Annotated in this window: 33 protein-coding genes and 2 pseudogenes; 15 read left to right on the forward strand and 20 right to left on the reverse strand. The window is 66.9% G+C overall.

Features of this window, described 5'->3' with window-relative positions; genetic code table 11:
* The first annotated feature begins 12 nt into the window (after nucleotides 1-12).
* On the forward strand, nucleotides 13-351 hold the full coding sequence (locus tag CRO39_RS10935; RefSeq protein ID WP_097121966.1) for a DMT family protein: 339 nt from the start codon (nucleotides 13-15) through the stop codon (nucleotides 349-351).
* A gap of 203 nt (nucleotides 352-554) precedes the next feature.
* On the opposite strand, the gene CRO39_RS10940 is transcribed toward CRO39_RS10935, so the two are convergent.
* From CRO39_RS10940 to nudE, 5 genes are all read right to left on the reverse strand, one after another.
* Complete coding sequence (locus tag CRO39_RS10940) at nucleotides 555-857, reverse strand: Mpo1-like protein (RefSeq protein WP_097121967.1); 303 nt, start codon at nucleotides 855-857, stop codon at nucleotides 555-557.
* A 15-nt stretch (nucleotides 858-872) separates the two neighbouring features.
* On the reverse strand, nucleotides 873-1196 hold the full coding sequence (locus tag CRO39_RS10945) for a YnfA family protein (protein ID WP_097121968.1): 324 nt from the start codon (nucleotides 1194-1196) through the stop codon (nucleotides 873-875).
* 182 nt (nucleotides 1197-1378) lie between these two features.
* The gene (gene mazG, locus CRO39_RS10950) at nucleotides 1379-2191 is read right to left on the reverse strand and encodes a nucleoside triphosphate pyrophosphohydrolase (protein WP_097121969.1); all 813 of its coding nucleotides are present in this window, start codon (nucleotides 2189-2191) and stop codon (nucleotides 1379-1381) included.
* Nucleotides 2184-3005 carry a 3'(2'),5'-bisphosphate nucleotidase CysQ gene (gene cysQ, locus CRO39_RS10955; protein WP_097121970.1) on the reverse strand — a complete coding sequence of 274 codons (822 nt, stop codon included), beginning with the start codon at nucleotides 3003-3005 and terminating at the stop codon, nucleotides 2184-2186. Before cysQ ends, mazG begins: the two co-directional genes overlap by 8 nt.
* Nucleotides 3002-3556 (reverse strand): ADP compounds hydrolase NudE, encoded by a 555-nt coding sequence (gene nudE / locus CRO39_RS10960; RefSeq protein WP_097121971.1) that lies wholly within the window; start codon nucleotides 3554-3556, stop codon nucleotides 3002-3004. The genes cysQ and nudE overlap by 4 nt, the downstream gene beginning before the upstream one ends.
* Before the next feature lie 89 nt (nucleotides 3557-3645).
* Between nudE and bioA the strand changes: the two genes are divergently transcribed.
* Both bioA and CRO39_RS10970 read left to right on the forward strand, forming a co-directional pair.
* Nucleotides 3646-5019: an adenosylmethionine--8-amino-7-oxononanoate transaminase gene (gene bioA / locus CRO39_RS10965; protein WP_484564822.1), complete on the forward strand. Its 1374-nt coding sequence runs from the start codon at nucleotides 3646-3648 to the stop codon at nucleotides 5017-5019.
* Nucleotides 5010-5744: a 16S rRNA (uracil(1498)-N(3))-methyltransferase gene (locus CRO39_RS10970; protein WP_097121973.1), complete on the forward strand. Its 735-nt coding sequence runs from the start codon at nucleotides 5010-5012 to the stop codon at nucleotides 5742-5744. Before bioA ends, CRO39_RS10970 begins: the two co-directional genes overlap by 10 nt.
* 76 nt (nucleotides 5745-5820) lie before the next feature.
* Here CRO39_RS10970 and CRO39_RS10975 read toward each other — a convergent pair whose 3' ends face one another.
* From CRO39_RS10975 to pilG, 8 genes and pseudogenes are all read right to left on the reverse strand, one after another.
* Nucleotides 5821-6192, reverse strand: coding sequence for an EF-hand domain-containing protein (locus tag CRO39_RS10975; RefSeq protein WP_162125812.1), 372 nt, complete (start codon nucleotides 6190-6192; stop codon nucleotides 5821-5823).
* 144 nt (nucleotides 6193-6336) lie between these two features.
* On the reverse strand, nucleotides 6337-6807 hold the full coding sequence (locus CRO39_RS10980; RefSeq protein ID WP_097121975.1) for a chemotaxis protein CheW: 471 nt from the start codon (nucleotides 6805-6807) through the stop codon (nucleotides 6337-6339).
* Between the two features lie 13 nt (nucleotides 6808-6820).
* The gene (locus CRO39_RS10985) at nucleotides 6821-8044 is read right to left on the reverse strand and encodes a chemotaxis protein CheB (RefSeq protein WP_097121976.1); all 1224 of its coding nucleotides are present in this window, start codon (nucleotides 8042-8044) and stop codon (nucleotides 6821-6823) included.
* Nucleotides 8031-10772, reverse strand: a pseudogene (locus CRO39_RS21385) (response regulator); the annotation flags it as partial. The pseudogene CRO39_RS21385 and the gene CRO39_RS10985, both read right to left, overlap by 14 nt.
* A 606-nt stretch (nucleotides 10773-11378) precedes the next feature.
* Nucleotides 11379-13985 (reverse strand): annotated as a pseudogene (locus tag CRO39_RS21390) (Hpt domain-containing protein); the annotation flags it as partial.
* Nucleotides 13986-14060: 75 nt separating this feature from the next.
* The gene (locus CRO39_RS10995) at nucleotides 14061-16097 is read right to left on the reverse strand and encodes a methyl-accepting chemotaxis protein (RefSeq protein ID WP_097121978.1); all 2037 of its coding nucleotides are present in this window, start codon (nucleotides 16095-16097) and stop codon (nucleotides 14061-14063) included.
* A gap of 32 nt (nucleotides 16098-16129) precedes the next feature.
* Nucleotides 16130-16660, reverse strand: a complete 531-nt coding sequence (locus CRO39_RS11000; RefSeq protein ID WP_162125815.1) for a chemotaxis protein CheW — start codon at nucleotides 16658-16660, stop codon at nucleotides 16130-16132.
* Between the two features lie 57 nt (nucleotides 16661-16717).
* Complete coding sequence (pilG, locus tag CRO39_RS11005) at nucleotides 16718-17119, reverse strand: twitching motility response regulator PilG (RefSeq protein WP_097121980.1); 402 nt, start codon at nucleotides 17117-17119, stop codon at nucleotides 16718-16720.
* Between the two features lie 220 nt (nucleotides 17120-17339).
* Here pilG and gshB point away from each other — a divergent pair, with 220 nt between their 5' ends.
* A complete protein-coding gene (gene gshB, locus CRO39_RS11010) occupies nucleotides 17340-18284 on the forward strand; it encodes a glutathione synthase (RefSeq protein ID WP_097122028.1) in 945 nt (314 codons plus the stop codon).
* Between the two features lie 121 nt (nucleotides 18285-18405).
* Nucleotides 18406-19278, forward strand: coding sequence for an energy transducer TonB (locus CRO39_RS11015; RefSeq protein WP_097121981.1), 873 nt, complete (start codon nucleotides 18406-18408; stop codon nucleotides 19276-19278).
* 184 nt (nucleotides 19279-19462) lie between these two features.
* On the opposite strand, the gene tsaB is transcribed toward CRO39_RS11015, so the two are convergent.
* Genes tsaB through mrcB form a run of 4 tightly spaced genes read right to left on the reverse strand, consistent with a single transcriptional unit; the run spans nucleotide 19463 to nucleotide 25143 of the window.
* Complete coding sequence (tsaB, locus tag CRO39_RS11020; protein WP_097121982.1) at nucleotides 19463-20185, reverse strand: tRNA (adenosine(37)-N6)-threonylcarbamoyltransferase complex dimerization subunit type 1 TsaB; 723 nt, start codon at nucleotides 20183-20185, stop codon at nucleotides 19463-19465.
* A 55-nt stretch (nucleotides 20186-20240) separates the two neighbouring features.
* Nucleotides 20241-22226 carry a DNA repair helicase YoaA gene (yoaA, locus tag CRO39_RS11025; RefSeq protein WP_097121983.1) on the reverse strand — a complete coding sequence of 662 codons (1986 nt, stop codon included), beginning with the start codon at nucleotides 22224-22226 and terminating at the stop codon, nucleotides 20241-20243.
* 2 nt (nucleotides 22227-22228) lie between these two features.
* A complete protein-coding gene (locus CRO39_RS11030; RefSeq protein WP_425479683.1) occupies nucleotides 22229-22753 on the reverse strand; it encodes a hypothetical protein in 525 nt (174 codons plus the stop codon).
* Complete coding sequence (gene mrcB / locus CRO39_RS11035) at nucleotides 22753-25143, reverse strand: penicillin-binding protein 1B (protein ID WP_425479684.1); 2391 nt, start codon at nucleotides 25141-25143, stop codon at nucleotides 22753-22755. The genes CRO39_RS11030 and mrcB overlap by 1 nt, the downstream gene beginning before the upstream one ends.
* A 95-nt stretch (nucleotides 25144-25238) precedes the next feature.
* Here mrcB and CRO39_RS11040 point away from each other — a divergent pair, with 95 nt between their 5' ends.
* On the forward strand, nucleotides 25239-27335 hold the full coding sequence (locus CRO39_RS11040; RefSeq protein ID WP_097121986.1) for a glycosyltransferase: 2097 nt from the start codon (nucleotides 25239-25241) through the stop codon (nucleotides 27333-27335).
* 46 nt (nucleotides 27336-27381) lie between these two features.
* Here the strand turns inward: CRO39_RS11040 and CRO39_RS11045 are convergent, their stop codons facing one another.
* On the reverse strand, nucleotides 27382-28824 hold the full coding sequence (locus CRO39_RS11045) for a tetratricopeptide repeat protein (RefSeq protein WP_238394629.1): 1443 nt from the start codon (nucleotides 28822-28824) through the stop codon (nucleotides 27382-27384).
* 164 nt (nucleotides 28825-28988) lie between these two features.
* On the reverse strand, nucleotides 28989-31142 hold the full coding sequence (locus CRO39_RS11050) for a RelA/SpoT family protein (protein WP_097121987.1): 2154 nt from the start codon (nucleotides 31140-31142) through the stop codon (nucleotides 28989-28991).
* A 73-nt stretch (nucleotides 31143-31215) separates the two neighbouring features.
* On the opposite strand from CRO39_RS11050, the gene CRO39_RS11055 reads away from it, so the two are divergent.
* Both CRO39_RS11055 and CRO39_RS11060 read left to right on the forward strand, forming a co-directional pair.
* Complete coding sequence (locus CRO39_RS11055; protein WP_097121988.1) at nucleotides 31216-31731, forward strand: hypothetical protein; 516 nt, start codon at nucleotides 31216-31218, stop codon at nucleotides 31729-31731.
* A 43-nt stretch (nucleotides 31732-31774) separates the two neighbouring features.
* On the forward strand, nucleotides 31775-32269 hold the full coding sequence (locus CRO39_RS11060) for a hypothetical protein (RefSeq protein WP_141400767.1): 495 nt from the start codon (nucleotides 31775-31777) through the stop codon (nucleotides 32267-32269).
* Nucleotides 32270-32418: 149 nt separating this feature from the next.
* On the opposite strand, the gene hrpA is transcribed toward CRO39_RS11060, so the two are convergent.
* Nucleotides 32419-36495 (reverse strand): ATP-dependent RNA helicase HrpA, encoded by a 4077-nt coding sequence (gene hrpA, locus CRO39_RS11065; RefSeq protein ID WP_097122030.1) that lies wholly within the window; start codon nucleotides 36493-36495, stop codon nucleotides 32419-32421.
* A gap of 88 nt (nucleotides 36496-36583) precedes the next feature.
* Here hrpA and CRO39_RS11070 point away from each other — a divergent pair, with 88 nt between their 5' ends.
* The 7 genes from CRO39_RS11070 to CRO39_RS20495 all read left to right on the forward strand — a co-directional run bounded on the left by CRO39_RS11070 (nucleotide 36584) and on the right by CRO39_RS20495 (nucleotide 42760).
* Entirely contained in the window at nucleotides 36584-37144 is a 561-nt protein-coding gene (locus tag CRO39_RS11070; RefSeq protein ID WP_097121990.1) for a Dps family protein, read from the forward strand.
* A gap of 288 nt (nucleotides 37145-37432) precedes the next feature.
* Nucleotides 37433-39229: a DNA helicase RecQ gene (gene recQ, locus CRO39_RS11075; RefSeq protein WP_097121991.1), complete on the forward strand. Its 1797-nt coding sequence runs from the start codon at nucleotides 37433-37435 to the stop codon at nucleotides 39227-39229.
* A 119-nt stretch (nucleotides 39230-39348) separates the two neighbouring features.
* Nucleotides 39349-39765, forward strand: a complete 417-nt coding sequence (locus tag CRO39_RS11080) for a hypothetical protein (protein WP_097121992.1) — start codon at nucleotides 39349-39351, stop codon at nucleotides 39763-39765.
* 261 nt (nucleotides 39766-40026) lie between these two features.
* Nucleotides 40027-40251 (forward strand): hypothetical protein, encoded by a 225-nt coding sequence (locus CRO39_RS11085; RefSeq protein ID WP_097121993.1) that lies wholly within the window; start codon nucleotides 40027-40029, stop codon nucleotides 40249-40251.
* 69 nt (nucleotides 40252-40320) lie between these two features.
* Nucleotides 40321-40842 (forward strand): nuclear transport factor 2 family protein, encoded by a 522-nt coding sequence (locus tag CRO39_RS11090; protein ID WP_097121994.1) that lies wholly within the window; start codon nucleotides 40321-40323, stop codon nucleotides 40840-40842.
* 403 nt (nucleotides 40843-41245) lie between these two features.
* Nucleotides 41246-41884: a hypothetical protein gene (locus CRO39_RS11095; protein WP_097121995.1), complete on the forward strand. Its 639-nt coding sequence runs from the start codon at nucleotides 41246-41248 to the stop codon at nucleotides 41882-41884.
* 579 nt (nucleotides 41885-42463) lie between these two features.
* The gene (locus tag CRO39_RS20495; protein WP_141400769.1) at nucleotides 42464-42760 is read left to right on the forward strand and encodes a hypothetical protein; all 297 of its coding nucleotides are present in this window, start codon (nucleotides 42464-42466) and stop codon (nucleotides 42758-42760) included.
* Nucleotides 42761-42887: the final 127 nt, after the last annotated feature.

A 42887-nucleotide genomic window follows, 5' to 3' on the forward strand; every position in this document is an offset into this window, starting at 1 on the left:
CTGTCCGCCTCCATGTCCGCCCGCCTGCTGCCGCTGCTGTTGTTGCTCGGTTCGAACGTCTTCATGACCTTCGCCTGGTACGGCCACCTGAAGTACCGAAGTTCGCCGCTGGCGCTGGCGATCGTCGCCAGCTGGGGCATCGCTTTTTTTGAGTACACCCTGATGGTGCCGGCCAACCGGCTTGGCAGCACCATCTACTCGGTCGTGCAATTGAAGACCCTCCAGGAAATCCTGACGCTGGTGGTGTTTGCCGGTTTCTCCACCTGGTATCTGGGCCAGCCGCTGAAGTGGAACCACTACGCCGCGTTCGCGCTGATCGTCGGCGCAGCGTTTTTGATGTTCTATGAGTGAAGCAAGCGGAAACGAAGATCTCCAGACCGGGGCCCGACAGGTTTTTCCTCATCCATCAGAACCGAAGCGCCCCTCACTCCTCACTCCTCACTCCTCACTCCTCACTCCTCATTTCTCGTTTCTCGTTTCTCGTTTCTCGTTTCTCGTTTCTCGTTTCTCATTTCTCGTTTCTCGCTCTCGTCCCCGCTCCCCGCTCCCCGCCTTCAGAACCGTATCTTCCCCGTCAGAATGTCCTTGAACATCACCCAGTCGCCTGCAAACGAATAGAACGGATGCTTGAACGTGGCCGGGCGGTTCTTCTCGAAAAAGAAATGGCCCACCCAGGCGAATCCGTAGCCGCATAGCAGCGCCGCCAGCAGCCACCAGCCGTTGCGCTGGACGATGGCCCAGGCTACCAGCAGCAGCACGCCGCAACTGCCGACAAAATGCAGCCGCCGCGAGATGCGGTTGCTGTGCTCGCTGAGGTAGAACGGATAGAACTCGCGAAAACTGGCGAAGCGGCTCATGTCCCCTCCCGGAGATCAAACGGTTCGCGGCGAAAACATGATGACCGCCATCCCGGCCAGGCACAATGCCGCGCCCAGCAGATCCCAGCGGGTGGGCCTGACCGCATCCACGCCCCATAACCAGAAAATCGCCACGGTGACGTAGACGCCGCCATAGGCGGCATAGACCCGTCCGGACGCGGTGGGATGCAGGCTCAGCAGCCAGGCGAACAATGCCAGGCTCGCCGCGGCCGGCAGCAGCAGCCAGAGGCTGCCGCCCTTGCGCAGCCACAGGTACGGCAGGTAGCAGCCGACGATTTCGGCCAATGCGGTAACGACGAACAGCAGCAGGGTTTTCATGGCGCCAGTATCCGTCGGCGCGGGCACCTGCGACAGCGCAGGCCGATTCTTGCCCGCCGGCCCCGCGCCTTGCCGCAGAAGCGGCGTGAATCGCGATGAAGCTTTACCGGTGGTGCTTCATCGCGACTCACCGGCGCCGGCATGCCGACGCCACTCCTGCAGAAAGAGGTCTTCTTGCCCCGCTAGTCCATGCGCTCCTGGCGCTTGACCTGTTGCCACAGCGCTTCCTGGCGCTCAAGCGAAAGCGCCGACAGGCTCGTATCCTCGGCGGCGGCCAACGCTTCCATCGCGCGGAAACGGCGCTCGAACTTGTGGTTGGCATGGCGCAATGCGGCGCCGGGGTCGACCTTGGCATGCCGGGCCAGATTGGCCGCGACGAACAGCAGGTCGCCGATTTCGTCCTGCAAACGCGCATGGTTGCCGGCGGTATCGCCGCGGGCGAACTCGGCGCGGACTTCCTCGATCTCCTCGTGCAGCTTGGCGATGACCGGTTCCGGGCCGGGCCAGTCGAAGCCGACCCCGGCAGCGCGCGACTGCAGCTTCACCGCGCGCTGCCATTCCGGCAGGCCGCGGGAAACGCCGGCCAGCGCCGAACCATCCTGATGGCCTGCGGCCTGGCGCTCGGCCCGCTTGATGGCCTCCCAGTTGCGGGTCTGCGCATTGGCATCGTCGACGGTATCGTCGCCGAACACATGCGGGTGGCGCCGCACCATCTTGCCGCAGATCGCCGCCACCACGTCGCCGAAACCGAATGCGCCCTGTTCCTGCGCCATCTGCGCGTGAAATACCACCTGCAGCAGCAGATCGCCCAGTTCGTCCTTCAGATCGGCCAGGTCGCCACGGTCGATGGCATCGGCGACTTCGTAGGCCTCCTCGATGGTGTACGGCGCTATCGTCGAGAAATCCTGCTCGAGATCCCACGGGCAACCGCCGACGGGATCGCGCAGCCGCGCCATGACCGCCAGCAGTGTTGCGATATCGCCGGACTCAGCCATGCTGCTCGGCTTCGGCCGCAGCCAGCCAGTCGCGCCATGGCAGCGCCGGGTCGCCCAGTGCGATGAAATCGCCGTTGAGCAGCGTTTCGCGGCGGTTGTAGCGGAACGCACGCCCATCCGGCGCCAGCAATGCGCCGCCGGCCGCTTCCAGGATGCACTGCGCCGCCGCCGTATCCCATTCGGAAGTGGGCCCGAAACGCGGGTAGGCATCCAGTGCGCCTTCGGCGATGCGGCAGAACTTCAGCGAAGATCCCAGTCCGATGGTTTCGATGTCGCCCATCGCCGCCAGCACCGCCTGGGTACGCGCATCGCGGTGCGAGCGGCTGGCCGCCACCCGCAGCGGTTGCGTCGCCGGGGCGCGGGTGCGCAGCGGCGTGTCGACCTGGCCTACGCGGCGATACGCGCTGCGGCCCTGCTCGGCATGCCAGGTTTCGCCGCTCACCGGTGCATGCACGACGCCGAACACGGACTCGTTCTGGGTTACCAGCGCGATATTGACAGTGAACTCGCCATTGCGTTTGACGAACTCGCGGGTGCCGTCGAGCGGATCGACCAGCCAGTAGGTCGGCCAATGGCTGCGCACCGTCCATGGAATGCTGGCGCCCTCCTCGGACAACACCGGCCAGGCCGGCGTCAGCCGTTGCAGGCCTTCGCTGATCACCCGGTGCGCGGCCAGATCGGCGGCGGTGAGCGGGCTGGCGTCGGCCTTGTGCTCGACGTCGAAGGCATGTTCGTAGACTTCAAGAATCGCATCGCCGGCTTCGCGGGCGATGACAAGGACGGCTTCGTGCAGGTCGGCGGTCATCCGGCTCATGCGTTGCCACGCAGCCATTCGCGAGCCACAAACAGCGCCGCCAGCGAACGGCCTTCCGAAAAATCCTCGCGCAGCATCAGCTGATCGAGCGCATCAAGTTTCCACGGCACTACTTCCAACTCCTCCGGTTCGTCCCCGGGCAACCGCTCCGGGTAGAGATCGCGCGCCAATACCAGCCACGACTGATGGTTCATATAGGTCGGCGCCAGGCTCATGCTGCGCAGCACGTCGATGCGGCGGGCGCCGTAGCCGGCTTCTTCCTTCAATTCGCGGTCGGCCGCCTGCGCGGGGCTTTCGCCGGCATCGATGCGGCCTTTGACCAGGCCCAGCTCGTAACGGTGCACGCCGGCGGCGTATTCGCGCACCAGCAGCACCGTTTCATCATCGATCAGCGGCACCACCACCACCGCCCCGTGCCCCCTTGCCTTGAGCCGGTGGAAGCGGCGCCGTTCGCCGTTGCTGAACTCCAGATCCAGTTCTTCCACCTGCCGGTCCGCCGGGCCCTCCAGCCGCTCGGTGATGGCATGGATGGTCGGCAACCGTCGGCTCATCGCCCGCACCTCGGGTACTGCGCCGCGCGACGGCAGGGGGACGCGACCGATATCATGGCGGAATGCTGAAAACGAATCATGAAACCGGAATGCTATCAGAGGCCGTCGCCTGGCGGTCGCGCGATCTGGCCGTGCTGTGGCATCCATGCACGCAAATGCGCGAACACCCCGACGTACTGCCGCTGCTGCCGATCGCGCGCGGCGAAGGCGCCTGGCTGCTCGGCTACGACGGCCGTCGCTACCTGGATGCGGTCAGCAGTTGGTGGACCAATCTGTTCGGCCATGCCGAGCCGCGCATCGCCGGCGCCATCGCCTATCAGGCCGGACGACTGGAACAGGTCATCCTGGCCGGGTTCAGCCACGCGCCGGCGGTGGAACTGGCCGAACGGCTGCTGGCGATCGCCCCGCGCCAGCCGGACCGCGCGCCGCTGGCCAAGGTGTTCTATGCCGACAACGGTTCGGCCGGCGTCGAAGTCGCGCTGAAGATGGCGTTCCACTATTTCCACAACCGCGGCGAAACCCGGCGGCGCAGGTTCATCGCGCTTGAAAACGGCTATCACGGCGAGACCATCGGCGCGCTGGCGGTCGGCGATATTCCGTTGTACCGGCGCGTCTATGCGCCGCTGCTGGCCGAAGCCCTGTTCGCGCCTTCGCCGGATGCCTACCTGGCCCGGGATGGCGAAACGGCGGCCGATGTCGCCCATCGCGCGGCCGACGCGCTGGCGGATCTGCTGGACCGGCATCCGGGCGAGATCTGCGCGCTGATCCTGGAGCCGCGGGTGCAATGCGCCGGCGGCATGCGCATGCACCATCCGGATTACCTGCGGCGGGTACGCCAGTTGTGCGATGCCAATGGCGTGCTGCTGATCGCCGATGAGATCGCCACCGGCTTCGGCCGCACCGGCACGCTGTTCGCCTGCGAACAGAGCCAGGCGATGCCGGACCTGCTGTGCCTGTCGAAGGGGCTGACCGGCGGCTTCCTGCCGCTGGCCGCGGTGCTCGCCACCCAGGAAATCTACGATGCCTTCCTGGACGATTCGCGCGAGCGCGCCTTCCTGCATTCGCACAGCTACACCGGCAATCCGCTGGCGTGCGCGGCGGCGCTGGCGACGCTGCGGATATTCGACGAGGACCGGATACTGGAACGCAATCGCACCACCGCGGCGAAGATGGCGGCATTGGCCGCGCCTTTCGCCGATCATCGGCATGTGGCCGACGTTCGCCAGGCCGGCATGATCGTCGCCTTCGAATTGGCCCGCGACGTCCGCAACCGCGAGCCCTTCCCGGCCGCCGACCGCGTCGGCCTGCGCGCCTACCGCGCGGCACTGGCGCGCGGCGTGGTGTTGCGCCCGCTGGGCGACGTGCTGTACTGGATGCCGCCCTATTGCATCGACGACGCGCAGTTGGCCCTGCTGGCGCAAACCACACGTACCGCCATCGACGAGGCCACCGCATGCGCATGACCCGCTGCCATGTCGAACTGTCGCTGACGCCGGGCGCAACGGTGACGTTGCCCGAATCCGCGGCCGGCCACCTTACCCGCGTGCTGCGGCTGCGCGAAGGCGATGAATGCGTGCTGTTCAATGGCGACGGCCACGACTATGCCGCCCGCATCGTTGCCGCCGGCAAGCGCGAAACGCTGGCCGAGGTGCTGAACGCGACGCCGGTGGAAAACGAATCGCCGCTGCGTATCGCGCTGGTGCAAGGCGTGGCCCGCGGCGAAAAGATGGATCTGATCCTGCAGAAGGCCACCGAACTGGGCGTTGCCGCATTCGTCCCGGTCATCGCCGAGCGCACCGAGGTCAAGCTGGACGCAGAACGCGCGCAGAAGCGGCTGGCGCATTGGCGCAGCGTGGTTGTCGCCGCCTGCGAGCAGAGCGGCCGGGCGGTGGTTCCGCCGGTTGCGCCCGCGAGCGCTTTGGCGCAGTTGGGTGGGCAGATCGATGCTGAAAGCCTGCGTCTGACGCTGGACCCGTCCGGCGAGTTCGCGTTGTCCACGCTGCCTGCCCCGGCGGCGATGGCGCTCACCATCGCCATCGGTCCCGAGGGCGGCTGGTCGCCGCGCGATCGCAGCGTCCTGCAGTCGATGGGGTTTTCCGGCCTGCGCCTGGGCCCACGCGTGCTGCGCACCGAAACCGCCGGCCTGGCGGCGATCGCCGCATTGCAGTCGCGGTTCGGCGATTTCTGATCGCGCCGGCGCGCCTGGGGCGCGTCATCCCCCCGTAGCAGGCGGGCTCCGCAAATCCCTCACGGCAGAAACCCGCTCAACGCCAGTTCTGCAGTTCCTCGGCAGTGATCCGGCCATCGCGGTTGCTGTCGACCAGCTTGAACTCGCTGCTCAGCGCATGGCTTTCCGGCACTTCGTCGCGGGTCAGCACGCCGTCGCCGTTGGCGTCCAGATCGGCGATGCGCACCCGGTAATCGCTGATGTTCGGAACGGTTTGCGGCTGCCCCCAGGTCAGCGTCACCGGCCCTCTGGGGTCCTGCAACTGCACGCTTTGCCGGCCTGGCGGCAGCTCCGCCTGATAGGTGAGCGCCGATTGGCTGGCCGGCGCAGTCTCGGTTGGCAGCGGGGTTTGCGCGAAAGCGCCGCCACTGATCAACACGGCAAAGGGAATCGCATAAATCGCTTTCATGGCGCCCTCCTCGGATCTGACCATCGGACCATGTCACCGCCATTGCGAATCGGTACTGAACCGCAGGTGCGGCCACCAAACAGCGTTCAGCCTGCCTGGAATCCGGTCGCTTCCGCCAGCGGACAGCTTGCCGCAAGCGCTCCCTCAGGCTGCTTTCGCCAGCGCGTCGCCAATCATGATTTCGACGCTTTCCAGATCCGGCAGCAATGCGCCTTCCTCGCCCAGCAGCACGCGCATCTGCACGCCCGGCGGCAGATCCTCCTCGGTCGCGTCGGCCAGCAGGCCGTCGCGGGGCACCGACACCAGGCGCGGGAACGACGGCGTCAGCAACGCGAAATAGGGCATGGACTCGTTGCCGCTGAGCGTCTTCAGCACCACAATCTTGCTGTTGTGCGCCACCGCATCGCGGCCCTGCCCGGTCAGATGGGCGAATGCGACCAGCGGCACCTGCCAGCCCTGCCAGTTGATCCGCCCCGGCAACCAGTCCGGTGCGCCGGCAATCGGTTCCACCGGTGCGCGCGAAAGCACTTCGGCCACGGTGGCATTGGGCAACAGCAGGCGCTCATTGCCGGACTGCACCAGAATCCCGCGGATTTCGTCGTTGGAATGGGCCATTTCTTTTCCTCTTCTACCAACGCTCGATCAGATGCTGGGCCAGTTGCGCCGGCGCCGCCAGTTCGGCGCCATGCGATGCCAGCGCGCGCGACGCCGCCGGGTCATAGCAGCCATCGGTGGCCTGCCCCTGTACCAGCGCGCCCTGCGCGGCCAGTTCGGCGGCCGGCTGGACCAGCGCCACCTCGGCGCCACTGAGCAGCAGCACCGCACTGTCGGCCGGCGGCAAGGCCCGAATCAATGCTTTGCCGCCATCGGCATCGCCCGTACGGAAGCCGACTGCGCCGTTGTCCACCGCCAACGCCAGCTCGGCCGGCACCACGTAGACATTGCCGGGCTCGGCGGCATTGCCCGCTTCGGCCAGCAGCACCGGCATCTGCGCTACCCGCGCCATCTGCCGGACCAGATTGTCGTAGCGGCCGCCGTCCAGCCGCAGTTGGATCAGCACCGGCCGCGAGAAATCGCGCGGCAGTTCGGCCAACAGCTTGCGCACCGCATCGGGGCCGCCGATGCCGGCAAACACCACCACCGCCCCCGGCGTGCGGGAAGCGGCCACCGGTTCCATCTCCATCAGTTCCAGCGTCAAACCGGACTTGGCGACCTGCGGCAGCGGCGGCGGTTCGCTGGCGATCGATTCGGCCAGCCCGGCCAAGGCAGGCGCCTCATCCTGTTGCAGGCTGCCGGAACCCAGCCACTGGTCGGCGTCGACCACCTGATCGAAATCCGGCCGGGCGGCCATCCCGGTAAACGCATAGCCATCGCGCGGCAACTCCGATGCGATGTCGGCCGCCTCCTCCAGATGCAGGCCGATGCCGGCATCGGCATGCAGTTGCGCAGGCGTCGGCGGCAGGCCGGGTTCCAGTTGCGGCGTCGGCTCTTCCTCGCGGCCGGGCGGCAATACGTCATGGTGGCCGTGCAGCTTGGCCGCCAGATGCCTGGCCCAGCGCTGCGACTCCCAACCCTCGCGGCGCGCGGCCAGTTCGGCCTCGTCGAAGATCACCGCGATGTCCGGGTCGTGCAGCACCGCCTCCAGCCGCGAAAGGCCTTCCTCGATGGCCGGCTCCAGCGCGATCAGCACCACCTGCGGCGCGCTGTCGCCCAGGGTCTGGGCATCGATGCCGTTGGGATCGTCTTCCAGCACGATTTCGGCGCCGGACTCGTGCAGTGCGGTCCGCAGCTGCTCGCGCGCACGGCCCTCGCGCGCCAGCAGCGCTACCCGTTTGGACTCACTCGCGGACACGGGCGATTCCCAGCAAATCGTAAACGTTGCGCATCAAATCCAGCTCCTGATAGGGCTTGCCCAGGTACCGCTGCACGCCGATATCAAAAGCGCGCTGGCGGTGCTTGTCGCCGGTACGCGAGGTAATCATCACGATCGGCACATCCTTGAACCTTGCATCGGCCTTCATTGCGGTGGCCAATTCGTAGCCGTCCATGCGCGGCATTTCGATGTCCAGCAGCATCAGGTCGGGTACGCGCTCCTCCAGCTTCTCCAGCGCCTCCACACCATCGCGCGCCGCGGTGACCTCGAAGTTGTGGCGCTCCAGCACGCGGCCGGTGACCTTGCGCATGGTCAGCGAATCGTCGACCACCATCACCAGCGGCACGCGGCGCTGTTCCTGCACCGGCGCATGCGCGGCCGGCTGCTGCGGCTGGGCCAGATGGCGGCGCACCAACGGCGCGACGTCGAGAATCACCACGATGCTGCCGTCGCCGGTGATGGTGGCGCCGTAGATGCCGGGAATCGAAGCGATTTGCGGACCGACCGCCTTGACCACGATTTCGCGATTGCCGAGCACGGCATCCACCGCCACCGCGACGCGCAGATCGCCTGCGCGCACCAGCAGCAGCGGCACCTGCGGCTGGCCCTCGGCGCGCGCCGGCGCATGGCCTACCAGGGTGCCGAGATTGTGCAGGGCGTAGTCTTCGCCGCCGTAGTGGTAGGCGCCGCCTTCGGCTTCGAAGCGCTCGCGGCTGATGCGGCCGATGCCGCTGACCGCCGCCACCGGCACCGCGAACTGGGTTTCGCCGATCTGCACGAATACCGCCTGGGTCACCGCCAGCGTCTGCGGCAGTCGCAACGTGAACGTCGCGCCCTGATTCGGTTGCGAGTCGATATCCAGCGAGCCGCCGAGCTGGCGCACCTCGTTGTAGACCACGTCCATGCCGACGCCGCGGCCGGCCAGCTGGCTGACGCTGTCGTAGGTGCTGAAGCCCGGCTCCAGGATCATCCGGTCCAGATCCACGTCGGCCAGCTTTACGCCCGGCTGCAGCAAGCCGCGCTCTTCGGCGCGCCGGCGAATCGCCTCGCGGTTGAGCCCGGCGCCGTCGTCGGAAACCCGCAGCACCATTTCCGAGCCTTCGCGGCGCAGGGTGACCCGCACGCTGCCTTCCTCGGGCTTGCCGGCCTTGCGGCGCGCTTCCGGCGCTTCCAGGCCGTGCGCGACCGAATTGCGCAGCAGATGCTCCAGCGGAGCGGTCATGCGTTCGAGCACGTTGCGATCGAGTTCGCCGTGGGTGCCATCCAACTGCAGGCGGACATGCTTGCCGGTGTCGGCCGCTGCCTGGCGCAGTACCCGGCGCAAACGCGGCACGATGCCCTCGAACGGCACCATGCGCGCGCGCATCAGTCCATCCTGCAACTCGGAGCTGACCCGCGACTGCTGGTGCAGCAGGCTGTCGTACTGGCGCGCCAGATCGTCCAGCACGCCCTGCAGGCCGCTCAAGTCGGCGGCCGATTCGGCCAGCGCACGGCTGAGTTGCTGCAACGTGGAGAAGCGGTCCAGTTCCAGCGGATCGAAGGTCGGGTCCTGCTTGTCCCCCTCGCGCTGGTAGCGCGCGACGATCTGCGCCTCGGTTTCCAGATCCAGGCGGCGCAGCTGATCGTGCAGACGGATGTTGGTGCGATCCAGTTCGCCCATCGCGCCGCGGAAAGCGCCCAGCTGCTGCTCCAGGCGGGCGCGGTAGATGGCCACCTCACCGGCATGGTTGACCAGGCGGTCCAGCAGATCGGCGCGCACGCGCACCTGTTCCTGCTGCTGGCTGCTGGGGAAGAATTCCTCTTCCGGCTGCACGAATTCGGTTTCCACCGGTGCCGACAACGGCGCCAGTTCCACCGCCGGCGCCAGCGCCGCTGCCGCGGCGGGCTCCTGCGCGGCAGGTGCCTGCAAACCGCGCGCGTGCGCATTGAACTCGGCGATCAACTGTTCCGGAATACCGACCGAGCGGTGGTTGCCGACCCGCTTAACCAAGCCATGCAGATGGTCGAAGCCGCGCTCGAGCAGGTGTATGCCGGCGTTGTCCAGTTCGGTGCGCTGGGCGACGATCGATTCGAGCATCGATTCGATGGCATGGCCGAGATCGCCGATGGCATGGATGCCCGCCATCCGGGCGCCGCCCTTCAGCGTGTGCAGATCGCGTTGCAGCCCGGTCACCGGCGTGCGGTCGTCCGGGGTCTCGCGCAGCTTGGCCAGCAGACCATCGGAATGATCGAGCAGGTCGTTGCCTTCCTCGACGAAGATGTCGACCAGATCCAGATCCAGTCCGGTCGGGTCCAGCGCGTCGTCGGGTTGATCGACCGAAGGCTGCGCCTCGTCCCCGGCAACCCCCGTCTCCAGCTGGTCGGCGGCTGCATCGACCGCTTCCAGCGCTTCGACCGGCGTTTCGCCTGCGGTCGGCGCCGGCAATTCGGTTTCGACGGCCGGCGCCGCATCGACGGCTTCCGGCTCGGCCACCGTTTCCGGCGCAACGTCGTAGTTCGGCGTTTCCGCTTCCGAGTCCTCCGCGTGCGCGATGGTCGACGCTTGCGGTTCGGGTGCTTCGATGTTCTCTACGACACCCACCGTTTCGGCGGCGGTATCGACCGCGCTCGAATCGCTGCCCGCTGCAACGGCTTCTTCGGCATCGGCTTGCGGCGACGGTTCCTCCGCTTCCGCGGCGATCCCGGCGGCCTGCCACTCATCGGCTTCGGGCGCAGTTTCAACCACGTCCGCAGTAACGATATCGGATGCTGCGATGCCGAACGCTTCGGTGTCGATGGACACCGATCGGTCTTCGTCGAACTCCTGCGCAGATTGGCCGGTCGCTGGCGCAACCGGCTCGGCGATATCTTGCTCCAGCGACTCGAGGGTGATTTCCTCGACCGTGAGGCCGGCATCGGCGTCGGCTTCGTCGGCATCGTCGGCAGGAGCGGCAGCGGCCGGCGCCGCCGAATCGGTGTCTTCGGCGCGCGTGCGCGGGCTGATCGTATAGGCGACGTCGTAGAACGTGATGCCGCTTTCGGCCGCGGGCGGCGCGGCCTGTCCGCCAACCTTCCCGCTGGCCGCGGAAGCCGCCGGTGCGGATGCTTCGGCGTTCTGCGGAACCTCCGCAAATGCGCTTTCATCGGAATCGGCGGCAGCGCCAACGGCATGGGTCAGGTCCGGTGCTTCCTCGCCGACCCCGCCGCCACCGAAGAAGACGGAAAGATCGTGGGCCGACAGTTCCGTATCGGGTATCTGGATGGGCGGATCGATAACCGGGAAAGTTTCGGCATAAGTGTTCTGCGCGGTGTCGTCGACGACCTGCGCCGACGGCTTGACCTCGGGCAGGCTGTCGCGCAGCGCGCCCAACCGTCCGGTCAGCGCCGAAAACACCGGTATCCGCGGCGACGGCGCCTGCAGCGCCGCGATGCTGCGGCGAATGGCCTGGGCGGTGTCGGCCAGGGCGGCGATGCCTTCGCCGGAAGGCATCTGGCCGGAAGCGAGCAGACGCTTGACGTATTGCTCGGCCGCCGCCGTAACATCGGTGATCTCCGGCACATCGGCCATCGCCAATGCGCCGTTCATGGTATGGAACGCGCGCAGCAGCGGATCGGTCGCCGCCTGCGGCAGCACCTGCGCCTGCATCAGCCAGGCGTCGACGGTATCCAGGTGGTTGTCGACTTCCGCTTCCAGGATCTCGCGCAGCACGGCATCCACCGACGCCGGAGTTCCCTCGGCTTCGGGCTCGAATGCGGCTGCCGGAACCGCTGCCTCGACCGGCGCAACGGCAACAGCGGCCGGGGCGGGCTCGGCAGCGGGTGCCGCCTTGGTTTCGGCGCTGTAATAGGCGTCTTCGCCGGCGGCGATGCGGTCGGCCACCGCCTTCAACCCTTCCACATCGGCGCGGATTTCGCCCTGGCCGCGCAACGCGGCATTGAGTTGCGGCAGCGCTTCGCAGGACTGCTCAAGCAGCGACAGCACCGCGTCGCTGGGCGCACGCGTGTGATCGAGCACGCGGTTGAGCATGTTCTCGATCTTCCAGCTGAACTCGCCCAGCACTTTCGCGCCCACCAGGCGGCCGCTGCCCTTGAGGGTGTGGAACACGCGCCGGATCGGGCGCAGGCGCTCCATATCGTTCGGTACGGCGCGCCACGCCGGCAGCAACCGGCCCAGGTTGATGATTTCCTCGTCGAACTCTTCCAGGAAGACTTCGCGGATTTCGTCGTCGATGTCGCCTGCGCCGCTGTCGAAGCCGCCCAGCGACGGCGCAATCGCAGCGGCCGGCGCAACAACCTGCTCGACCGAAGTCGGCGCGGTGGCAGCCAGCCCCGGCGGCGGCGCTTGCGGTGTCGGTTGCGGAACCGTGAAAGCGAAGGCGTCTTCGGCTGCCGGGATTGCTTCGGCCGCCGGCGCCGGATCGGTCTCGAAAACGAGCGGAGCGAAAACCGTCTCCGTTGCCGCGGCATCGGTCTCTTCGAAACTGACCGGATCGAAACTGATGGTCGGCTCGGCAACGGTCGCCGGCGCGTCGGCAGGGGGCGGTTCGACCGCGCGGTTCTCCGGCGGCGGTTCGAACGGCGCCACCGGCGCCGGGGATGCTTCGGCAACGGGCGCTGCCGGCGCGGGAGCGGACCCCGCGTCGGCAACCGTCGCCGCTTCGCCAGCCGCGGCATCGGCCACGCTGTCGTCCGGCAGCGGCCAGTAGCGCAGATTCTCCAGACTGGTGCGGGTGATCTCCAGGATCTCCTCGCGATTGGGGCGGCGCTCGCGCAGCGCTTCCAGGTAGTACTCCAGGCTGGCCATCGCATCGGCCAGCGTATCCAGCTGCTGCCCGCCGGGGACGCGGCGCTTGCCGAGCAGTTCGGTGCCCACGTACTGGCGCACGCCGATCAGGTAGTCGGCAGCCTGCGAGAGCTCCAGGATCCGCATCGCGCCGGCGACTTCCTCCAGCAGGCGCGGGACTTCGTCCAACTGGGTATGGTCCCAGTTGGTTTCGATGAAGGCGACGAAGCGCTCGCGCGCCGCGGCGAAGTTGTTGATCGCTTCCTGCGCCAGGATTTCCACTGTGCGCTGCGAGTCCGCACCGGTGCCTTCTTCTCCGCCGGTCCCGGCGGGATGACCCAGCCGCGCGACCTGATCGTCCAGCGACGCGTCCACGTAAAGCAGCGCACCGGCGATATCCAGCAGCGTGCTCTCGTCGGCGGGGCGGGAACCTTCGACAACCGCGCGCAATGCATCGCGCTGCTGCTGCACCACGTCGCGGGCCACGCCCAGGCCCATCATGCCCAGGGTGTCGGCGACATTGCCCAGTTCGGTGACCTGGGTCTGCAGCGCAGCGGCCTGGTCGTTGGTGCGCAGATGCAGATCCAGCGCGTCCTTGACCCGCAGCAGTTCTTCCTTGACCGCATTGCCGACGGTGTCGAGCAGTTCGCGGTTGCGGCCGCTGATGCTGCCGCGCGCATGATCGATTTCGGCTTCGCTGGGCGTGGGCGCGTCGTCATGGGTCCCGGGCGGAAACAGCATGCTCTCGCTCAGGCCGGGGGCACCGCGCGCCGCGCGGATTTCGTTGAGCAGCGGCAGCAGCACGATCGGGATGTCGCGGTGGCCGTCCTGCAGGCGTTCCAGGTAGTCCGGCAGCAGCACCGCGCCGCGCATCAGCACCGCGCAGGCTTCGTCGCGGTCGATGGTCTTGCCCACCTGCAGCGCCTGCGCCAGCTGTTCCAGCTCCTCGGCGACCATCGCCGGGGCATACAGCTCCACCATGCGCAGCGTGCCCTGCACCTGGTGCAGGTAGCCGACGCAGAAGCGCATGCGGCCGACATCCGCCGGATCCTCGCCGAACGCCTCGATTTCCTCGCGCACCTGGCGCAGGGTGTCGTCGAGCTCGGGTTTGACCCAGCCCAGTACCGCGTGGCTCATGGCTTCACGCAGCGCACTCATCGGCGCACCTCGGCCGAAGCGTTGATGCGGTCATGCCGGCGCCGGGTAATTCGCAGTTCCATCCGTGATGCCCCGTCAGCCTGGCAGTTTGAAGTCGGCGACCGAACGGCGGAGATCCGCCGCCAGTTGCGCCAGGTGGCCGATCGACTCGGCCGTTTGCCCGGCACCGAGCGAGGTCTGCGACGTGATCTGCCGGATCACGCCCATGGTCTGGGTGATGTCGGAAGCCGCGGCGGACTGCTGCTGGGCGGCGCCGGAGATGTTCTTGATGAGGTTGTTGAGATCGTGCGACACGCGTTCGATTTCGCCCAGCGCGGTGCCGGCATCCTCGGCCAGGCGGGCGCCGGAAACCACTTCGGCGGTGGTCTGCTCCATCGAGCTGACCGCTTCGTTGGTATCGGCCTGAATGGTCTGCACCAGCGATTCGATGCGGCGGGTGGCGCCGGAGGTGCGTTCGGCCAGCCGCTGCACTTCGTCGGCCACGACCGCAAAACCGCGGCCCGCTTCGCCGGCCGAAGCGGCCTGCACGGCTGCGTTCAAGGCCAGGATGTTGGTCTGTTCGGAAATGTCATTGATCAGTTCCACCACCGAGCCGATTTCCTGCGAGGACTCGCCCAGCCGCTTGATGCGCTTGGAGGTTTCCTGGATCTGGTCGCGGATCTGGTCCATGCCGCGGATGGTTTCGCGCACCACGCCGGCGCCTTCGGTGGCGATCTGCACCGAGCGCTGCGCCACGTCGGCCGACTCGGTGGAGTTGCGCGAGACCTGGTCGATGCTGCTGGCGATTTCGCTGATGCGCTCGGAAGCGCTGTTGATCTGGTCGGACTGGTGGCCGGCGGCTTCGGCCAGCTGCAGCGCCGTGGCCTGGGTTTCCTGGGTCGAGGCGGCCACCTGCACCGAGGTGTCGTTGATGGTGGTCACCAGGTTGCGCAGTTCGTCGACGGCGTAGTTGATGGCGTCGGCGATGGCGCCGGTCATGTCCTCGGTCACCGAGGCCTTGACCGTCAGATCGCCCTCGCCGAGCGAGCTGATTTCGTCCAGCAGCCGCATGATCGCCTGCTGGTTGCGGCTGTTGTATTCCACCTGGGTCTGGTAACGGACTTCCTGCTCGCGCTGGCGGCTGCGATAGAAGCTGTAGAGGAAGCCGCCGATGGACACCAGCAGCGCCACGCCGGCGATGACCGAGATCCAGAAGTTGGGGAACAGGCGGGTATCGCGGACCGAACCGAATGCCGAGAAGGCCTGGAACAGGTTGCTGCTGTCCTCCAGCATCTTGCCCGAGCCGTTGGTCAGCGCGGCGGCGGCCGACTGCGCGGCGAACAGGCTACGGGACGAGCCCAGGATCGCGTCCAGGTCCTTCTTCATCGCGTCCCACAGCGTCTGCGACTGCTCCAGCGCCGCCAGCGCGCCGACGTTGCGCACCGGTGCGATGTTGAGATCCGGATTGCCGTTGCGCAGCCCTTCCAGCACCTGCCCGAACAGCACCGAGTCGCGGGCCAGCGCGTCGCCGGCAGTGGCGGCGCCGGCGCCGCCAGCGCGGATTTCGGTGACGCGGCGGGCCATCGTGCCGGCCAGCACCACCTGCTGCAGTGCGCTGTAGATCTGCGAGGACGGCGCGCCGCTGGCGGACATCGCGCGCACCACTTCGTTCAGCTGCGCCTGCAGCTGCGGCACCTGGGTCGCAAACCGGTCGGCGTTGCCGGCCAGCGCCAGCACTGCCGCTTCGCTGGAGGTGATCTGTTCGGCGTTCTGGCCCAATGGCCGCCAGGTCTCGCTGAGCGTGTTGAGCGGACCGGCAATCTGACCCTCGTTGCCGTAGCGGCTGCGCAGGCTGGCGATGGTGGTGTCGATCCGATCCTTGGTGTCCTTGAACGCCTTGAATGCCTCGGCATTGCCGGCCACCGCTTCCCGGCCCAGATTGGTCAGCTGCTGCGACAGCACGCGCATGTCGGATGCGCCGGTGCTGGCGCCGGCCAGGCGGCCGCCTTCGTAGGTGGCGTAGCCGGTGTTGGCACCGAAGGCGAGCACGGACAAGGCCAGCAGAAGCAGCCAGAAACTGGTGCCGAAGCTGCCCAGTTTACCGGCGGTTGGAGAATCCGTGGCAGTGCTCATCATTCAACCCCTGGGTATTGAAAAATCCGCGTTCAGAGCGCGGCTTGTCGGAACTCGGGCGTTCGCGCCAGCAAGGAAAGCGCGAAAACGCCCCAATCGTGATCCTCGCCGTGGAACGCGCGATCGACGAAATTCGCATAACGGCCTTCGGCCAGCGGACCGGGATCGGTGCGCTGCGACTCGTGGAAGCTGCGCTGGCCGTAGAGCTCGTCGATGGTCAGGGCGACGTCGCCGCCAGGCTGGCGCATCACCAGCACGCGCTGGCCCTCGTGCAGCACGGTCCGCTCGCCTTCCAGGAAATGCTTCAGATCGACCACCGGGAACAGGTTGCCGCGCAGGTTGCCGATGCCCAGCAGCCACGGCTGCGCTCCCGGCACCGGCGTCATCGGCGGCAACGGCACGATTTCGACCACCTCGCCGAAGTTGGAAACCAGGCGGCGCTGGCCGACCCGGTAGCCGACGCCGCGCCACTGATCCGGCGAAGCCTCGCGTGCCGGCAGCACCACCGCATGGGCAAGGCTGCGGCGCTCGTATTCGGCCAGGATGTCGAACGGTGTGCGGATCATGACCCGCCCTTTGTACGCGCTACGGGAATGGGTGCCATCGGGTCAGCCTCCCCCTCAGGTGCTGACATGGGTACGGATTGCGGCCAGCAGTTCCTCACGCGTAAACGGCTTGGTCAGGTACTGCTCGGAACCGACGATTCGACCGCGGGCCTTGTCGAACAGGCCGTCCTTGGACGACAGCATGATCACCGGCGTCGACTTGAAGACCTGGTTGTTCTTGATCAGCGCGCAGGTCTGATAGCCATCGAGCCGCGGCATCATGATGTCCACGAAGATGATCTGCGGCTGTTGATCGGCAATCTTGGCCAGGGCCTCGAAGCCGTCCGTTGCGGTCACCACTTCGCAACCTTCACGTTTTAGCAGGGTCTCCGCGGTACGGCGGATGGTCTTCGAATCGTCGATCACCATGACCCTGAGGCCGCTCAGTTCCCCGGCCGGGCCTGCGTTCTGCGTCATTACTCTCATTTCCCCGTGCGCGCGTTGCTTCTTTGGACAACCGGCCCCGCTGCGAAGCTACTTATATCCCAGTCGGGCCGCACACTGTCAAGCAGCACGGTGCGATCGACCCAAACTGAATGCCGTGATGCGAACGCCGTCGCAGTTGCGACGGCCGTCCGGATCTGCCCGCTCCGGGCATCCTGCTACCATCATGCAGATCCCCCGCCAGATGTCCAACATGCCTTTCGATGTCATCGTCGTCATGGACCCCATCGGGTCCATCAAGATAGCCAAGGACACCACATTCGCGATGTTGCTGGAAGCCCAGCGCCGCGGCCATCGCCTGCATTATGTCCTGCCTGGCGGGCTGGCGCTGCGCGGCGGCCAGGCGGTGGCGCGGACCGCCGCACTGACGGTCAAGGACGACAAGGCCGGCTGGTTCAGCCTGGGCGAGGCCGCCGAACAGGCGTTCGGCCCGGGCCAGGTGGTGCTGATGCGCAAGGATCCGCCGTTCGACAGCGAATACCTGTACGACACCCACATCCTCAGCGTGGCCCAGGCCGCCGGGGCGCTGGTGGTCAACGACCCGCAGGGGCTGCGCGACTACAACGAGAAACTGGCCGCGCTGCTGTTCCCGCAGTGCTGCCCGCCCACCCTGGTCAGCCGCGATGCCGCCGCGCTGAAGGCCTTCGTGGCCGAGCACGGCGAGGCGGTGCTGAAGCCGCTGGACGGCATGGGCGGGCGCTCGATCTTCCGGGTCAGGGCCGGCGACGCCAACACCAACGTGATCCTGGAAACCCTGATCGGCGACGGCCGCCAGACCCTGGCCCAGCGCTTCATTCCCGGCATCAAGGACGGCGACAAGCGCGTGCTGCTGGTCGATGGCGAGCCAGTGGACTATGCGCTGGCGCGGATTCCGCAGGGCGACGAGTTCCGCGGCAACCTGGCCGCCGGCGGCCGCGGCGAAGGCCGTCCGCTGAGCGAGCGCGACCGCTGGATCGCCGCCCAGGTCGGCCCGGAGATGAAGCGCCGCGGCATGCTGTTCGTCGGCCTGGACGTGATCGGCGACTACCTGACCGAGGTCAATGTCACCAGCCCCACCTGCGTGCGCGAGCTGGACGCCCAGTTCGGCCTCAATATTGCCGGGCTGCTGTTCGACGCCATCGAGCGCAAGCTGCAATGACGAAGGGTTGTTGCGCGACGATCGCGGCCGATTGGCCCGGTTCGAACCGTTTTTCGGCCTCTTTTGCCGCCGTGCCCGCGATCTTCCATCCTCCGGGCCCGATACTCCTCAGCCCCCGCACATGAACGCCGCTGTCGCCACGCCCCGGGTTGGAGAGAACGAACGCCTTGGCGCCACCCTGGCGCTGTCGCTGATCCTGCACGGCATCGTCGTGCTGGGGCTGGGCTTTGCGCTGGACGACGCCGCGCCGGTGGTGCCGACACTGGATGTCATTCTCAGCCAGACCCAGACCCCGCTGACGCCCAAGGAGGCCGATTTCCTAGCCGCGGCCAACCAACAGGGCGGCGGCGACCATGACAAGGCGCAGCGCCCGCGCGACAACCAGGCCGGCTGGGTACCGCAACAGGAAACCGGGCTGGCCCCGCAGCCGCTGCGCGCCCAATCGCCCTCCAGCGTGCCGCCGCCGCAGGCGCGGGTCATCACCGCGCCCGACAGCGACATCCTGGTGCCCCCGGCCGAAACCCGCCCGCAGCCGGACCAGCCGGAACTGCCCACGGGCGAGCAGAAGGTCCAGCGCGACGCCGAGATGGCGCGGCTGGCGGCCGAAATCCACCTGCGTTCGGAGCTGTACGCCAAGCGGCCCAAGCGCAAGTTCGTCTCCGCCAGCACCCGCGAATACGAATACGCCAACTACCTGCGCGCCTGGGTCGACCGCGCCGAGCGGGTCGGCAACCTCAATTACCCCGACGAAGCCCGCCGCAAGCGCCTGACCGGGCAGTTGGTCATCAGCGTGGCGGTGCGCCGCGACGGCTCGGTGGAAGGCAGCCGCATCATCCGCTCCAGCGGCATTCCGCTGCTGGACTCCACCGCCCTGCGCATCGTCACGCTGGCCGAGCCGTTCCCGCCGCTACCGCAAACCGAAGAGAACGTCGACGTACTGCACGTCACCCGCACCTGGAACTTCCTGGCCGGCGGCGAAGTGCGCGACGAATAGGCAGGAAGGAACCCGCACCACCGCTTGCCCGTGTCGGCCAGCCGTTCACGGCGGCCGCGCGCCCGTCGCCGGATACCGGTTGCGGCCCATAGGCGCTGACCGGGCGACGTTCGAACCGGCTCCACCCATGGGCATTTCCGGCCGCCGCGGGGCCTGCGCCCCCTGGGTGCGAAACGGATTCCGATCAGCGCGCCAAACGCGCCGCCTTTTGCTCCTGCAGCGTCAGCGCAACGTTGTTGCGAAGGTAGGCCGGTTCCACCCGCTCGGGCGCGATCGCCTCGCCGCGGATGAAGGCCGCGGCGGCGAGGCGGGCGATATCGGCGGCATGCGGCAAGGCATCGGCCTGCACGGCCGCCAGTCTCTGCTGCAGGCGTTGTTGCAGGACGCCTTCGCCGGCGGCGAAGCCGGTACCGACGCCAATCCAGCCGTCGGCGATCTCCGGCGGTGCGTAGTCCTGCGGAGCGATGACCTGTTCCCGGGTGAGCGGCATGCATGCGTCACCGGAGCCTTCGTATGCGGCCACATAGATCTCGCCCATGCGCGCGTCGATGGCGGCCAGGATGTGCCTGTTGGCCGGCGTTGCCGGACACGGGAGTCGCAACGCCTGCATCGCCAGCGCCTGCAGGGTCGAAACCGGCACGACCGGTTTGTCCAGCGCCATCGCGATGCCCTGGGCCACGGCGATGGCCAGGCGCACGCCGGTGAACGCACCCGGGCCACGGCCCAGCGCGACGGCATCGAGCTGGCGCTTGCCGATGCCGGCATCGGCCAACAGCGCCTCGGCCCATGGCAGGGCGAGTTCGGCGTGGCGGCGCGGGGCAAGCTGGTGCCGTTCGATGATTTCGCCATCGATATACAGCGCGACCGAGCACGCTTCGGTGGACGTTTCGAAGGCGAGCAGTTTCATTTCAGCGGGGCGTCCCCGGCTGCGGACTGCCATGGTGCGAACGATCTACTTTTGATCATGCCCGGGACTCCTCGGTAACTGGCGCCGATTCTCGCGCGAAAAACGCCTGCACGTCTTCCACCCGCCGGGTGCGCGCGAACGGCGGCAGCGAATCCAGGAACACGCGGCCATAGGATTTTCCGCTCAGGCGCGGATCGCACAGCACCAGCACGCCGCGGTCGGTCTCGCTGCGGATCAGCCGGCCCACGCCCTGCTTGAGCGCAATCACCGCCTGCGGCAGCTGTTCGTCGCGGAACGGATTGCCGCCGCTGCGGCGGATGGCATCCAGCCGCGCTTCGAACACCGGGTCGTCGGGTGCGGCAAATGGCAGTTTGTCGATGACGACCACGCTCAGCGCATCGCCGACCACATCCACGCCTTCGCGGAAACTGGCCGCCCCCAGCAGCACGCCATTGCCGGATTCGCGGAAACGCTGCAGCAGCGTCGCGCGCGGCGCTTCGCCCTGTACGAACAGCGGCCAGGGCCCGTCGCGCAAGGTTTCGGCGGCTTCGCGCAGCGCGCGGTGCGAGGCGAACAACAGGAACGCACGCCCATCCGAGGCCTGCAGCACCGGCCACAGCGTAGCTATCAATGCGGTGCCGTAGCCGCGCGCATTGGGATCGGGCAAGCCGGCGGGCAGGTAACACAGCGCCTGCCGCTCCCAATCGAACGGGCTGGGTTGCAGCAGCGTCTGCGGATCCTCCAGTCCCAACCGGGTGGCGACATGGTCGAAATCGCCGCCGACCGCCAGCGTGGCGGAGGTGAAAATCCAGGCCGCATGCGAGCGTTCGCGGTGCTCGCGCAGCGGGCCGGACACGTCCAGCGGCGTACGCTGGCAGCGGAACCCGCGCTGGGTCAGCTCGTACCAGAACACGTCGGCCGAAGCCGGCAACGGTTCGTCATCGAAGCCGGGAATGGGTTCGTCCTCGCCCAGCCAGCGCAACAACCGCGCCGACAGTTCCCTGGCCCGCGCCGCGCACGCTTCCAGGCCCAGCGAACTGTCGGCCATCGGCAGCACCGCTTCGAACAACTGCGCCAGCGATGCGGTCAACGTATCGAAACCCTGGGCGACTTCCGGCTTGCCCAGCGCGCGTTCGCGGGTGCCGCGCACCGGCAGGCCTTCCATCGCCAGGCGCAATTCGCGCAGCGATTGTTCGATGGCGCGCACCGGTTCCTGCAGGCTGGCCAGCGCGCCGGGCACGTCCTTGCATTCGGCCAGGCAGTCGCGCGCCAGTTCCTGCAGCGGCCGCATGCCGAAGCCTTCGCCGAAGAAGTTGGCGGCCAGTTCCGGCAACTGGTGCGCCTCGTCGATGACAAAGGTCTGCGCGCCGGGAAGGATTTCGCCGAAACCTTCCTGTTTCAACGCCAGGTCGGCCAGCAGCAGGTGATGGTTGACCACGACCACGTCGGCCGCCTGCGCGCGCTGGCGGGCCTGTACGACGAAGCACTCTTCCCAGAACGGGCACTCGCTGCCCAGACAGTTGTCGACGGTGGAGGTCACCATCGGCAGCAGCGGCGAATCTTCCGCCAGCGCGGCCAGTTCGGCCATGTCGCCGAACTGGGTGCGACCGCTCCAGGCGACGATGCGCTGGAACTGGTCGACCTGTTCGCGGCTGGTAAAGCGGGGCTCGCCCTTGGCCTGCTGCAGCCGGTAGCGGCACAGGTAGTTGGCGCGGCCCTTCAGCAAGGCCGACTTCAGCCCCACGCCCAAGGCGTCGCGCACGCGCGGCAGATCGCGGTGATACAGCTGGTCCTGCAGCGCGCGAGTGCCGGTGGAGACGATGGTCTTCAAGCCGGACAGCAGCGCCGGCACCAGATAGGCGTAGGTCTTGCCGGTGCCGGTGCCGGCTTCGGCCAGCAGCACGTCGCGTTGCTCGATGGCGTCGGCAATCGCGCCGGTCAGCCGCAACTGGGCATCGCGGGCAGCGAAGGCATCGAGTCGGGTCGCGAGCGCGCCGCCATCGCTGAGGGCTTCGCGGCTGGCCTGGGAAAGCTGGGGCATCCTTACATTCTATTGATACCGGGCACCGTGCAGGCGGCAATCTGCGCCTGCGCCGACCCGGCGTTCTCGGTTTCGCCGCGCGCCAGCCGCGATTGCTCGATGGTGGCCCAGTGCCGGCGGCACAACGGGCCGACCTGCGATCCCAGATCGTAGGCGCGCCTGGCCAGGGTTTCGGCGCGTTCGAATTCGGACTGCAGCAACGCCACTTCGGCGCGCTCCTGCAGTACCGCCGGGTCGTCGGCGACGATCAGCAGCGCCTGGTTCAATGCTGCGGCCGCGGCTGCATAGTCGCGGCGGGCCCGCGCGCCGCTGGCGGCTTCGCGCAGATCCTCGACCTGCGGATCGCGCAGCGGTTGCACGGCCAGTTCCTTGTCGTCCTGGCCGGCGGCAGCTTCGACAGCGGCCAGCCGCTGCTCCGGCGCGACCTTCGGCAGCGCCGGCGCTTGCGGCTCGGGAGCGGAGGTCACGCAGCCGGCGGCCAGTACGGCCAGCGTCAGCGCGGTGGTACGGGTAAGGATCTTGTTCATCATGGCGGTACGGATTCGGCCGGTGGCGCGGTCGCTTCGTCCTTCTTTTTGTCCAGGCCGAACCAGCTGCGCCAGCCGCCGCTTTCTTCTTCCTGCACGGGCGGTTCGGCAACGCAGGGTTGGTAGGCGGGCGCATAACCGGAAACGAACGGCAACTGTCGCGCGCCGGGACAACTGGCATCGGTGGCATTGCTGCCTACGATCCACTGCCAGTCGATGCCCTTGCCCGGCACCTTCAACGGTGCGCTGGGCAGGCGCGCGAAGATGCCCGACCAGACCTTCATCGCGCCGGTGGCGCCGTACAGGCCGGTCTGTTCGTTCTGATCGTTGCCGACCCAGACCACCGCCAGATGATCGCCGGTATAGCCGGCATACCAGCTGTCGCGGCCATCGTTGCTGGTGCCGGTCTTGCCCGCCGACTGCAGCCGCCCCAGGCCGTCGCCAAGCAGTTGCCGGCCGGTGCCGCCGCTGACCACCTGCTGCAGGCCGATGCTGATCAGGTTGGCGGCGATGGAATCGCCTTCCTGCGCCGGCGCCGGCGTCTTGTCGTAGCGCTTGAGCAGCTTGCCATCCGGATCCAGCACGCCGCGCACCGCATGCAAGGGCTGGATTTCGCCGCCGGAAGCGAGGAACTGGTAAAGCTGGGCCATCGCGTAGGGGCTTTGATCGGTCGCGCCCAGGATCAGGGCCGGGTTGGGATCGGCCTTGATGCCGGCCAGCACCCGGATCAGATCGCCCAGCCGCTCCGGGTCGACCTTCATGCCGATCCGCACGGTGGCCTGGTTGTAGGAGTGCGCCAGCGCGTCGATCAGGCGCACGGTGCCATGGCTGCGGCCATCGGAATTGCCCGGATTCCAGCGCCGGTTCTTGCCCAGTTGCACGGTCACCGGTGAATCGTCGACCCAGCTGGCCAGCGAATAGTTGTCAGGCTGCGCCAGCGCCAGCAGGTAGACGAAGGGCTTGAGCAGCGAACCGACCGGACGCTGCGCCTCGATGGCGCGGTTGAACCCCGGCTGCGACACTTCGCGGCCGCCGACCACCGCCAGCACGTCGCCGTCATGCACGTCGGTCAGCACCAGCCCGGCCTGCAACGGCGGCCGCTTGCCGGTCTGCAGCGATTTGAGGGTGCGGGTGACCGCGCCTTCGGCGTAGGCCTGGGCCGACGGCGACATGCCGGTCAGCACGGTCAGGCCGGCCCCCTGCAGGGCGCTTTCCGGGTAGTCGCGGGCCAGTTGCCGGCGGACCAGATCGACGTAGGCCGGAAACCGGTTGGCCGCCGCCATCCCGGGCGTCTTGGCGATGCCCAGCGGCGCGGCAACCGCGCGCTTGTATTCGGCGGCATCGATCAGGCCGTTCTCATGCAGCCTGGCCAGCACGAAATCGCGGCGCTGCTTGGCCCGTTCCGGATTGCGGCGCGGGTCGTAATACGACGGCCCCTTGACCATGCCGATCAGCAGTGCGGTCTGTTCGGTGGTCAGCGAATCCAGGCTGCGGCCGAACCAGAATTCGGCCGCGGCCGACATGCCATGGATGGCCTGGCCGCCGCGCTGGCCCAGGTAGACCTGGTTGAAGTAGGCCTCGAGGATGGTGTGCTTGTCGTAGCGCGCTTCCAGGATCAGCGCATACAGGATTTCGTTGAACTTGCGGCTGGGGGTGACCTCCTTGCCGATGCCCAGCAGGCCGCTGCGGGCCAGCTGCTGGGTCAGCGTGCTGGCGCCCTGGCGGGTTTCGCCGCCGGAGCGCACCGCGACCCAGATTGCGCGGACGATGCCGCTCAGGTCGATGCCGTGGTGGCGGCTGAAATCGCGGTCCTCGACCGCCTGCAGGCCGGTGACCAGCAGTTCCGGCACTTCCTCCAGCCGTACCAGCCGGCGCTCTTCCTGCTTCTGGCCATACAGCGTGGCGATGCGCGCCGGGTCCAGCCGCGCCGCCTTCAGATCCTGCTTGCGGGCGATATCATGCACCTTGGCGACCCGGCCGCCGGACAGCGTCACCTGCAGCCGGCGCGGCGCCACCCGGCCATCGACATCGATATAGCCGCGGTTGGAAATGACGAAACGGCCGCCTTCGGCGGCATAGGTGCCCGGTCCCTCGCCCACCCCGTCGTCGCGGTAGGAGGCCGCGTCTAGCTCGGTCTTCAGCGTCTGCGCATCCATCGCCAGCCCGGGCGACAACTGCAACGGCCGGGCGTAGACACGGGTCGGAATCTGCCAGCGCAACTCGCCAAAGCGCTGGCTCACCTGATGGTTCAGGTACAGAGTGTACGGAATCAGGAAGCCCAGGCCCAGGCCCACGGCCGCCAGCACCGCGGTCAGCAGATAGCGGCGCCACACCGGCGGCCCGGCCTCGTCATCGACGTCGTCTTGGTCTTCGTAATCGTTGCGGGCCACAGGGATGCGACAATGGGAATTCCGGCGAGTCTAACGCAGGCGTCTTCGTTGCGGCCGACCGCGGGGTTCCTTCGCTCAGCTGGAGTTGCAACGGGATGTCGTTTTCCTTGTCCGATGCGCGCTTTCTGTTCCATCGTGCGCTCGGCCTGTTTCGCCGCGGCCTTGCCAGCCTGCGTACGCGCGGCTGGCGCTCCAGCTGGGAACGGGTGAAATTCCAGTTCCGGCGGGCTCCCAGGATTCGCCGGCAATCGCTTTATTTTCCTGCCGAGGCGGCATTGGCGCCGTTTGCGGTGCCCGCCAGCGATACGCCGCGGGCAAGCATCGTCATTCCCGTCTACGGCCAGCTTGCCCATACCGTCAACTGCCTGCGGGCGCTGGCGGCGCACCCACCGCAGGCGGCCTGCGAGGTAATCGTCGTCGATGACGGCAGCCCGGATCAGACGGCGCAATGGATGCCTCAGATCGCCGGCCTGCGCTATCACCGGCGCGCCCACAATGGCGGCTTCATCGCCGCCTGCAACGACGGCGCCGCAATGGCGGAAGGCGAGTATCTGGTTTTCCTGAACAACGACACGATCCCGCAACCAGGCTGGCTGGATGCGTTGCTGTCGACGTTCGCCTCGCACCCGGAGGCCGGTCTGGTCGGCGCACAGTTGCTGTATCCGGACGGCCGCCTTCAGGAAGCCGGCGGCGTGGTGTTCGCCGACGGTTCGGCCTGGAACTACGGTCGTCTCGAAGCACCGGAAGATCCGCGCTTTGCCAGCCTGCGCGATGCCGACTATTGCTCCGGCGCAGCGCTGGCCATTCCACGCGATCTGTTCCAGGCCGTCGGCGGTTTCGATACCCGCTACGCGCCGGCCTATTACGAAGATACCGACCTGGCGTTTTCGGTACGCGCGCGCGGTCGCCGCGTCCTCTACCAGCCGGCCGCGCGGGTGGTGCATCTGGAGGGCATCACTTCGGGCACGGACACCCATTCCGGCATCAAGGCCTACCAGGTGCGCAACCGGGAGATCTTTGCGCAGAAATGGCGCGAACGATTACGGACGCAACCCGGCTCAGACCAGATACCGACACCATCAGTATTGCATCGTGGGCAGCGGCAAGTTCTGCTGATCGACGCACTGACGCCGCAACCGGATCGCGATTCCGGTTCGCTCCGGCTAGTCAATCTGATGCGGCTGCTCTTGCAGGAAGGCGCCCATGTCGTGTTCGTTCCGGCTCTTGGACGCCACGATGGCGCTTATACCGAGTCCTTGCAACGGCTTGGAATCGAGGTCTGGTACGCACCCTTCAGGCGGCGCTTTCCGGCATGGCTGCACGAACACGGGGCGCGGTTCGATACCGTAGTGCTGTGCCGGCATTACGTTGCCAGCGAGTTCGTTCCGCTGGTGCGGCGACACCTGCCTGCGGCCCGCATCGTATTCGACACCATCGATCTGCACTATCTGCGCGAGACCCGTGGCGCGGATATCGACGGCGACAGCGCGCTTCGCCTGGCGGCGTTGAAAACCCGCCGCAGGGAGCTGGCGTTGATCGAGGCCAGCGACATCACCCTGGTCGTCAGCACCGCAGAGCAGGCATTGCTGGCCAAGGACGCGCCGCAGGCCAGGGTCGAGGTGCTTTCCAATCTGCACGAGATCGCCGGCGGCGGGCAGCCGTTCGCCCAGCGTCGGGATCTGGTCTTTGTCGGCGGTTTTCGTCATCCACCCAATGTCGATGCGGTGCGCTGGTTCGTGGATGCGGTTTTCCCGTTAATCCGGGCGCAACTGCCCGAAGTCGAGTTCTACTGCATAGGCAGCGATCCGCCCGCTCCGGTGGCGGCGTTGGGGCAACGGCCCGGTGTCAGGATCCACGGCTATGTTCCCGATATCGCGCCGTATATGGACGGCTGCCGCGTCGCGTTGGCGCCCTTGCGCTTCGGTGCCGGGGTCAAGGGCAAGATCAATCTGAGCATGGCGCATGGACAGCCGGTAGTCGCCACTTCCTGCGCCGTCGAAGGCATGCATCTGCGCGACGGTTGGGATGTCCTGGTCGCCGATGACCCTGCCGCATACGCTGCGGCAGTGGTCGATCTGTACCGCGACGAAGCTCGCTGGAATCGTCTGGCAGCCAACGGCCTGGACAACGTCCGTCATCATTTCTCGCTGGAAGCCGCGCGCGCCACGGTGCGCAGGGTGTTTTTTGCTTAGGGCCTGTTGACGCCATCGGGACAGGTCACGTTGGCGTCAACAGGCTCTAGTCCCCGCCCGCCTGCGCTGTCCGCACCCGCTGGGCGAAGTCGGCCAGGCCGGGCGCGTCGGCGGCCAGCATCTGCGCTTCGCGCAATGCCAGTGCTGCGAATGCCACATCGCCTGCGCCGAGCCGCTCGTCGCCCACCGCAACCCACTTCAGCGCCAGCCGCTGGTGGGCGTCGCGGAGCGCCGACGCGTCCGGCCGCAGGGTCTGCCAGGCGTCCAGGCAGGTCTGCGCCCGGCGGATGCGGTTGCTGCGCAGTTCGTCCTCGAAACAACGCTCGATCGCGGCGAGCAGACGCGCTGCGGCACGCTTGACCGCGGCATCGTCAGGGGCCAACGCCTGCGCGGCGCGCAACTGGTCGAAGGCGCTCTCGCCCGGCGGCGTCAGCCAGTTGCCTTGCGTTTCGGCGCGGCCCATGGCGGCCAGCAGCGATTGCACGCGGCGGCTGCGTTCGCCGGCGGAGAGTCCGGAATCCTGCCGCGCAAGCGCCTGCCTGGCGCGCGCGATGCGCTGTTCGGCCTCGATCACCGCGACCGATCGCGGAGCGATGACGCGCGCCTTCTCCAGTGACGCTTGCGCCGCGGAAAACCGCTGGTCCGCGGCCAGTCGCCCGGCACGTTCGGCGTATATCGTCGCCACCTGCTCGCTGCCCTGGCGCGCAACCGCGTTGTCCGGCGCAGCGTCCAGTACCGCCTGGTAGCCGGCCAACGCGGCATCCAGCCGTTGCCGGCGCAGATCCGCAGCCGCCCGCGTCAGCCGTTGCTCGATGGACCGGCCCAGGCCGGCCTGGGCATCGGGCAGCTCGATATGGCCGGCGTCGTAGCCGCGTACCCGGGCGATGATGGCAGCCGCATCGACCAGGTCGCCTTTCGCCAGCGCGGCGCCGGCCTGCTGCAGCAGGTCCGAAAGGGCGTCTTCGCGTCCTTCCAGCGCTTCCACCCGGTCCGGCTGCAACGACAGCACCCGCTGGTACAACGGCAGCGCCGCATCCGGGCCGCCCTCCAGGCGCGCTGCCGCGTGCGCCTGCTGCGCCCACTTCAACAAATCGTCCAGCCCCACCATTTCCGCTTCGCGCCGACGCAAGGCCTCGGCCAACCGGTCGGCCTGCGCTCGCGGAACCTGCAACTCGCGCGCCAGCGCCAGTGCCGAGCGCGCATCGGCGAAACGCTCCTCGCCCAGCGCGCGCTGCGCCTGAGCCAACGCCGCCTCCGCCACCCGCATCAGGCCAGACCGCGCCTCGGTCCGGTCCGTGTCCAGGGCCTGTGCGGCTTCGAACAACTGACGGGCGCCGCGACCGTCGGTGGCGCTCAGGCGGCCTTCGCGCAATGCCGACTCGGCCTCGTCCAGCAGCCGCTGGACCCGGGTCTCCGGCCATAGCCAGCCGGTCAGCGGCTGCCGGTACGCCACCAACGCCACCGCGATCAGCACAACCGCAACGCCCAGCCACCACGGCCAGAGGCGGCGGCGCAGATGGGTTATGGGGTGGGGCCGCTTGGCGGTGCCCGCGCTGAACCGGACATCGCTCCAGTCCAGCAGCGGTTCGATGCGGCCATCCCTTCCGGATTGCCCTGATTCGCGTTCGCGCTTCACCGCGCCAGCATAACCTTTCAGCCTGAACGTCGCGCTTCCTGCACGCCCGGCAGCGCATCCAGCTTGCGCAGCAACGTGGACAGCTGGCCGAAGTCGGCGACCTTCAGGCGCAGGCGCAGACGCGCCTTGCCGCTGTCGCGCGCATTGTCGCTGTTGATGTCCAGCACGTTGGCGTCTTCCTGCGCAATCAGCGTGGTGATGTCCTTCAGCAGCCACTTGCGGTCGATGGCGGTGATCTGCACGTCGACCTCGTAGCCGCCGCCGGCCTGGCCCCACTCCACCGGCAGCACCCGCTGCGGATTGGCGGCCGCCAACCGCGAAAACGCCGCGCAATCGGTACGATGCACGGTCACTCCGCGGCCCCGGGTCAGATAGCCGGCAATCGGTTCGCCAGCCACCGGCTGGCAGCAGCGCGCCAGTTGCACCAGCAGATTGCCTACGCCCTGCACGGTGAAGCGGGAACCCGGTTGCGCCGGCGCCCGCCGCGGCGTTCTTCGCGGCTGCGACACCGGTGCCGGTTGCGACTGCGCGCGCTGCTCTTCATGCAAGGCGCGGCCGATCTGGTTGGGCCCGACATCGCCCAGCGCCACCTGGATGTACAGCTCGTCGACGTTCTCGGCATGGAACTTCTTCGCCACCGCCGCCAGATCGGCGTGGTGCAGGCCCAGCCGCTTGAGTTCCCGTTCCAGCAATTCGCGCCCTGCCTGCAGGTTGCGCGTGCGATCCAGCCTGTGGAACCAGGCCCGCACCTTGTCGCGGGAACGCCCGCTGGCCAGGTAGCCATTGGCCGGCAGCAGCCAGTCGCGCTTGGGCTCGCCGGTCTTGGAGGTCAGGATCTCGACCCGATCGCCGCTGCGCAGCGCATGGGTCAGCGGCACGATGCGGCCATTGACCTTGGCGCCGCGGGTGCGGTGCCCCACCATGGTGTGCACGTGATAGGCGAAATCCAGCACGGTGCCGCCTTGCGGCAGATCGATGACTTCGCCCTTGGGCGTCAGCGTGTAGATGCGCTCCTCGATCAGCTCCGCGCCCAGGTCGCCGGCCAGGTTGCTATCGCCATCCTGCCCCGCCTCGGCGGACTGATCCAGCAACCGCCGCATCCAGGCGATCTTGCGGTCGAAAGCCTTGTCGCCCCCGCCTTCCTTGTAGCGCCAGTGCGCGGCCACGCCCAGTTCGGCCTGGGCATGCATCTCGTGGGTACGGATCTGCACTTCCAGCGTGCGCCCTTCCGGGCCGACCACCGCCGTATGCAGCGAGCGGTAGTCGTTGGCCTTGGGACGGGCGATGTAGTCGTCGAACTCGCTGGGAATCGGCAACCACAGCGCGTGCACGATGCCCAATGCGGCGTAGCAGGCCGCCACATCGTCGACTGCGATGCGGACGGCACGCAAATCGTAAAGTTCGTCGAACGATACCTGCTTCTTCTGCATCTTCCGCCAGATGCTGTAGATGTGCTTGGGACGGCCGCTGATGTCGGCGGCGATGCCGTGACCGGCCAGCGCTTCGCGCAACGTCAGTTTGACCGACTCGATGTAACGCTCGCGGCCGGCGCGCTTTTCGTCCAGTTGCGCGGCGATTTGATGGTAGATATCCGGCTCCAGGTAGCGGAACGCCAGATCCTCCAGTTCCCACTTCAGCTGCCAGATGCCCAGCCGGTTGGCCAGCGGCGCATGGATGTCGCGGGTCAGCTGCGCCAGCGCATGGCGTTCGCTTTGCGGCAGGCGGTCGGCCCTGCGCATCCGCGCCAACTGCCGCGCCAGCAGGATCGGCACGACCCGCAGGTCGCGCACGATCGCCAGCAACAGCCGGCGCAATCCCTCGTTGTTGGCCCCGCGCCCCTGCTCGGCATGCAGCGCCCACACCTGCGCGGCGGCGGCCTGCCCTTCCAGCAGGCCGGCGATGCCGGGGAACCGCCCGGCCAACGGGATCTTCAGCGGCTCCTGCAGCGCCGGCACCGCAAACAGCAGGGTCGCGGCAATCACCTCGCCATCGGCGCCCAGCGATGCCAGCGTATCCAGCGTATCGGCCACCACCGGCTGCGCCTCGGACAGCTCCACCCCAGGCTCCAACTGCAGCAGCGCCTGCTGCATCGAATCGCGGGCAGAGGCCGGCAATGCCGCGGCGGAGGCGCGTTCCAGCAGGGCCTGGATGTCGGGGACGGCGGAACTCATGGCGGATACGTCTGCGCGGCAACGAACTGCCGGATACGACTACACTACCGGGCAGTCACTCCGAGGAACAGTCATGAGCAAGGTTTGCGCCGTTCTATGTCTGGCACTGCTGGCGTTTTGCGCGCCGTCGTTCGCGCAACAGTCCGTCCCGGCGGATCTGCAGCAGCAGATGACCGAAACCGAATTCAAGGCCGCCGGCCTGGACAAGCTGACGCCCGCTGAGCTGTCCGCACTCAATGCCTGGCTGCAGCGCAAGGTCAGCAGCGAAACCGCGGTGGCGGTGGAACAGGTGCGCGAACAGGCCAAGGAGGAGGGCCGCAAGGAAGTGGTGGACAAGAACCGCGGCTTCTTCCATTTCGGCTCCAACGATCCGATCGACAGCAGCCTCGTCGGCGAGTTTTCCGGCTTCGCCAAGGGCAAGCGCTATACGCTGGAAAACGGCCAGGTCTGGCAGCAGACCGATGACGCGCGCCTGGCCGGCGTCCGCCGCAGCTCACCCAAGGTCAGCATCAAGCCCGGCCTGATGGGCGCGTGGTACCTGCGCATCGACGGCTTCAACACCTCGGCCAAGGTCCAGCGCATCGAATGAGCCGGCACCCGGCCGAATCCCTGTTGCAACGAGAACACGAACCATGCGTAGCCGCCTTTCCCTGATGCTTGCCGCCAGCCTGTTCAGCACCGCCATTCCCGCCATCGCCCAGGACGGCTATGTGAAAATCGAGCAGCGCTTGAGTGCCGAACAACTGCGCGCCACCGGTCTGGACGGACTGTCGGCCGAACAGCTGGCGCTGCTGAATGAGCTGCTGCAGCAGGACCGGCAGTCGGCCGTGCAGGCCCACCAGAAGGATGCGCAGACCCGCGGTTCGGGCGGCTGGTTCGGCGGCAACGACGCCGAGCCGGTGACCAGCACGGTGACCAGCACGGTGGCCGGCGAATTCCGCGGCTGGTCCAGCGGCACCGTGCTGCGGCTGGCCAATGGCCAGCGCTGGCAGGTGGTCGATGGCAACTTCTATCTGGGCAAACCGCTGACCGATCCCAAGGTCACCATCTCCCCCGGCAAGATCAGCGGCTGGTACCTGCGGGTTGAAGGCCAGAATCCAAGCGCCAAGGTCAAGCGCATCGACTGATCTCCCATCTGCGGTATGTAGGAGCGATGTCGCGGCCGGGCTTTACCGTTAGAAAACATCCGAACGATTCGTCATCCCGGCGCAGGCGGGATGGCGATGGATTTCGCACAATTATCATCGGTACCAAGAACCCCGATGTCCGGCTCGCCTCAGCCGCGCAACGACGCCAGCCGCTGCGCGAGCTTCTTCGGGGAAACGCCGGCGCGGGCGCCCAGCTCCTGCGCGAACACCGATACCCGTAGCTCCTCCAGATCCCAGCGCAACGCCTGCCACTCCGGTGCCGCCGCAACGCCGCTGGCAGTGGCTTCGGCCAACGCCTCGACAAATGGCGCCAATTCCAGCATCCGCGCCTGATCCCGCACCGGGTCGCGCTTGGCGCGCTCGGCGCGCAACGCCATCGCCTTCAGGTAGCGCGGCAACTGCGCCAGCGCGTCGGCCGGCGTCTGCCGCAGAAAACCGGGATGAATCAATGCATCCAGTTGCGCACGCAGATCGTCGAGGTTGCCGCGCGCCCAGCCCATCAACGGCGATTCCAATTGCGGCTTGACTTCGGCCACACCGGCCAGGATGGTCTCGGCCAGTTTCAGCCGCTGCATCGCCTCGCCGAACAGGTGCTTTCCGATATCGTCGCGGCGCCGCTCGAATGCGGCGCGGTCGCGGATCGTACCCAGGCCATCGGCCAGCAGAGCATTCATCGCCGCATCGACCAGATCACCACGCAATCTTTCTTGGGTTTCGATTGCCGCATACAACAAGCCCGTTTTCGGCGATACCGGCAGTTGCTTGCGCGCCTGCTTGATTTTGTCGGCCAGCGCGATTTCCAGCAGCCGGCGCACGCCTTGCGGATGCGCGGCTTCGGCTTGCGCGCGGTCGGCGAACACGCGAAGCGCCACGCCATCGCCGTCGTCCACCAGCGCCGGCCAGGCCGGCACGCCGGCTTCGCCGGGCACCTGCAATGGAATCGGTTCGGCCGGGAACTCCCTCAGCGCTTCGGCCGCCAGCGCGCGGCCGGCACGCGCCGCAAACGCGTGTCCGGCGCGTTCGCCGAAGCGCGCGCGCAGCGCATCCAGGTCCCGCGACTCGGCCAGCGCCCGGCCGCTGTCGTCGCGCAGCCGTAGGTTCATGCGCAAGTGCGGCTCCAGCGCCGTCTCGTCGAAATCCAGCGCGGCGACCGGCGCACCGGTGGCGCGGGTCAGGAAACGCGCCAGCTCGCCGCGCAGATCGTCGGCGGTTGGCCTGGCGAACGCTTCGGCGAACGCGCGGCCGAAATCCGGCGCCGGCACATAGTTGCGGCGCATCGCCTTGGGCAGGCTGCGGATCAGGCCGGCGGCCTTGTCGGCGACAAATCCGGGCGCCAGCCACGACAGCCGCGCCGGGTCCAGCGCGTTGAGCAGATGCAGCGGCACCTCCAGCGTCACCCCGTCATCGCTTGCGCCGGGTTCGAACTTGTAGTGCAGCGGCAGCCGCGCATCGCCGAGCGCGAAATATTTCGGGAACCGGTCTTCCTCGCTGCCCTCGCCCGGCAGCAGATCGGTCAACGACCACAGCAGCTTGCGGCGCGCCTCCGGCGCTTGCGCCTTGTACCAGGCGTCCAGTCCGGCCGCCGAATGGATCTCGGCCGGAATACGGTCCAGGTACCAGCGCGCCTGCCAGTCCTCGTCGGCGATGATGCCGGCGCGGCGCAGCTTGGCTTCTTCCTCGCGCGCCTGCTCCAGCGTCTTCAGATTGTCGGCGACAAAGCCGGCGCGGCTGTTGATTTCGCCGGTGACCAGGCCCTGCCGCACAAAGATATCGTGCGCTTCGGCCGGCGCGATGCGGCCGTAGTGCACCGGCTTCTTCGGCGCCAGCACCAGTCCGAACAGGCTGATCTGCTCCGATGCCAGTACATGCCCCTGCGCCCGCGACCAATGGGCGTCGAAATGCTTGCGCGCCAGCAGGTGCGGCACCTCGGCGATGACCCAGTCCGGCTCGATCGCCGCATTGGTCAGGCCCCAGACGCGCTGAGTGTCCAGCAGAGTCGCGCTGAGCAGCCACGGCGGCGGTTTCCTGGCCAGCGCCGAACCGGGAAATACCTGATAGCGGCGTTGCCGCGGCGCCAAATAGTCGCCCTTCTCGGTGCGGTGGCCCACCTGGGTGGGCAGGCCGGCGATCAGCGCCCGGTGCAGGGCGACGTAGGCGGCGGTCCGCTCGCGCTCGCTGCCGGCAGCGGAGTCCGGTGCCAGTGCGACCGCCTGGCCCGATCTGGCCAGGCGCGCGGCACGGTGCAGCGCGCCTTGCCTCGAAGCTGGCTGGGCGACTTTTCCTGGGGCCGCTACCGGTTTGCCGGACGACTGGCCCGGCGCCTGCGCGGCGGGTTTCGCGGAAGCGGCCTGCAGTTCCCAGCCCAGTTCCTCGCACAGCAACAACAACTGCCGGTGCAGCTCGCGCCACTCGCGCATGCGCAGGAAACCGAGGAAATGCCGTTCGCACCAGTCGCGCAGCTTGGACTGGGTGAGCTCTTCATGCGCGTCGCGGTAGGCGTCCCACAGCTTGACGATGCCGATGAACTCCGAGCGCGCGTCGGCGAATTTGGCATGCGCATTGTCGGCCGCCTCGCGCGCCTCTGGCGGCCGTTCGCGCGGGTCCTGGATGCCCAGAAACGCAGCGATGACGGTCATCTCGCGCAGACAGCCATGCGCCTGGGCGGCGACCAGCATCCGCGCCAGCTTGACGTCCACCGGCAACCGCGCCATCTGCCGGCCGATGGCGGTCAGCTTGCGGGCGCCGCCATCCAGCAGTTCGACCGCACCCAGCTCGACCAGTTGCTGCCAGCCATCGGCAATGGCGCGCTCGTCCGGCGGTTCCAGAAACGGGAAATCTTCGATCCTCCCCAACCCCAGCTGCAACATCCGCAGGATCACGCCGGCCAGGCTGGAACGACGGATTTCCGGGTCGGTGAATTCGGAACGCGACTGGAAGTCGGCTTCGGCATACAGCCGGTAGCAGATGCCCTCGGCAATGCGCCCGCAGCGGCCTTTGCGCTGGTTGGCGCTGGCCTGGCTGATCGGTTCGATATGCAGCCGGTCCAGCTTCTGCCGCGGGCTGTAGCGTTTGACCCGCGCATAGCCGGGGTCGACCACGTAGCGGATGCGCGGCACCGTCAGCGAGGTTTCGGCGACATTGGTGGCCAGCACCAGCCGCCGCTTCGAACCCGGGTTGAACACCCGATCCTGGTCTTTCGCCGACAACCGCGCGTACAGCGGCAACACCTCGGTCTCGCGGTACTTGCGCCGTTCCAAGGCCTGGTGGGCGTCGCGTATTTCGCGCTCGCCGGGCAGGAACAGCAGCACGTCGCCACGCGGATCGGCGCGGGTGATTTCGTCGACGGCGGCGACGATGGCGTCGTTGACGGTACGGTCGCCGGCGCGGTCGTTGTCGCCATCGCTGCCCTCGCCTTCCAGCGGCCGGTAGCGCACCTCCACCGGGTAGGTGCGGCCTTCGACGCTGATCACCGGCGCATTGTCGAAGTGCCTGGAGAAGCGCTCGGTATCGATGGTCGCCGAGGTCACGATGACCTTCAGATCGCGGCGCTTGCGCAGCAGTTGCTTCAGGTAGCCGAGCAGGAAATCGATGTTGAGGCTGCGCTCGTGCGCCTCGTCGACGATGATGGTGTCATAGGCCGACAGCCAGCGGTCGCTGGCGATTTCCGCCAACAGGATGCCGTCGGTCATGAACTTGATGTGGGTGCGCTCGCCGACCTGGTCGTTGAAGCGGACCTGGAAACCGACCGCCGCGCCGACTTCGGTCTTCAGCTCCTCGGCCACCCGCCGCGCCACCGCGCGCGCGGCAATCCGGCGCGGCTGGGTGCAACCGATCATGCCGGCCACGCCTCGCCCGGCCGCCAGGCACAACTTGGGCAACTGGGTGGTCTTGCCCGAGCCGGTCTCGCCGGCAATCACCACCACCGGGTGCCGGCGGATCAGCTCGACGATGCGCTCCCCTTCGCGGGCGATGGGCAGGGACTCATCCAGCGTAATCGCCGGCACCGACGCCTCGCGCGCGCGTCTGGCCGCTTCCGAAGCGGCCACCGCCTGCTGGAACGCGGTGCGCGCGTCCTCGTCGTCAGGCCTGCTGCGCCATCGCGACCACAGCCCATGCAGGCGGCCGCGGTCGCGGGTCAAAGCGCGGTCCAGCGTCCGGCGCGCCGCCTCGGGGCTTTCACGCGGTATGTCAGTGCGGGAATTCATCATTCGGCAGGCAGTTGAAACTTTTTGCATACGCCACATGTTCTAGTGTGACTATTGTGACGCCATAACCCATCCCAGGAGAAACCGCATGGCCAAGACCAAGAGCAAGCCTGCCAAGAGCAAGTCATCGACCCAGTCGGTCGTTGCGCCCATCGCCACGGCTCCCACCGCACCCAATATCGATATCGGGATCAGCACCGGCGATCGCAAGAAAATCGCCGACGGGCTGTCGCGCTTCCTGGCCGACAGCTACACGCTGTACCTGAAAACCCACAACTTCCACTGGAACGTGACCGGTGCGATGTTCAATTCGCTGCACATCATGTTCGAAACCCAGTACACCGAGCAGTGGGCGGCGCTGGACGAAGTGGCCGAACGCATCCGCGCGCTGGGCTTCAATGCGCCGGGCTCGTACCGGGAATTCGTCGGCCTAACCTCGATTGCCGAGGAACCTGGCCTGACCGACAGCGCCGACTGGCGCGAGATGGTCCGCCAGCTCACCGTCGGCAACGAGGCGGTCTGCCGCACGGCGCGCAAGGTGCTGAAGGTGGCCGATGACGCCGGCGACGATCCGTCGGTGGATCTGCTGACCCAGCGCCTGCAGATCCATGAGAAGTACGCCTGGATGCTGCGTTCGCTGTTGCAGTAAGCGCCGTCTTGCTGTCCCCAGACGCCCGGCCCCGGCCGGGCGTTTCTTACGGGAAGTTTCCCGCCCGGGCAATTGCCTACTGCCACAGGGCCTGGCTGGATCCGCCGTCGAAAGGGCCAACCGGCGCTGCTGTTGAAAGGCGGTTTACCCGCAGCGCCGTCGAATAACCTTGACCGGTTCTTCAACCGGCCCCCATCAACGGCCCAGAACACAGAAGCGACGTCGCTGATAAGACATGGCAGCAGGCCGCAAGGCCAGCCCAGCCTCCCGCCTGCTACCCTATACCCCATGTCAGAACTCCCTCAGGACCTGCTGCAGCGGGTCTTCGGCTACCCGGAATTCCGCGGGCCGCAACAGGCCATCGTCGAACACCTTGCCGCCGGCAATGACGCCCTGGTGCTGATGCCCACCGGCGGCGGCAAATCGCTTTGCTACCAGGTGCCGGCGCTGCTGCGCCCCGGCGTTGGCCTGGTGGTGTCGCCGCTGATCGCGCTGATGCAGGACCAGGTGGATGCGCTGCGCCAGTTGGGCGTGCGCGCCGCGTTCCTGAATTCCTCGCTGGACGCCGCCACTGCCGCCGAAGTCGAGCAATCGCTGCTGCGCGGCGAACTGGACTTGCTGTACGTCGCCCCCGAGCGCCTGCTGACCCCGCGTTTCCTGTCGCTGCTGGACCGCAGCCGGATCGCGCTGTTCGCCATCGACGAGGCCCACTGCGTTTCCGCCTGGGGCCACGATTTCCGCCGCGAATACCTGGAGCTGACCCTGCTGCACGAGCGCTGGCCGGACGTGCCGCGCATCGCACTGACCGCCACCGCCGACCCGCCGACCCAGCGCGAAATCGCCGAACGGCTCAACCTGACCGAGGCGCGCCGGTTCGTCAGTTCGTTCGACCGCCCCAACATCCGCTACACCGTGGTGCAGAAAGACAATTCGCGCCGGCAGTTGCGCGATTTCCTGCAGAGCCACCGCGGCGAGGCCGGCATCGTCTACTGCCTGTCGCGCAAGCGGGTCGACCAGACCGCCGACTACCTGGTCGAACAGGGCTTCAATGCCCTGCCCTACCATGCCGGCCTGGACGCCAAGGTCCGCGCGCACAACCAGCGCCGCTTCCTGCGCGAGGAAGGCATCGTCATGGTCGCCACCATCGCCTTCGGCATGGGCATCGACAAGCCGGACGTGCGCTTCGTTGCCCATACCGATCTGCCCAAGTCGCTGGAAGGCTATTACCAGGAAACCGGCCGCGCCGGCCGCGATGGCGAGGCCGCCGATGCGTGGCTGTGCTACGGCCTGGGCGATGTGGTGCTGCTCAAGCAGATGATCGAGCAGTCCGAAGCCGGCGAGGAACGCAAGCGGCTGGAACGCAAGAAGCTGGATCAGCTGCTGGGCTACTGCGAGTCGATGCAATGCCGGCGCCAGGTGTTGCTGGCCGGCTTTGGCGAGACCTATCCGCAGGACTGCGGCAATTGCGACAACTGCCTGCACCCGGCCGAAACCTGGGACGCCACCCTGGCCGCGCAGAAGGCGCTGAGCTGCGTCTACCGTACCGGCCAGCGTTTTGGCGTGCAGCACATCATCGACGTGCTGCGCGGCAGCGAAAGCGAACGCATCCAGCAATGCGGGCACGACCAGCTGACCACCTACGGCATCGGCAAGGATCTGGACGCCAAGACATGGCGCAGCGTGTTCCGGCAACTGGTCGCCTCCGGCCTGCTGGAGGTCGACGCCGAAGGTTACGGCGGCCTTCGCCTGACCGAGGCCAGCCGCAGCATACTGCGCAACGAACGCCGGCTGAGCCTGCGCAAGGAGCTGCCCAGCCGCAAGGAGCGCGAGCGCAACGTGCGCGGCAGCATCGTGGTGCCGCCGGCCGACATGTCGCTGTTCGGCGCCCTGCGCGAGCTGCGCGCGCAGCTGGCGCGCGAACAGAACGTGCCGGCCTATGTCATCTTCCACGACAGCACTCTGCGCAACATCGCCGAGCACCGCCCGGTCACCCTGGCCGAACTGGCCCAGGTCGGCGGCATCGGCGGCACCAAATTGAGCCGCTACGGCGAACGGCTGATCGAACTGGTCCGCGAGCAGGGCTAGGGCGCGCCATCAATCCCCTGGCCAAGCCAGCTTTCGTTCAAACCGGCTCTGCTAGCTTGCAGGGTGAGCGCGGCCTGCGCGCCCGTGCCTGAGCGTGCTGACCCGAACCGGAGGTTGCGATGAAAGCTTGGTGGCTGTTGTCCCTGTTGCCGCTGGCGGCTTTCTCCGCCCATGCCCAGAGTTCGGCCGAGGCGCTGGATCTGAGCCTGCCGGCCGCTCCGATCACCTACGCGGGCGATCCGCCCGGCACCTACTACGGCGACACCCACCCGCGCCGGACCGATCTGGTCCGCCCCACCGCGCCCCGCTGCGGCACCGATGACGGCAAGGCCGACATCTCCGGCGAACTGCGCACCGGCATCGGCTACACCGAGGGCGTCGGCAGCAGCCGCTGGAACGGCGCCAGCATCAATCTGTGCAAGACCACCTACAACGACGACGGCGAACCGCGCACGTTCAACATGGACATCCATGTCGACAAGTTCGACGGCCACCTGCCCGGCGGTCCCTACCGCGGTTATCCCCGCTGGCGCTGAGTCGCCGGCACCGGCGCAGCGGCCGCTGCGCCTGCGATGAAAACCCGTTCCGGCCAATGGCCGGGAATGACACCACCAGGCTGGCGGCGGCAGTTTTCGTCGCGCTATCCGCGGCTTGGTCGGCCCTACGGCGGTTTCGTCGCATGTCGATTGCCCCGACGTCCCCGGGCCTGCAATCTGCTTCTTGCGGAAGGCAATGCTGAAGAAGCGCCAGCGTTGCCTTAGACCGCCAGCGACCCAAGAATCTCAAGGAGCCCGGAAATGAAGACGCTGATTGCAGTGGTGGCCTGGTGCATTCTGTTCGTCCTGTGCTGGCCGCTCGCCCTGCTGGCGTTGCTGCTGTGGCCAATCGCGTGGCTGCTGGCCCTGCCGTTCCGTCTGGTGGGCATCACGTTCTCGGCGATGTTCGCATTCCTGCAGGCCATCCTGTTCCTGCCTGCCCGCCTTCTGGGCTGGCGCCCGACGCGTCCTGCCACCGCGGTCTGACGTCTTTTCAAACCGGCCCCGTTCCGCGGGCTGGCCGAACTCCCATGTCAGTCACCACTAGGGCGTGCCATGCGTCTGCTGAATCTTGTTTGTCGGATTGCTGCCGCAATCCTGGCCCTTGCCTTCCCTGTGGCGGCCGCCGGCGCACAGGATGCCGCCCGGTCGGGGCCTCTCTACGATGAACTGGCCCGAATGGATCGCGAGTTGTTCGACGCCGCATTTGTCGATTGCGATCCGGCCAGGTTCGCTTCCCTGTTCACCGGCGACGCCGAGTTCTATCACGATAAAACCGGTGCGAGCTATGGCGAGAGCGTGAGGAAACTCCAAAATTGCCCTCGAGACAACGGCGTCAGCAGAACTCTGGTCCCAGGCAGTCTGGAGGTCTATCCCATCAGCGGCTACGGTGCCGTGCAGACCGGACGCCATACCTTCGCCCGCGAAGGAGAGCAAGGCGCCGAGAGTGCGCAGTTCGTCCATCTGTGGAACCGCAAGGATGGGCAGTGGCGCCTTTCGCGGGTTCTGAGTTTTGACCATCGGCCGATGACCGGGCGCGATGGCCGTACAGATCCGGATGCTGACGCCTGCCCATAGGCCGGGAGCCATGACGGCGCCCCTACCGCATCTCTTCGAAGCCAATTCTGGCCATCCCATGACGAGACTCATTCCAGCGCCAAGGCGCAAGCGTCACGCCGTTGTCACCTACGTTAATTCCATCGAAACAACGATGGATTATCTGGCTTGGCTTGCCTAAAAGTGTGCCGTAAGGCGATACAAAAACTTCAATTGTCTTAGCAGTATATGACGACTTTATGACGGAACCGCCGCCGAGGATTGCTAACGGCAGGGGCATTCCTCTGGAGGTCGTATGTACGTCGCTACCGGCCATCAAGCCTATTCGGCCCCATACCTGGTTTCCCGCTGCCTGCGGCTCGCACGGGATTTTCTGGTTCTTCCGGATCGTCGGCATCGATGGTCTGTCGCAATCGTGACTGGCATGATCGGAATCCTGATCGCCTGCTTCGTACGGTATGCGTATGTGGAGAAGCATCAACTGATGGACAGCTTCTTCTACGGTCGCTTGCGGTTTTCTTTCGTCGATCGGGGCTTTCCGGAAATCTTCGGCTACGGCCTGGAACTGGCGGCGTGCGGCTTGTTTGCCTTGTCCGCCTGGATGTACCGCAGCAAGCAGTGGTACGCGTGCGCGGCGATCCTGTTGCTGATGTTCCTGGACGATGCGTTCGAGCTGCATGAAACCATTGGAGGCGCCTTCAGCGCCGCTTCTGGCTTGTCGCCGGTGGTCGGAGATCTGGTTGGCTTCGCCATGATGGGACTGTTGTCGGCTGCATTCTGGATCGGTGGCGCCCGCCTGATTCACGACGAGGACGACTGGCTTGCCTATCTGGTCTTCACGGCATATTTCGGGGTCCTGGTCTTCTTTGGTGTCGGCGTGGACGCCGTACACGGAACAGTGGCAAAGCATGCGTCGCAAACCTTGCTGACCTTGATTGAAGATGGCGGCGAACTCGCGACGATTGCCCTCATCAGCCTGTCGGCATGGGGCATGTGGCTGCGGCAAAAAGCCGCCGTGATTGCCAACGAGTTGCCGGCGAATCCTGGATTGCCGAATCCCTGAATGGGCGGTCGCAATCAGGACCTGCCGGGCAGCGGCCAAAGGAGCGGGCAAATGTCCGCTTCTTTTTCCATCCTTGGCAATCGCACCGACACCCGCCTCCAGGCACGCGCCCGATTCGAGAGGCTGCAAACGCCGCACAGAATGGGATTCGCATCGAACGCGCAAGCGACAAAAGACTAGCGTGCCATCCCCATCTCAGGCGCCAGGCGATGCGCTCAACGTCTGTTTTACTGGTGGGCCGTGAAGGATTCGAACCTTCGACCAAAAGATTAAAAGTCAGGCGATTTTTGCTGTGGTAACAAGCACTTAGCCTGACAAATTTTTCCGAAAGCATCCCGTGAAACCCGCTTTCAGCCAAACGGGCTGGGTTTGTTTTTCCGACCGTTCTGAGCCGACGCCGGTTGGTTTTCCCCTGCTCGAGTGGGCCGCCTGGGTCCGGCTATAGGTGGGGTTGTTGGCAAGACCCCAGCGACATGAGATAAATCCGAATCAAGGGGATAGGGCACCATACGGCGCCCTGTGGATAAGTCGTATAACCGGGCCCAGGGCTCCGTCTATTAGGTAGTTAGGTGCTTACCGATGATCTACACAATCATCTCTATTCTCATAGGCGCGGGAATTACCTGGCTCGTATCTTGGTACTACTACAAGAGAGCCGGTGACGGCCTGAAGGCCGAGGCCGACCGACTCCAACGGACCAACGAGATGATTCTTCGGTGGCTTGAGGTGGATGGAAATAACATCAAGATCATCCGAGACGATCATGGAAAACCGGTTAGCCTTGCTCGTACCGTCAACGTTACTGACGCAATCTCTGTTAGTTGTGTGCCGTTGGGCGGCGAACTACGGTCTGTCACTGATGAACCACGCACCTAACAATTCATTCAAGCCGAACCCGCTTCGCGGGTCGGCTTAATTCAGCAACTGTCTTGTGATCTTGGCTGTCAGGCGGCCAACTGCCCTTCCGCATGCAGCTCGTCACGTCGTCTGGCGTTGACGATGC

It is taken from the genome of Pseudoxanthomonas wuyuanensis (genome assembly GCF_900215535.1).
GTDB classification, from domain to species: Bacteria; Pseudomonadota; Gammaproteobacteria; order Xanthomonadales; family Xanthomonadaceae; genus Pseudoxanthomonas_A; species Pseudoxanthomonas_A wuyuanensis.

What these genes read in the sequence shown, in the direction of transcription:
- CRO39_RS10980 (WP_097121975.1), bottom strand. Translation starts at nt 6,807, where the DNA reads ATGGCCCATTCCAACGACGAAATCCGCGGGATTCTGGTGCAGTCCGGC.
- CRO39_RS11060 (WP_141400767.1), top strand. Translation starts at nt 31,775, where the DNA reads ATGCGTAGCCGCCTTTCCCTGATGCTTGCCGCCAGCCTGTTCAGCACC.
- CRO39_RS11090 (WP_097121994.1), top strand. Translation starts at nt 40,321, where the DNA reads ATGCGTCTGCTGAATCTTGTTTGTCGGATTGCTGCCGCAATCCTGGCC.
- CRO39_RS11085 (WP_097121993.1), top strand. Translation starts at nt 40,027, where the DNA reads ATGAAGACGCTGATTGCAGTGGTGGCCTGGTGCATTCTGTTCGTCCTG.
- CRO39_RS11050 (WP_097121987.1), bottom strand. Translation starts at nt 31,142, where the DNA reads ATGAGTTCCGCCGTCCCCGACATCCAGGCCCTGCTGGAACGCGCCTCC.
- CRO39_RS20495 (WP_141400769.1), top strand. Translation starts at nt 42,464, where the DNA reads ATGATCTACACAATCATCTCTATTCTCATAGGCGCGGGAATTACCTGG.
- CRO39_RS11055 (WP_097121988.1), top strand. Translation starts at nt 31,216, where the DNA reads ATGAGCAAGGTTTGCGCCGTTCTATGTCTGGCACTGCTGGCGTTTTGC.
- CRO39_RS10970 (WP_097121973.1), top strand. Translation starts at nt 5,010, where the DNA reads ATGCGCATGACCCGCTGCCATGTCGAACTGTCGCTGACGCCGGGCGCA.
- CRO39_RS10945 (WP_097121968.1), bottom strand. Translation starts at nt 1,196, where the DNA reads ATGAAAACCCTGCTGCTGTTCGTCGTTACCGCATTGGCCGAAATCGTC.
- tsaB (WP_097121982.1), bottom strand. Translation starts at nt 20,185, where the DNA reads ATGAAACTGCTCGCCTTCGAAACGTCCACCGAAGCGTGCTCGGTCGCG.
- gshB (WP_097122028.1), top strand. Translation starts at nt 17,340, where the DNA reads ATGCCTTTCGATGTCATCGTCGTCATGGACCCCATCGGGTCCATCAAG.
- cysQ (WP_097121970.1), bottom strand. Translation starts at nt 3,005, where the DNA reads ATGAGCCGGATGACCGCCGACCTGCACGAAGCCGTCCTTGTCATCGCC.
- mazG (WP_097121969.1), bottom strand. Translation starts at nt 2,191, where the DNA reads ATGGCTGAGTCCGGCGATATCGCAACACTGCTGGCGGTCATGGCGCGG.
- hrpA (WP_097122030.1), bottom strand. Translation starts at nt 36,495, where the DNA reads ATGAATTCCCGCACTGACATACCGCGTGAAAGCCCCGAGGCGGCGCGC.
- CRO39_RS11015 (WP_097121981.1), top strand. Translation starts at nt 18,406, where the DNA reads ATGAACGCCGCTGTCGCCACGCCCCGGGTTGGAGAGAACGAACGCCTT.
- pilG (WP_097121980.1), bottom strand. Translation starts at nt 17,119, where the DNA reads ATGACGCAGAACGCAGGCCCGGCCGGGGAACTGAGCGGCCTCAGGGTC.
- CRO39_RS10935 (WP_097121966.1), top strand. Translation starts at nt 13, where the DNA reads ATGTCCGCCCGCCTGCTGCCGCTGCTGTTGTTGCTCGGTTCGAACGTC.
- recQ (WP_097121991.1), top strand. Translation starts at nt 37,433, where the DNA reads ATGTCAGAACTCCCTCAGGACCTGCTGCAGCGGGTCTTCGGCTACCCG.
- yoaA (WP_097121983.1), bottom strand. Translation starts at nt 22,226, where the DNA reads ATGCCCCAGCTTTCCCAGGCCAGCCGCGAAGCCCTCAGCGATGGCGGC.
- CRO39_RS11080 (WP_097121992.1), top strand. Translation starts at nt 39,349, where the DNA reads ATGAAAGCTTGGTGGCTGTTGTCCCTGTTGCCGCTGGCGGCTTTCTCC.
- bioA (WP_484564822.1), top strand. Translation starts at nt 3,646, where the DNA reads ATGCTATCAGAGGCCGTCGCCTGGCGGTCGCGCGATCTGGCCGTGCTG.
- CRO39_RS10995 (WP_097121978.1), bottom strand. Translation starts at nt 16,097, where the DNA reads ATGAGCACTGCCACGGATTCTCCAACCGCCGGTAAACTGGGCAGCTTC.
- CRO39_RS11070 (WP_097121990.1), top strand. Translation starts at nt 36,584, where the DNA reads ATGGCCAAGACCAAGAGCAAGCCTGCCAAGAGCAAGTCATCGACCCAG.
- nudE (WP_097121971.1), bottom strand. Translation starts at nt 3,556, where the DNA reads ATGAGCCGACGGTTGCCGACCATCCATGCCATCACCGAGCGGCTGGAG.
- CRO39_RS10940 (WP_097121967.1), bottom strand. Translation starts at nt 857, where the DNA reads ATGAGCCGCTTCGCCAGTTTTCGCGAGTTCTATCCGTTCTACCTCAGC.
- CRO39_RS10975 (WP_162125812.1), bottom strand. Translation starts at nt 6,192, where the DNA reads ATGAAAGCGATTTATGCGATTCCCTTTGCCGTGTTGATCAGTGGCGGC.
- CRO39_RS11030 (WP_425479683.1), bottom strand. Translation starts at nt 22,753, where the DNA reads ATGAACAAGATCCTTACCCGTACCACCGCGCTGACGCTGGCCGTACTG.
- CRO39_RS11040 (WP_097121986.1), top strand. Translation starts at nt 25,239, where the DNA reads ATGTCGTTTTCCTTGTCCGATGCGCGCTTTCTGTTCCATCGTGCGCTC.
- CRO39_RS11095 (WP_097121995.1), top strand. Translation starts at nt 41,246, where the DNA reads ATGATCGGAATCCTGATCGCCTGCTTCGTACGGTATGCGTATGTGGAG.